At 51.6% G+C, this 57,671-nt stretch carries 40 protein-coding genes and 1 tRNA gene (2 of these 41 running past the window's edge); 24 read left to right on the top strand and 17 right to left on the bottom strand.

Annotated elements, in window-relative coordinates; genetic code table 11:
- Positions 1-750: the 5' portion of an AraC family transcriptional regulator gene (locus NSU18_RS18515; protein WP_341015263.1), read on the bottom strand. 159 nt of this gene lie to the left of the window's left edge; 750 of the gene's 909 nt are visible here — the first part of the coding sequence; its start codon is at positions 748-750; its stop codon lies off the left edge, out of view.
- A 148-nt stretch (positions 751-898) separates the two neighbouring features.
- On the opposite strand from NSU18_RS18515, the gene NSU18_RS18510 reads away from it, so the two are divergent.
- The 7 genes from NSU18_RS18510 (at position 899) to NSU18_RS18480 (ending at position 10,814) form a co-directional block, all read left to right on the top strand.
- Positions 899-1,288, top strand: coding sequence for a DUF948 domain-containing protein (locus NSU18_RS18510; RefSeq protein ID WP_341149752.1), 390 nt, complete (start codon positions 899-901; stop codon positions 1,286-1,288).
- Between the two features lie 309 nt (positions 1,289-1,597).
- Positions 1,598-3,763, top strand: a complete 2,166-nt coding sequence (locus NSU18_RS18505; protein ID WP_341149751.1) for a pectate lyase family protein — start codon at positions 1,598-1,600, stop codon at positions 3,761-3,763.
- Positions 3,764-3,932: 169 nt separating this feature from the next.
- Positions 3,933-5,174 (top strand): AAA family ATPase, encoded by a 1,242-nt coding sequence (locus NSU18_RS18500; protein ID WP_341149750.1) that lies wholly within the window; start codon positions 3,933-3,935, stop codon positions 5,172-5,174.
- A 211-nt stretch (positions 5,175-5,385) separates the two neighbouring features.
- The gene (locus NSU18_RS18495; RefSeq protein ID WP_341015258.1) at positions 5,386-6,492 is read left to right on the top strand and encodes an AAA family ATPase; all 1,107 of its coding nucleotides are present in this window, start codon (positions 5,386-5,388) and stop codon (positions 6,490-6,492) included.
- Complete coding sequence (locus NSU18_RS18490) at positions 6,489-7,259, top strand: hypothetical protein (protein ID WP_341149749.1); 771 nt, start codon at positions 6,489-6,491, stop codon at positions 7,257-7,259. The genes NSU18_RS18495 and NSU18_RS18490 overlap by 4 nt, the downstream gene beginning before the upstream one ends.
- Before the next feature lie 362 nt (positions 7,260-7,621).
- On the top strand, positions 7,622-7,891 hold the full coding sequence (locus tag NSU18_RS18485; protein ID WP_341015256.1) for a DUF6809 family protein: 270 nt from the start codon (positions 7,622-7,624) through the stop codon (positions 7,889-7,891).
- A 133-nt stretch (positions 7,892-8,024) separates the two neighbouring features.
- Entirely contained in the window at positions 8,025-10,814 is a 2,790-nt protein-coding gene (locus NSU18_RS18480; RefSeq protein ID WP_341149748.1) for an AAA domain-containing protein, read from the top strand.
- 38 nt (positions 10,815-10,852) lie between these two features.
- Here the strand turns inward: NSU18_RS18480 and NSU18_RS18475 are convergent, their stop codons facing one another.
- Both NSU18_RS18475 and NSU18_RS18470 read right to left on the bottom strand, forming a co-directional pair.
- Positions 10,853-11,653, bottom strand: coding sequence for a WYL domain-containing protein (locus NSU18_RS18475; RefSeq protein WP_341149747.1), 801 nt, complete (start codon positions 11,651-11,653; stop codon positions 10,853-10,855).
- Positions 11,640-12,953, bottom strand: a complete 1,314-nt coding sequence (locus NSU18_RS18470; protein WP_341149746.1) for a helix-turn-helix transcriptional regulator — start codon at positions 12,951-12,953, stop codon at positions 11,640-11,642. The genes NSU18_RS18475 and NSU18_RS18470 overlap by 14 nt, the downstream gene beginning before the upstream one ends.
- 176 nt (positions 12,954-13,129) lie before the next feature.
- On the opposite strand from NSU18_RS18470, the gene NSU18_RS18465 reads away from it, so the two are divergent.
- From NSU18_RS18465 to NSU18_RS18455, 3 genes are all read left to right on the top strand, one after another.
- Positions 13,130-13,936, top strand: coding sequence for a nucleotidyltransferase domain-containing protein (locus tag NSU18_RS18465; RefSeq protein ID WP_341149745.1), 807 nt, complete (start codon positions 13,130-13,132; stop codon positions 13,934-13,936).
- Positions 13,937-14,057: 121 nt separating this feature from the next.
- Positions 14,058-15,323, top strand: a complete 1,266-nt coding sequence (locus NSU18_RS18460) for a class I SAM-dependent methyltransferase (RefSeq protein ID WP_341015248.1) — start codon at positions 14,058-14,060, stop codon at positions 15,321-15,323.
- A gap of 3 nt (positions 15,324-15,326) precedes the next feature.
- Positions 15,327-17,939 carry a metallophosphoesterase gene (locus NSU18_RS18455; RefSeq protein WP_341149744.1) on the top strand — a complete coding sequence of 871 codons (2,613 nt, stop codon included), beginning with the start codon at positions 15,327-15,329 and terminating at the stop codon, positions 17,937-17,939.
- Positions 17,940-18,060: 121 nt separating this feature from the next.
- Here the strand turns inward: NSU18_RS18455 and NSU18_RS18450 are convergent, their stop codons facing one another.
- Entirely contained in the window at positions 18,061-20,442 is a 2,382-nt protein-coding gene (locus NSU18_RS18450; RefSeq protein WP_341149743.1) for a GH36-type glycosyl hydrolase domain-containing protein, read from the bottom strand.
- Positions 20,443-20,658: 216 nt separating this feature from the next.
- Here NSU18_RS18450 and NSU18_RS18445 point away from each other — a divergent pair, with 216 nt between their 5' ends.
- From NSU18_RS18445 to NSU18_RS18425, 5 genes are all read left to right on the top strand, one after another.
- Entirely contained in the window at positions 20,659-21,594 is a 936-nt protein-coding gene (locus NSU18_RS18445) for a GNAT family N-acetyltransferase (RefSeq protein WP_341149742.1), read from the top strand.
- Between the two features lie 338 nt (positions 21,595-21,932).
- A complete protein-coding gene (locus tag NSU18_RS18440; protein ID WP_341149741.1) occupies positions 21,933-26,486 on the top strand; it encodes an S-layer homology domain-containing protein in 4,554 nt (1,517 codons plus the stop codon).
- Positions 26,487-26,595: 109 nt separating this feature from the next.
- Positions 26,596-27,738 carry a response regulator gene (locus NSU18_RS18435; RefSeq protein WP_341015238.1) on the top strand — a complete coding sequence of 381 codons (1,143 nt, stop codon included), beginning with the start codon at positions 26,596-26,598 and terminating at the stop codon, positions 27,736-27,738.
- 93 nt (positions 27,739-27,831) lie between these two features.
- On the top strand, positions 27,832-28,554 hold the full coding sequence (locus NSU18_RS18430) for a GntR family transcriptional regulator (protein WP_036691306.1): 723 nt from the start codon (positions 27,832-27,834) through the stop codon (positions 28,552-28,554).
- A 276-nt stretch (positions 28,555-28,830) separates the two neighbouring features.
- Positions 28,831-31,215 (top strand): phosphoketolase family protein, encoded by a 2,385-nt coding sequence (locus NSU18_RS18425; protein ID WP_341149740.1) that lies wholly within the window; start codon positions 28,831-28,833, stop codon positions 31,213-31,215.
- A gap of 42 nt (positions 31,216-31,257) precedes the next feature.
- On the opposite strand, the gene NSU18_RS18420 is transcribed toward NSU18_RS18425, so the two are convergent.
- Both NSU18_RS18420 and NSU18_RS18415 read right to left on the bottom strand, forming a co-directional pair.
- A complete protein-coding gene (locus NSU18_RS18420) occupies positions 31,258-32,166 on the bottom strand; it encodes a TIGR03915 family putative DNA repair protein (protein ID WP_341149739.1) in 909 nt (302 codons plus the stop codon).
- Positions 32,166-33,476, bottom strand: a complete 1,311-nt coding sequence (locus NSU18_RS18415) for a putative DNA modification/repair radical SAM protein (protein WP_341149738.1) — start codon at positions 33,474-33,476, stop codon at positions 32,166-32,168. The genes NSU18_RS18420 and NSU18_RS18415 overlap by 1 nt, the downstream gene beginning before the upstream one ends.
- 194 nt (positions 33,477-33,670) lie before the next feature.
- On the opposite strand from NSU18_RS18415, the gene NSU18_RS18410 reads away from it, so the two are divergent.
- From NSU18_RS18410 to NSU18_RS18400, 3 genes are all read left to right on the top strand, one after another.
- On the top strand, positions 33,671-33,862 hold the full coding sequence (locus NSU18_RS18410; RefSeq protein WP_036691301.1) for a hypothetical protein: 192 nt from the start codon (positions 33,671-33,673) through the stop codon (positions 33,860-33,862).
- Between the two features lie 251 nt (positions 33,863-34,113).
- Entirely contained in the window at positions 34,114-36,900 is a 2,787-nt protein-coding gene (locus NSU18_RS18405; protein ID WP_341149737.1) for a glycoside hydrolase family 3 C-terminal domain-containing protein, read from the top strand.
- A 155-nt stretch (positions 36,901-37,055) separates the two neighbouring features.
- The gene (locus NSU18_RS18400) at positions 37,056-38,342 is read left to right on the top strand and encodes a glycoside hydrolase family 18 protein (protein ID WP_341015232.1); all 1,287 of its coding nucleotides are present in this window, start codon (positions 37,056-37,058) and stop codon (positions 38,340-38,342) included.
- A gap of 99 nt (positions 38,343-38,441) precedes the next feature.
- Here the strand turns inward: NSU18_RS18400 and NSU18_RS18395 are convergent, their stop codons facing one another.
- Positions 38,442-38,831: a hypothetical protein gene (locus NSU18_RS18395; protein WP_341015230.1), complete on the bottom strand. Its 390-nt coding sequence runs from the start codon at positions 38,829-38,831 to the stop codon at positions 38,442-38,444.
- A gap of 189 nt (positions 38,832-39,020) precedes the next feature.
- On the opposite strand from NSU18_RS18395, the gene NSU18_RS18390 reads away from it, so the two are divergent.
- On the top strand, positions 39,021-39,908 hold the full coding sequence (locus NSU18_RS18390; protein ID WP_341149736.1) for a GNAT family N-acetyltransferase: 888 nt from the start codon (positions 39,021-39,023) through the stop codon (positions 39,906-39,908).
- A 257-nt stretch (positions 39,909-40,165) separates the two neighbouring features.
- The gene (locus NSU18_RS18385) at positions 40,166-43,144 is read left to right on the top strand and encodes an S-layer homology domain-containing protein (RefSeq protein ID WP_341149735.1); all 2,979 of its coding nucleotides are present in this window, start codon (positions 40,166-40,168) and stop codon (positions 43,142-43,144) included.
- Positions 43,145-43,276: 132 nt separating this feature from the next.
- On the opposite strand, the gene NSU18_RS18380 is transcribed toward NSU18_RS18385, so the two are convergent.
- On the bottom strand, positions 43,277-45,073 hold the full coding sequence (locus NSU18_RS18380; RefSeq protein ID WP_341149734.1) for a helix-turn-helix domain-containing protein: 1,797 nt from the start codon (positions 45,071-45,073) through the stop codon (positions 43,277-43,279).
- A gap of 353 nt (positions 45,074-45,426) precedes the next feature.
- Here NSU18_RS18380 and NSU18_RS18375 point away from each other — a divergent pair.
- Positions 45,427-45,510, top strand: a tRNA-Leu gene (locus NSU18_RS18375).
- A 202-nt stretch (positions 45,511-45,712) separates the two neighbouring features.
- On the opposite strand, the gene NSU18_RS18370 is transcribed toward NSU18_RS18375, so the two are convergent.
- Positions 45,713-46,999, bottom strand: coding sequence for a Gfo/Idh/MocA family protein (locus tag NSU18_RS18370; protein WP_341149733.1), 1,287 nt, complete (start codon positions 46,997-46,999; stop codon positions 45,713-45,715).
- Positions 47,000-47,126: 127 nt separating this feature from the next.
- On the opposite strand from NSU18_RS18370, the gene NSU18_RS18365 reads away from it, so the two are divergent.
- A complete protein-coding gene (locus NSU18_RS18365; protein ID WP_341015220.1) occupies positions 47,127-47,942 on the top strand; it encodes an AraC family transcriptional regulator in 816 nt (271 codons plus the stop codon).
- A gap of 132 nt (positions 47,943-48,074) precedes the next feature.
- A complete protein-coding gene (locus tag NSU18_RS18360; RefSeq protein ID WP_341015218.1) occupies positions 48,075-48,794 on the top strand; it encodes a bZIP transcription factor in 720 nt (239 codons plus the stop codon).
- Between the two features lie 67 nt (positions 48,795-48,861).
- On the opposite strand, the gene NSU18_RS18355 is transcribed toward NSU18_RS18360, so the two are convergent.
- The 8 genes from NSU18_RS18355 to udk all read right to left on the bottom strand — a co-directional run bounded on the left by NSU18_RS18355 (position 48,862) and on the right by udk (position 56,935).
- Entirely contained in the window at positions 48,862-50,175 is a 1,314-nt protein-coding gene (locus NSU18_RS18355; RefSeq protein ID WP_341015216.1) for a 6-phospho-beta-glucosidase, read from the bottom strand.
- 6 nt (positions 50,176-50,181) lie between these two features.
- Positions 50,182-51,177 carry an N-acetylglucosamine kinase gene (locus NSU18_RS18350; protein ID WP_341015215.1) on the bottom strand — a complete coding sequence of 332 codons (996 nt, stop codon included), beginning with the start codon at positions 51,175-51,177 and terminating at the stop codon, positions 50,182-50,184.
- Between the two features lie 42 nt (positions 51,178-51,219).
- Positions 51,220-52,224, bottom strand: a complete 1,005-nt coding sequence (locus tag NSU18_RS18345) for a LacI family DNA-binding transcriptional regulator (RefSeq protein WP_341149732.1) — start codon at positions 52,222-52,224, stop codon at positions 51,220-51,222.
- Between the two features lie 199 nt (positions 52,225-52,423).
- Entirely contained in the window at positions 52,424-53,812 is a 1,389-nt protein-coding gene (locus NSU18_RS18340; protein ID WP_341149731.1) for an ABC transporter substrate-binding protein, read from the bottom strand.
- A gap of 51 nt (positions 53,813-53,863) precedes the next feature.
- Complete coding sequence (locus NSU18_RS18335; RefSeq protein ID WP_341149730.1) at positions 53,864-54,742, bottom strand: carbohydrate ABC transporter permease; 879 nt, start codon at positions 54,740-54,742, stop codon at positions 53,864-53,866.
- On the bottom strand, positions 54,739-55,638 hold the full coding sequence (locus tag NSU18_RS18330) for a carbohydrate ABC transporter permease (RefSeq protein ID WP_341149729.1): 900 nt from the start codon (positions 55,636-55,638) through the stop codon (positions 54,739-54,741). The genes NSU18_RS18335 and NSU18_RS18330 overlap by 4 nt, the downstream gene beginning before the upstream one ends.
- 242 nt (positions 55,639-55,880) lie before the next feature.
- Positions 55,881-56,315 (bottom strand): hypothetical protein, encoded by a 435-nt coding sequence (locus tag NSU18_RS18325; RefSeq protein WP_341149728.1) that lies wholly within the window; start codon positions 56,313-56,315, stop codon positions 55,881-55,883.
- Entirely contained in the window at positions 56,306-56,935 is a 630-nt protein-coding gene (gene udk / locus NSU18_RS18320; RefSeq protein ID WP_341015204.1) for a uridine kinase, read from the bottom strand. Before udk ends, NSU18_RS18325 begins: the two co-directional genes overlap by 10 nt.
- A gap of 195 nt (positions 56,936-57,130) precedes the next feature.
- On the opposite strand from udk, the gene NSU18_RS18315 reads away from it, so the two are divergent.
- On the top strand, positions 57,131-57,671 hold the beginning of the coding sequence (locus NSU18_RS18315) for a threonine aldolase family protein (protein WP_341149727.1). It continues 551 nt past the right edge of the window; the window shows 541 of its 1,092 coding nt (coding positions 1-541); its start codon is at positions 57,131-57,133; the stop codon falls past the right edge of the window.

Here is a 57,671-nt window from a genome sequence, read left to right as displayed (position 1 = left end):
GCCGATCTCTTCCGATGAGCCGAAGTGAACCGTCACCGCATACAGCCCTTCGGGAATGATGTACTCCTGCAGGCCGTATGTGCCCGTGAAGTCATCCGCTACATGTACGGCGGCGTAGGATCTTTTATCCTTCACCGGAATCTGCGGGTCATGGTCGGGAAAGACCGACATCCACTCCTTGGCATGAGGGTATAGCTGATGTTCTCCCAGGATGCTGTGGAAGCTCTCCCAGGCATGCGGCAGGCCCCAGTAATCCCCTTTATTAAGAACGCCAACGATTCGTTTTGCAGCAAAAGCAATAATCTTCGTCTCCATTGAATGCACTCCTTCAGGATTAAGGTAGAACCAATTCGGCTGAAGCCGCTCGCTGTAATGCAGGCCTACGGATGAGAAGAGGCAGCCCTCCCAGCTGGGGAGCTTCCGGGCCAGGGTCGGTGTCAGGCCATAAGTGTGCTTAAATGCTTTGGTGAAAGCCTCTGCTGTCTCGTAACCGGCATCGAAGGCGACCTCTGTTACGGCTGTCTTCGAGTTCCGCAGGGCATGCATGGCCTTCTCCATACGCAGTCTTCTCAAGCATTCATGCACATTCTCGCCGGTCAGCTCCCGGAACTTACGGTGGAAATGATACGGCGAAGAATAGACCTCCCTAGACATTTGCCTGAAATGCAAGGGCTCATCCAGTGTGTTCATCATCCTAAGAATTGCAGTCTCTACTTTACGGTGCCAGTCGGTTACTGTATTGGCTCTCATAACACCTCTCATTTTAATCCCGGCGGGAGAATCGTACCTGTCTCGCATTGCTTTTTTGGTCGGTCTGCTCTGTAGCTCCATTATAAGCAACGAGTAGGAATGATGTCTGTAATTTGGACATAGAGTGGAACTACAGGAGGCGTTGCATATGTTAATTCAGCTTAGTGTTGCTTTTGCGGCGGTCGCGTTTATCTGTCTGGCCGTGTTCTTGATTCTTACGCTGCGCAAGGGAATGACCACGCTTGGGGAGACCAACAAGACGCTGGGCGAGGTGAGGAATGCCATCCATGGATTGACGGGAGAGGCGACTCAGCTCATTCACACAGCGAATCAGGTCACCCGGGATGTGAAGGGGAAGATCAAGACCATCGATCCGATCTTTGAATCGGCGCACAATGTAGGGGAAGTCATTCAGACTGTGACCGAGACCTTCAAGAAGAACGCTACCGATATCGGCCAGAACCTGAGCCAAGAGCCTGAGAAGCCAGCGGTCAAAAGCAAAAGCGGCCAGATCCGCGTCAATACGAAGTTTCAGTAGCCGTTGTATCACCAATAGTAGCGACAATTCAAGGCACCCTGGGCGGGTGTCTTTTTGCATGCAGGTATCATTTCGCTGCAAAATAATCATTTTCTCATAATAGCGCATAATCGCAGGCGATATGAGCAAATGATTGTTTCAGCACTAATTCGGCTTCTGCTATGCTCGGGGTATCCGTGAGGCTCAGATTCTTATGTCCTTCAAGGATACAGATCAGCAGGTAAAGAGGGGGTGAAAAGAGAAGCAACATCAAAAATTGCAAGCGGTTACATGTAATTCTGCAACAAATAAATCCGGGGAGGCAAATGAATGAAAAGGTTAGTTGCGAAGGTAACCAGTATGGCTTTGTTGTTTTCTCTTATACTCACTCTGATATACGGCGGATGGGGAACCGGGGCAGTGTACGCTGCGGGGGTTACGCTGACAGGCAGCGGTGGCGGGAATGAAGCGGCGTATGCGGAGTGGTCGCCTGTCAGCAATGCGTCTGGTTATAATGTGTATGTCAAGGCTTCAGGTGCAGCAGACTCGCAGTATCAGCAGCTTCACAATGAATTAATCCGCAAATATGCTTCCTACTGGAGAGCGGACGCCGTAGGCCTTGCAGCGGGAAGCTATGTCATGAAGATTGAAGCGGTATTGTCAGGCGGAGGAACGGTTAATACAGTTACGGGTACACTGAATGTAACGCCGTATGACCGGTCCGGATTTGCTTTCTCCTCCAACTCTCCGTTTGGTACAGGCTCAGGTGCTTATAACAACAACGGAACGCTCAAGAGCGGCGCACAGGTGCTGTATATCACCTCGCAGAATGCCAAAACCGTAACGCTTCCCGTAGTGGTCAGCAGCTCGGGTACCGTGCAGACGGGAGTAGGTCTTGGCGGCATTCTTACTCTTCGGCAAAAAGGCTATGACACAACGCCGCTGGCCATCCGCTTTATCGGGAAAGTGAACGCAGCGGATCTCAGCGGACAGCTTAACAGCAGTGGTTACTTGGAGGTAAAGGGGAAAAGTAACTATACCCAAATGAACCTGACAATCGAAGGGATCGGCAAGGACGCCTATGCCTATGGCTGGGGGCTGCTGCTTAGATATACAGGGAATGTGGAGGTTCGGAATCTGGGCGTAATGCTGTTCCCGGATGACGGCATTTCCATGGATACAGGCAACGCGAATGTGTGGGTGCATAATAATGATATTTTCTACGGATCAGCGGGCAGTGATGCGGACCAGGTCAAAGGCGACGGTTCCACAGACCTCAAGAAAGGCTCCACGTATATCACCATTTCGTACAACCACTACTTCGATTCCGGCAAAGCAGCTCTGGTCGGACTTAGCGAATCGGCAGAGTTCTTCGTCACCTTCCACCACAACTGGTTCGATCATTCCGACTCGCGTCACCCGCGGATCAGAGTGGCCTCGGTCCATGTGTATAATAACTTCTATGACGGTGTATCAAAATACGGTGTGGGCGTGACGACCGGCGCTTCGGCCTTCGTGGAAAGTAATGTGTTCCGCAATGCCAAATACCCGATGCTTAGCTCCCTCCAGGGGACGGATGCACTGGGCGAAGGCACATTCTCCGGGGAGACTGGCGGGATGATTAAGGCCTTCAATAACAGTATTACGGGGGCGTCCAGTCTCATTTATGCCAACTCCAATACCGGAACAGCTCCGGCAAATGCAGCCTCTAACGATGCTTACCTGGCCTCATCGAGAAGTGAAGCCGTTCCCGGCTCATACAAAGCACTTGTTGGCGGAACAGCTTATAACAACTTTGATACGCTGGTCGATACAGGTGTCAGCGCAGCAGCTGTTGATAACGTAAGCGTAGTAGGGCAGAAAGTTACAGCGGGAGCAGGACGCCAAGGGGGCGGCGACTTCAGCTGGACCTTCAATAATGCCGTGGACGACACCTCCTATGCCCTCAACGCGCCGTTAATGTCTGCCATCCGCAGTTACACCTCAGGGCTGGTGTTTGTGGGAGGCAATGCTAACCCGGGAGGCCCAACGCCGACTCCAGCGGCGACGCCTGTGCCAACGGTAACACCGGTGCCAACGGCAACACCAGTGCCAACAGCGACGCCGGTACCGACGGCAACACCGGTGCCGACTGTAACTCCAGTGCCAACAACTACTCCTGCCCCGGGAGCTGCGGTTCACAATTTTACAGCGTCAGGAACTTCGAGCAGCTTCTTCACCATTCAAGGCAACCTCTCCACCAGCAAAGGAACGGTAGTCTATAACGGCCTGACCTTAACACAATGCCTGAAGATCGAGAGCGCCACCAGCATCCAATTCACCTCAGCCAAGGCGTCCACACTGACGCTGGTGTTTGGCTCCGAGGGAACCAAGATTAAGGTGGATGGGACAAGCTATCCCATAACGAACGGTGTGGCCACCGTCTCCCTTGCGGCGGGTGCGCATACGATTACAAAGGATAGTACGGCTAATTTGTATTATTTGGTGGTGGAGTAGGGGAGAAATCCTTCTCCGCTGGCAGTAACCTGGGCGGCCTGAATGGGCCGTCTCTTTCTTTCGGTTGAAGAGGCACTATTGTGCCTCTCACGAGTGAGTATTACTATGATCATAATTTGCTATAATGAAGGGTATAAGGGTAATACTCCATGTGAGGGGAGCGCTTGAGATGCTGAAGAATTTTTCGTTCCAGAGCTTTAAAAGCTTTGATTCATCTATTCTAGAAATTGAGAAATTAACATCGGTTATTGGCACTAATGCAGGCGGTAAAACCAATGCGATTGAAGGGATGAAGATACTCTCTGAAATCGCTTCAGGAAGAGACCTATCTATTATTCTGGATGGCTCTAAGAATGTGGACAGTGAGATCAGAGGTGGTAGTGTAGGCTGTCCCAGAATTGGTACAGATACATTTACTCTAGGATGTCTGGTGGATATTGATGCGGATTATGACTTGGAGTATTCCATAACCATCAAAGTGAGCAATCGTGTTTTTGTGCTTACTGAGCATTTGTTGAAGCTATCCTCTAGCGGCGCAAAGCCGATGACCATTTTTCAGACCAAAGACACACCTGACGATTATAGCGATATGAACGTTGAATATAATAATGGGCGCAAGGGGAGAAATCCCGAAGTGACCTGTATTCGTTCTGTCTCTGTTCTATCACAACTATCTTCGAAGATGCCTACGACTACAGAGAATAATAAGAAGAACGTGTCTTATATAAATCTGGTTCTGGAACGCCTGGGGAAGATACTCTTCTTAGATCCTTTGCCGGTTCGAATGAGAGATTATTCAAGGATGAGCGACCATGAGCTAAGACCTACGGCCGATAATATTTCTTCTGTTATATATGAATTGTGCAAGAATGAAGAGGTTAAGCAAGAGCTGCTGAACGCCCTAAAGGATCTGCCGGAGAATGAAATTTTGGATATTGGGTTCATAGAGACTTCCATTGGTGATGTGATGTTCTGCCTGAAGGAGAAGTATGGTGAACGCTCGGAATTCGTGGAGGCCAAGCGTCTCTCGGACGGTACTCTCAGATATGTGGCCATTCTATCCTCGCTGATTACTGAAGACCCTGATACTATGATTGTGATAGAAGAGGTGGATAATGGAATCCATCCCAGCCGAATTAAGAGCCTGATCCAAACGATATCCAGACTAACCAAAGAGAGACAGATAGATGTTATTATTACAACACATAATCCAACCTTGCTGAACGCTCTATCCAAAGAAGAATTGTTTGGGGTTGTTTTGTGTTACAGGGATCCTGAGGACGGCTCAAGTAAATTCTATTCCTTGCCGGACATGGAATCCTTACCGGTTCTATTGTCGAAAGGCAATCTGGGCGATCTGACAGTCAGGGACGAATTAGTGAAGGCGGTAAAGAATCCGGCTTTAGATTAAGACTTTGTTAATATCGCAAGTATTTCTGTTATACTTTTAACAAGGAATTAAGTTAACCAAACACCTTCTAAGTGCTATGCGTTAAAAGAAATTTTATATAGTTTATACATAATATGAGTGTACGGATATCTAGATTCTAGTTATAAAATTCCTATGTTCCAGTGTTATATTTAAAATGTTGGACCATACTAATAAAGAAAGGGGTGTACCTATGGCGAAGCATGTTGAGAGCATTAATATTCAATCTTTTCGTGGTATACGTAACTTATCTATTCAAAAATTCGGAGATATCAATGTGCTTATTGGTGATAACAATAGTGGGAAAACTAGCCTTCTCGAAGCTATTATGCTTTTAGTCGGGCCATCTGATTTTTCAAACTTCGCTTCAGTATCTCGTTTGCGAGAGCGATATAACTTTATGAGTAAAGGAAGCCTAGGTTTATATGATTCATTTCTCTATATGTTCGATAGAAGAAACGAAAACTTAAATATTAAGTTGGATGGGGAAGTAAATGAGCATCAAATTGCTATAGAAGTGATTGGTAATAAAGTTAAACAACTAGTAGATCCAAAAGAACTGAGACAATTCTTATCTCCATTAGCCCAAAAAAGACTAACGTTCGAACCTATAGATATTGAAGAAGTTGAAGGTTTTGAGGGGGAACTTAAATATTCGCATGGAGGAGAAACGAAAACTGAACCAATTTTAATGCATAAATACATTAAAAATATCCGTGTTAATAGAACAGAGTATTCCCTTCCTTCAAGATTTATTTCTACAATTGAACACATTGTTAATAACACATCTCGCTCTCTTTTCAAAAGCTCCTCAATTAAGCGTGATGTTGTTCGGGCTTTAAATATTTTTGACAATAATATAATAGATATCGGTATCATTCAGGAAGAGGATCAACGATTTATTCAAGCGCTAGAACACCGTAGCTTAGGGATGTTGCCTCTTTCTACTTTTGGTGATGGAATGAAAAGAATGGTCTCTCTAGCACAAGGAGTTGTCTCTGCAAAGAACGGTGTTCTATTAATTGATGAGATTGAGACATCTATTCACAAAAAAGCAATGAGAGAAGTGTTTAATTGGTTAGTAGAAGCTTGTATTAAATTTGATGTGCAATTGTTTATTACAACACACAGCCTTGAAGCAGTTGATGAAATTCTCAATAGCGATGAGAACTTTCAAGAACAAATACAAACCCATATAATAACATTGGTTAAAAAGGACGAACAGTCTGTTGCACGTGTCCTTGATTCAAATAAAGCTCGGCAAGTTCGTGATGATTACGATATGGAGTTGAGATTATGAAGAGCGTAATCATTTGTGAAGGCAATACAGACTTGGTACTTCTTCAATACTTCCTTGAGAAAACTTATAATTGGGAGTATGTCAACATCAAACATTATACAGATAAAATGAACAGGATAACTGAACCCAATAACCAGAAATGGTTTAGTCATTCATCGGGAAACTCTCTTTGCCTAATTTCTGCTGGGGGCTGTAGTAAAATTCCAGCAATATTAAACAAATGCCTAGACTATAACTCTTTAGGCCCTCTCTTTCCTTACGACAGCATTGCAGTTGTTTGTGATCGTGATGAAGTAGAAACTGAAGCCGTATTTCTTACAAGCCTATTATCTGAATTCAATCGTTATCATGTTCAGTTTGATGGTGAATTTGTTCACAATAATTGGAATAGATCTTCATACACTAATGCTCTTCAAAGCCAGCAAAGCTTGAACTGTCTCCCGCTTATAATACCTTTTGAGGATACTGGAGCAATTGAATCTTTCCTTCTAAATGCGCTTAGTCAGGCTTCAGAGCAATCGGATCCTGAAATGGTGGACAAACGTGTCATCGAGCAATGTATTGATTTTATTGATAATATTGACTGTTGTGGAAAATATCTAACACGTCGTCGAGATAAAACTAAGGCTAAATTTGACTCAGTTTTTGTTGTGATGACCCCGGCGGAGGCATTTTCGAATAGACGGAATTTATTAAGATCAGTTCCGTGGGAAGAATTCGAAACAATTCAAATCGGATTTAAACATTTCAGCCATTTTTCACACTAAAACTCCAGATATATCATTATGATGATTAAAGAGGCGGCTAAGAAATTAACCTTTTCTAACTGTCTTCATTTTTTTATGATAGCAGACTCGTTTGTGATATTTTTCACCATAACAATCAAACGAGAAATCAGTCAAATCGATAATCTCCTCAATGTTTAAAGGTGTCAACGATTCTAACGATATGACTGAAGCTAATGCGTCACTCTTAGATCGCTTAATGCTGCATTACGGACCCAAGAGATTCTGCATAACTTACTTCAAGAAATTTTATGCTTTACGTTTATACGTACCATATACACTCTGTAAATATGCTACGCTGACTTAAATCCTAAAGTTAAATGTAGCTTATGAAGGAGGCCCCAATGCCCAACATTCTAGAATCGCTATATCATGGCAGTTTATTCCCGAATGAGGATATTGTCTCCAAAGACCCTGATTACCGCCCGCTCAACAGGCAGATTACCGAATCTCTTGAAGCTTGGAGACTGAGGCTGTCACCGGATGAGTTCACGGAGCTGGAGGCATTATTGGATCTGTATTCACAGGTGCAGGGGATGGATATGGCGGCTGCATTTGTATCTGGATTCAAGACCGGGACGACGATGATGATCGAGGTTTTAGTCGAGGGGTAGTTTTTCTTTGGACACCGTGGAAGGTGTCTTTTTTTGTTTTGTCCAATTTTTTTAATTCCAGTGAAGGAATATCGTTACAATCTAAAGAATTTCATACATATCAAACTCAAATACTCCATTATGAGGAAGTGCCATGGACGAAAATAAGTTTTTAATACTAGTCAGAAAAAAGGACCGCACTGCAGATATCGCTTCATTTACACAATGCGGTACCAATATTCAAGTTACGTTCCGCAATTATCCAACTTCCTATAACTTTCTTGCAAGTGATGTAATAATCCTCAGCAATCCTGCTGCTATCGCAATTACTAAAGAGCAGGTGATATTTAATCAGGAGCATCCTCTGAATAATGTGATGAAAGTGCTGGATTTTGGGCCTAGAATCTGTGTCTTTTTTAATAATGGAACCAAACGGGTGTATGAATCTCAGAACGTCACGATTGAGAACAGCGGCATTAGGACCTCTGATGCACTACAAGTCATGGAGTATTGGACTTCCATCTCACTTCATCTCAGAAGCTCAGAAGAGCAGTCGGAAACGAAGGACTTTCTGAAAAAGCAGTTTGCCAAACTCAGCTTTGTGCGCCCAGAGAGTGTTTTGAGTCATTATGTTAATGGCTCTCCGGTGAGTATAGATGCTTCTTCTGAAATACAGCCGATCTTTCCTTTTCGTTACAACCTAAGTCAAAAAACAGCATTAGACCAAGCCCTGCGCAGTAAAATTAGTATCATTGAAGGGCCTCCGGGTACAGGTAAAACTCAGACGATTCTCAATATATTAGCTAATTTGGCGGTCATGCAGCAGAAGAAAGTGGCTGTGGTCTCGGGGAATAATGCAGCAGTTCAGAATGTACGCGATAAGCTGGAGGCGGAGGGATATTCATTTTTGACAGCATCGCTGGGGAATACAAAGAACAAAAAACGTTTCTTTGCTAACCTGCCTATTGCGGAGGTTGCGGGCTGGGACAGTGAGATGCCGGAAATAGAGCTTCTCTCTAAAGTACAAGAGCTGGATGGCCGTATCACTAATTTAATGAAGCTGGATGTAGAGAAGGCAAGGTTGAAGCAACAGTTATCTGCGTATGTACTGGAGCAAAAGCATTTTGAGAATTATTATGCTGATCAGGAGATTGAATCTCTCAAGAGGCTGTCATTCTACCGAGAGACCCCGGAGCGGATGCTTGAATTCATGAAGGATAGCCATCTTGCGGTGAGAAAAGATAAAGATACTGGCTTACTGTACAAGTTCAAGCTGTTTTTTAAGCATGGGTTCACTGACTTTAAATACTTGAGAGAACAGGGTGCAGATGTAATTCTGAATGTTCAACGGAAGTTCTATGCCCTGCGTATTGAAGAACTGTCTAGCCGTATTGAACAGATTGAACAAGAGCTTGAGTCCGCGTTCTATTTACCCTTGTTGGATGAACATCAGCAGTGCTCTGAAGAGCTTTTTCGTCATAAACTGCATAAGAGATATTTTAATCTTCCAAGTGTTAAATGTAGTGTGAAAGATTATCGGCAGAGTAAGAATTTTAAAACATTTATCAACTATTATCCAATTGTATTGAGCACAACCCATTCTTTACGTAACTGTATTCCAGAGAATGATTTATTTGACTATGTCATCATTGACGAAGCATCCCAAGTGGACTTGATCACAGGTGCACTTGCTCTATCCTGTTGTAAGCGAGCAATCATAGTTGGTGATACGAAACAATTGCCACAAATTGTGACTATGGAGATCCAGCAACTGGTTGGAAATGCAGATTCCGCTGGCATTGACGAAGCTTTTAATTATTTTGAACATAATCTATTGTCATCTATGCTTGCTTTATACGGTGACAATATTCCTAAAGTGATGCTTAAAGAGCACTACCGCTGTCATCCCCAGATCATTCAGTTCTGCAATCAGAAGTATTATAACGGTGATCTCATCACTTATACGGCTCAAGAAGAGGCGGATCTGCCACTGCTAATTTACAAGACTTCCCCAGGCAATCACTTGCGGGAAGTTACTAGGGGGGAAGGTAAGGGGAAGTTCAACCAGCGGGAACTGGACGTCATTGAAAAAGAGATTCTTGTGGGTTTGGAGGAAGTGGCAGTCGGGCACACAGATATTGGTTTCGTCACACCATACCGGAAACAGGTAGAGAAGGCAGCCGGGCAGTTCACTGATGATATAGAGAGCGACACCATACATAAATATCAAGGCCGTGAAAAACCTATTATGATTATGTCAACCGTGCTGGATCAGACGCGTTCCGGCAAAACTGGTATGAAATTTGTGAATAATCCTTGCATGATTAATGTAGCTGTCTCCCGTGCGCAAAATAAGTTCATTCTGGTAACCGATCATGCCCTGTTTCGGAAATATGGTAACGAAATTGGCGACCTCACACGTTATATGGAATATAGCACATTAGATGAGAATGTGGTGGAGAGCGAACTTGTTTCTATATTTGATCTAATGTATAAGGAATACTCCATTAAGCTTCATGCATTCAGAGAACGAGCGAAGTATTTCAATAAATCCCGGTTCCAATCAGAAAATTTAATGGAGGCATTGCTTACGGAATTGTTGCAAGAACCGGCTTATAGCGGATTTACACTTGGAAATCAGATTCCTCTTAAGAATTTGCTTAGAAGTGTAGATAAATTGACAGATCAGGAGCGGCAATATATCAAAAACTGCGCTTCTGTTGATTTTGTCATTTATCATAAACTGGACATGACAGCGGCACTAGCCATTGAAGTAGACGGATTTGAATTTCATGAAAATAAGCCTGAACAATTAGAAAAGGACAAAATGAAAAATAATATTTTCAAAACCTATGGATTGAAGCTGAAAAGATTTGCAACCAATGAAAGCTTGGAGGAGCAGAAGATCCGGAAGCTGTTGGATGATATTATTCAAGCAAGCTGAAAGTATGGCTCACCGGGTTCTTCAATTTCCCACTGCCTTTATCCCTCCCCATACCGCCCCACCGCCATCTCCGCCGACTTCAGCATGCGCTGCTTCAGTTGCTCGCCCTGGGTGATCTTCACGCGCAGGCCCAGGAAGCGGATGCGGGAGAGCAGGAACTCGCTATCGTCCCTCATGTAGTGGACGGTGATGTGGTAGATCCCCGTAGCTTCATCAAAGGCTACTGACTTATCGAAGCAGGAGAAGGTGGACAAGATCCGCGACAGCTCGGCATTGTAGACAGGAATGACCTGAATGCAGGCCGATTCTCTCAGACCGTCCAGGAGACGGGCGATCCGGGCCTTGAGGCCATCTATCCGGTGGGCGGGGATGGGAGCAGGTTCGGCAGACAAGATGTTCCGCAGCTTGGTGGACATGAGTGAGCGCTGCCGGGTGCTGTACCACTGCAGATACCATTCCCGCTTATACATATTGTACTCCAGCTTGTGGGGGAAGCCGGACAGATCGGTCCGTTCGCCGCCATGCTTGATCGCATACGTGATCTGAATTCCCTGATTCTCCATGATGATGCGGCGCAGGGGGCGGAGCAGCGGATGATAGACCTGGCGCTCCTTGCTGCGGGCCTTCTCGATGATAATCTCTCCTACTTCAATAGATGCTTCAGGCTCCAGCAGGGAATTCAGTTTACGTAAGGTTTCCATTGAAAAAGCTTCAGCCGCCGCCGGATGCCCCAGCATCGTCTTCAGCCAGGATCGCTCCTGCGAGGTCAGTGCCAGGGAGCCTGCTTCCTCCAGGCGGGAGATGATCTGGAAGTTGAATATTTTCTCAAAGGGATTCATAGTAGCTCTTAATCTCCTTCCATTCCTCCATGAACTGCTTGCGCAGCCAGCGGGGCTCCAGAATCTCGCAGCTGGAGCCGAAGCTCCGCAGCCAAGGCTTAATCTCAAAAATCTCATTCACCGTAATCTCGTACAGGAAGGTCGTATCGGATTCCTCTGTAATCACGCCCCACTGCCCCTGCGCCTCGACCCGCTCGCGGATGAAGTTGGCGCCGGACCGGCTAGGGTTATAGAACCGGACGGCCACCTTAACTGTACGGTTGGTATCCGTCACCCAGCTATACTCCAGCTGAGCCTTCAATTGCTGAAGTCTCTGCGTGAATTCCTCTTCTTCTACAGGCTCGCCCTCTTCAACCTGGGTCAGGCCGTCCATCCGCAGCTTCTTGATCCCCGTCCGGCTGTGATAGCCGATCAGATACCAGCGTCCATACTGATGATCGTAGACGACACGCAGCGGAAGCAGGCTGTCGCTGACACCCGCCGATTCCCGCGCGAAGAGGGGGTTGGTGTTCTGGGAGGTGTAGTTCATCCCTTTTTTGGGTGACAGATAGAGGAATTTGATCCTGCGGCGCTGCTGAACTGCCCCGAAGATCGTATAGAGATGCGCCTCATCCAGAATCCGTGAATGGTAATGGTATTTGTACCGATGGGTCTCTGTCGTCTCGGGATTCATACCCCGTATCCGTAGAGCCTTCTTCAGGTTGTCACGCAGCAGGTAACCCTGAACAGACGGAATCTGCGTATTGGCTATGACATCTACATAATCGAACAGATCGAGCAGTTCGTCATCCGTCAGCTGGTCCAGCAGATCATTGGCGGCCTTATACCGGTAGGGACGCTTGTCATTTACCCTTACAATCACGCCGACCTCCTCCAGGTATTTCAGGTCCCCCCGGATCGTCTTCTCGTCCGGCAGCGGCGAGTCGGCAGGCATCTGGTCACAGCAGCCGTCATGCAGCTCCTTGGCCGTCAGCTCTTCGCTCTGAAGTGCAGTTAACAGCAGGGTTAGCCGGATGCTCTCTGTCTCCTTCAGCGATTTCGCCCGGAACAGGAACAGGAGCAGCGGATCGGCAGATTCATAGTAATTATAGCGGAGCCAATCGGATAGCTCGGTGCCTTGTTCTGCGGTCAGATCCTGCTGCAGGACGGTCACCATCTCTTTGAGATTGCGCAGCGTCTTGTCATAGGTATGAACGGAAATGCCAAGCCGCTCGGCGAATTGCTGCCTGCTGTAGGCTCCCCCGGCCAGTGACAGCATACGGAGAAACTGTATTTCTTTATCGAAGCTTTCCTTGGCCATATGTATACCTCCAGCCTGTAACGCATTCATGAGTTGTAATAGTTAATACCTCTATTAAGCACCAGAGTTGCTTGAAATGGAAGATTTTTGTCCGCCGCCATACTTACACCCTGTTCACCCTTGGCAAAATGAGGGAAAATAGAGCCGGCAAAGCCGACTTGGAACGGAGGGACACCATGAACTCTATAAATACGCTCATCCATGAGCAATTGAAGCAGATTGAACAAGAGGAGCAAGTGACGATCCTCTATGCCTGTGAGTCCGGCAGCCGGGCGTGGGGCTTTCCCTCGCAGGACAGCGATTACGATGTGCGGTTCATCTACCTGCATAAGCCGGAGTGGTACTTATCAGTCTGGGATGCACGGGATGTCATAGAGCGTCCGATTAACAATATGTTAGATTTAAGCGGCTGGGATCTGCGCAAAGCGCTGAAGCTGTTCCATAAATCCAACCCGCCACTGCTGGAGTGGCTGCAATCCCCCATTCAGTATGCTGAGAAGTTCAGTGTGGCGGAGCAGCTTAGGGGGATCTCACCGTACACTTTTTCGCCGAAATCCTGTATGTACCATTACTTGAACATGGCCAAAGGCAACTACCGGGATTATCTGCAAGGGGAGCAGGTCAAGATCAAAAAGTATTTCTACGTGCTGCGCCCGGTGCTGGCCTGTGAATGGATTCACCGCAACGGGGAGATGCCGCCGATGGCATTCGAGGTGCTGGTGGACCGGCTGATTCCAAGGGATAGTGAGCTGTGGCAGGTTGTGCAGCATTTGCTGGCCCGGAAGAAGTCGGGAGAAGAGCTGGACCTGGAGCCGCAGCTGAGTGCGATTAACGAGTATCTTGAGGAGCAGCTGCAAGCGCTGGAGAAGACAGCAGCGGCATACATGAGTGCTAGGACTGACAATCGGGACCGGCAGCTTGATGCCCTGTTCCGGGATGCGTTGCAGGAAGTGTGGGGGCTAAAATTGAACTTGGAAATCTAAGTTAAGGGAAAAGTGGCGGAGGGTAATTTTGGAACTGGGGGAGCGTTAGCGGCCGGAAGTCCAAAACTTCTCTGGAGTCACGGTTAATCCCAGAACATAAAAAGCTAGGAGGAATGCAATCATGGCTATTGTACAACTGAGATCAACGAACCCGCAGCTGAGCTTCATCATCCGCAAGAATCCGCAGAGCGGCATGCAGCTGCGCCCGGTCCGCCAGGGTATCGCCTACGGCTGGTACTCGGATGAGACTACTTATAATGTGTATTTCAAGGACGCTGACAATGAGGTCTCCTATAAAAAGAATGACGGCGAGAGCTTCGAGTACCTGAATGTCTCCCGCTATAACACCCCGCTGTTCCCGCTGAATGCGGTGAATGAGTTCTTCTCAACCCCTTTCAAGGCACAGGCTGAGCGGGATGCGGAAGGGTTTGAGCACTCTTTTACCATCCAGATGATTCATGTCGAGCGCCTGCATTACATCCGGTTCTTCGAGCAGCACCTGAAGGACTACACGTTCAAGCTGGAGCATCAGGCGCATAAGAGCTATTCTCTAACCATTACTACGCATAAAAGCCTATACCACCTCCTGCATGTGGTCAGTGTGCTGTCGTTGTTCTTATCGATCTTCGGGGATGAGTATATCGATATCTCGGACCGGATTCTGGAGAAATATATCCCCAGCCTGAACGTAATGGATGCCCCATTCTATATCCGCAGCCTGTTCGCCCGGAATCTTCTGAAGACCCGGGAGCAGTTCAAGCGGTACAAGGCGGCGGTCGAGCAGACGGATCTGTACCCGATCGGTCTGGAATATGGCAGTACGGCGATGCAGCGGCGGACGTTCATCTCGGGTGTGCTTCCGTTTGATAAGCCTATTCTGGATATCGGCTGCGGCGAAGGCTTCTACGCCATTCCGTATGCCGGGAAGATCGAGGGCGCTTATTATGCGGTGGATATCAACGAGGAGCTGCTGGAGGTCGTGAACCGCAAGGCAAAGGCCAAGGAGCTGGATAACATCGTCACCTTCCGCTCGCTGGAGCATTTCCTGGAGCTCTACAACGGAGAGCAGGTGGATGTCATTCTGACCGAGGTGGTGGAGCATATGAGCGAGACAGAAGCGGCTGCGCTGATCCGGCAGATCATCCGCCATGTGGATTTCGGACAGCTGATTGTGACTACGCCGAATGCGGATTTCAATCCTTATTATGAGCTGGAAGGCTTCCGGCATGAGGATCACAAGTGGGAAAAAGGCCAGGCGGCATTCCAGGAGTGGCTGACGGCCACCCTGCAAGGGCTGGGCGTGGAAGCCGAGTTCTCGCTCGTGGGTGACCGGGTAGGCGACATTCGTACTTCGCAGAGCGCGATTGTGCGCAGACAGGAGGGTTAGACCATGGACATTCAGACGAAGGTACACACGATATTCATGCTGGTGGGAGCGACGGAGTGCGGGAAGTCTACTTTTGCCAAGGAAGTGCTGATCCCCCAGCTTAAGCTTGCGGACAGCGCTACAGGTCTGCGTACCAATGTGCAGTACCTCTCCTCAGACCTCATCCGTCAGGAGATCTTAGGCTATGATTACGATAAATACGACCAGGTCATGCTGGAGGCCAGCTCGCATACGTTCGCGCTGTTGTTCGAGCGGCTGAAGCGGGTGACCTCCTGGCCGATTAATGCGGAGTTTGTCATTCTGGATACGATAGGTCTCGCTGAGGATTACCGCAGCAAGGTGCGGGCGATTGCCCAGGAGAACCAGTATAATCTGGAGGTCATTCTGTTCGATTACCGTAAGCGGGAGGATTATTATGCCTCGGAGCGCTCGAAGAAGCTGATCTCAAATCACCTGAACCGGCTGCGCCGGGAGGTGCTGCCTGTGTTGTCCCGCGAGGGCTATCATAGTATTCATAAGGTGCGCGCGAAGGATTTTCTCTTGGAAGGTGTTGAAGGTACTGAAGATTTAGGGGAAAAGCGGCCGAACCCGGATTATCGGGTGCACATTCAGGATTGGGAGGCGTATGCTGCTGCGGTGCTTCCGCAGGATCAGGAGTACATTGTGATTGGGGACGTACACGAATGTGTTCAGGAGCTGCAAGGCCTGCTGCGCAGCTACGGCTACAAGATCGAGGAAGGGAAGCTAAGCGCTGCGGATAAGCTGAAGAATACACGAATCATCCTGGCGGGCGACTGGATCGATAAGGGCAAGCAGACCCGGGAGATCATAGAGTTCCTGTATAACAATCAGGAGCATTTCCTGTTCGTCATGGGCAACCATGAGAATTTCGTCTACAAGTACCTGCGCGGGGAGATCAAGGGGACTGAGCCGGAGCTGCTTAGGACCTATTTTGACTCTACTCAGGTGTTACGGGAAAATGAAGAGTTGTTCCGTCAGTTCTCCGTGCTGGTGGAGCGAGCGAAGCCCTTTTACCGCTATATCGGGAGTCGGGGGCCTTCCTTCTATGTGACGCATGCCCCTTGCCGCAATAAGTATATCGGGAAGCTGGATACGAATTCGCTGCGCCATCAGCGCAACTTCCGGCTGGACCGTGAGTCTGCGTACGAGCAGCAGCTTGACTTCCTGAAGGAGGAGGCGGAGGGGAATCATCCGTTCCATCTGTTCGGACATATTGCCGCCAAGCAGACGTTCCGCATCAAGAACAAATTACATCTGGATACGGGGGCGGTGCATGGGAACGGGCTGACTTCTGTCCTTATAACCTTCAAGCCGTTCTACAAAAGCCATAAATCCCGCCAGCAGCAGCAATTGCCGGAAGAATTGCCGGTTCTCTTCCGCGAAGTGAGCTCGGTCTCAGTGGAGGAGCTGGATGTGGAGTCCATGCGCAGACTGCATTATTCCTCGAAGAATAAGGTTAACTTCATCTCCGGGACGATGTCGCCTGCGGATAAGGATGAACTAGCAGGCGAGCTGGAGTCACTGCGCAAGGGTGTGGATTATTTTGCCGGACGCGGTGTATCTGAGGTGGTCCTTCAGCCCAAGTATATGGGATCGCGCTGCACGGTGTATCTGTCTCGTGAAATAGAGCATTGTTATGCGGTTAGCCGCAATGGCTATAAGGTCAAGGCTGTAGATCTGACGCTGGTCTATGAAGGGCTGCTGGAGCGGTTCGGAACGTATATGGCGGAGCAGGGTATCCGTGTGCTGGTACTGGACGGGGAGCTTCTGCCCTGGAAGGCGCTGGGAGAAGGGCTGATAGAACGCCAGTTCCAGCCGATAGGGCGGGCGCTGGAGAACGAGCTTGCGTTCCTGAGAGAGCATGGGTTCGAGGAATCGCTCGGTGAACTGATCCAGGCGTATGAAGCCAGCGGGTTCGAGCAAGACCAGCATCATCTGACCAAAGAAGCGCTCAACAAGAGCTACGGCGCGCACGTATACCAGACCTATAAGCATGTGCGCAGCATACGGGATGCCTATGTGGAGCTTGACCAGCGGGACGAGGCGTACCAGGTGTATAAGCAGCAGCTGGAGCTGTATGCGGGGGATGCGGAGCTGGATTATAAGCCTTTTGCCATTCTGAAGGAAGTGCTGGAGAGCGGGGAGGAACGGGTGCCTGAGGGGGTAACCTCGGAGCAGTACCGCTTCCTGAATGACGACGAAATCCTGGTGCTGGACCTGCAGGAGCCGGAGGCTTACAGCCGGGCCGAGGAATATTTCGCTACCATAACAGTTGAACGGCAGATGGAGGGGATCGTGATCAAGCCGGAGCAGGAGCAGCCGGGAGTAGTCCCTTATCTGAAGGTCCGCAATCCCGGGTACCTGTCGATCATCTACGGCTACGATTACCGGTTCCCGCACAAATATGCCAAGCTGATGAAGCAGAAGAATATCGCACCTAAGCTGCGCACTTCCCTGGCTGAGCACCGGCTGGGTAAGCAGATGCTGGAGATTAAGCTGGAGGATATTTCGGCGGACAACAGCACCTACAAGCAGATTGCCGCGAACCTGTTGTTCGAGGTGACGAAGGAGAAGGAGATCGATCCGAGGCTCTAGCAGATACTAGAGGAGTCGGTCAAGGCTTTTGAAGCAGCATATGCAAAAGAAGGAGAGCGTCCCGCGGGGCTGCTCTCCTTCTTCGTATATATGCTATGCCGTTCCTTGGACCGGCTTGAAGTTAACCCATCACAACCAGCACTTCGTTCTCTGCCGCCATCCGGGACACCGGAATCAGGTTGCCCCCGATCTCTTCGCCGTTGATGACGATGCGGGAGACGCCTTTCTGGACGCCGTTCTTGTTCTCGACCTGGATGTTCAGCTTCTTCCCGCGGAATTCGCGCACCATGGAGAAGTCGGTCCAGTCCGAAGGGACGCACGGGTCCAGACGGAGGCCGTCCTTCTGCGGCTGAACGCCCATAATGCCCTCGGCCAGCGAGACCATGACAGTGGAGGCCGTGCCGGTCAGCCAATGCACATGGGCCCGGCCCTGATAAGGGCTATCCTTGGACTCCACGAATTGGCCATGGACATAAGGCTCCAGCTTACGGACCTCCGCATGGTCGTTCATCGTGGCCGGACTGCAGTTCAGGAAGTACTCGAACGCGCGCTCACCGTTGCCGATCACCGTCTCCGCCAGGATGAGCCAGCCCTGCGGCTGGCTGAAGATGCCGCCGTTCTCCTTCGTAGAGGCATTGAACAGTGCCATCAGTGCAACCGGCAAGCCATATTTGCGGAATGGCGGGTAGAACAGCATCGTGCCGTAATCGGTCCGCAGATTGTCATAGACCTTGTCCATGGCAAGCTTGGCCTGTTCCGGGCGGGCTGCGCCGCTGAGCACCGACCAGCTCTGCGGATTGAGCCAGATTCGGCCCTCATCGTTCTCCCAGGAGCCGATGGTATAGTTGTCCTCGGTGAAGCCGCGGACGAATTGATCGTTCTCCCAGGCATACTTCTGGATATTGCCGTCCAGCTCCTCCAGCAGGCCTTGCGCCCACGCAGCATCCTCCGGCTTGTTCTTGTTCTCCGCAATGCCCATGAATACCTTGAAGCCCATGTATAACTGGAAGGCCACAAACAGCGATTCACCCTTGGCGCCAAGCCGCAGACAGTCATTCCAGTCGGCATGGAGGCCGACCGGCATCCCATGCGCACCCATCCGGTCCAGGCTGAATTGCAGCGCTTGCCGCAGATGCTCGTACACCGTTGCTTCGCCCTTATCGGAGTAAGGAATGACCTCATCGGTGAAGTCCCAGTTCCCGCTTTCATTTAAGTATTTGATCACTGTCGGGAACAGCCACAAGGCATCGTCGGCCCGGTAGTGGGGATGTCCGGTCTCCCGCACATATTCAGGATCGTCCGGTGTTCCCTCATGGCCCGGATTATGGTCGAATTTCACCAGCGGCAGCCCGCCGCCGTTAGATACCTGGGCAGAGATCATCAGCCGCAGGCGTTCGAGAGCCATCTCATGATCGAGATGGATAATGCCCTGAATATCCTGCACCGTATCCCGGTAGCCGAGCCCGTTGCGCAGGCCGGAGTACTGGAAGGAGGCGGCGCGCGACCAGATGAAGGTGATGAAGCATTGATATGCGTTCCAGGTGTTGATCATATGGTTCAGGTTGCTGCTTGGAGTCTGCACCTGGAAGCGGTTAAGCTTGCTATGCCAGAAGGTCTTCAGTTCTTCAAGCTCCCGGTCTACAACCGATAAGTCCTGGTAATGGCTAAGAATGCCGGAGGCCCCCTCTTCATCATATTGTCCCAGCAGGAAGGCAATTTCCTTCTCTTCTCCCGGCTGCAGCTCCACATTCATCTGCAGGGCGCCGCAGGCATTGGCATTGTAGTTCAGTGAGTTCGAGCATTGCCCGTTCTCCACGGAGAGCGGATTCCCGTAGCTGCGGTAATCTCCAAGGAATGTATCGCGGTCTCCGTCATAACCGGCCACCTCTGCTCCGGCCGCGCCGAAGAATCTCCAGGTCTGCTCTCCCGCGATATTTTCATTGATGACTTGAAGAATTTTATCGTGCTTGAAGTAGGTCCGGGAAATAAACAGCGTGTATTGCAGGTTTACGGTATCTTGCTCATAGTTGTTGTCATTGGTGAACTCGGCGAAGCCGAAGAGAGCCAGCTTACGCGGAGTGATGCCGTCATTGCGGATTTTCATGCGCCATACTTCATAGGTTTTGTTCAGCGGTACGTAGTATAAGGACTCGGTATGGATGTTGTCATAATCTGAGACGATGTTCGTGTATCCGGTTCCATGATGGCAGACGGACTTGTATTGCTCCAGATCCTTGCCTACCGGCTGCCAGGAGCCGGACCAATAATCGCCGTTCTCCAGATCTTTGACATAAATGTAGCGCCCAGGCTCGTCCTTGGAGTTGAAATGATAGCGGATATGCCGTCCGTTGGCCCCGGATTTCACGAAGCTGTAGCCTCCGGCATTGCCTGAGATAATCGCACCGTATTCCGGCGAGCCGAGATAGTTGGCCCAGGGAGCAGGCGTATTCGGCTTTGTAATCAGGTACTCTTTGTTCTTGTCGTCAAAATGACCGTATTGCATAACCATTCCTCCTCATGATAGATGACAGGCAGGGTTATGAACGCGCGTTCATAAATGACCGAAGAATCCCGCCCAATTCCATTATAAGACAGTTGGGGGCTGACAATATACCCTATATTTGAGAAAAAAACAAACAGTAGAGTCTTTTTATAGCAGTTTCCTATATTTGAATGGGAGTATGGTGTTGATAAGATTAAGAGGAAGGAGGGGTGCACGATGAGTATGAAGCAATGGTCTGAAGATACGATATTCTACGATTTAAACGGTGATTGGTCTATTCGAAGAGCAGAGCCCAAGGAGTGGGGCGTATATTGCTCCGTCTACTATAACATGGAGTATAACGGTTTTTTTAGAGAGGAAAGCTATGCGAATCCGCGCAGAAATGCCTTTTGGATATACAAGGGGGAGAGCAAAATCGGCGGAGTCCGGATGTCACCCAATGTGATCTACCATCTCTTTGTAATCCCGCCATTTAACGATACATTCAGAGTGCTCAAGCAGCTTAAAAAGCTGTTGATCGAGTGGTCTGACCGGAAGGAGCCCATACGAGCCTATGAAATTCTGCCGGATCAGGTTCAGCTGTATGCCCGGGCAGGCTTTTGGCCGGATGAGTTCAGATGCCGCTGGATGCAGCGGCCTACAGAATATTTCCAAGTGAATTGGGAGGATAATCTGAGGATTGAGAGTCCTGAAGTGGAGGTAACCGAGGCAGGGGGCAAACGGTTCATCCTTGCAGAAGAGATTGCCCGCTGTGATTTTGAGAGCTTTCGAGGCGGACTGGATGCAACCCGGAGGAAGCAATTTGCTTTAGAAGATTTTGTACCCGGTGAAGATCCTAATTACTCCAATGAAATATTGACGCAGGCTTCCACGTTGGTATTCGATAACGCGACTGATCAGCTCATTGCCAATTGCAGGTTGTGTCTACAGGACGGCGTGGCCGCAGTCTATAGCATTGGCGTTAATCCTGCTTATCGTGGGAGAAGACTGGCTACACGCATGCTGCAAAGAGCCCTCACCACTCTGAAGGGTTCTTATCCGCTGCTGAGATTGTATGTAATGGAAGGAAATGATGCGGAATCTATGTACTACAATCTCGGGTTCATGCCCGGGGTGCAGGAGATTCAGAAGATTTATATTTCGTTGGATTAACCGAAATAAGCGATCCGCAGGATCAGCCAAGGCACCCTTAGGGGTGTCTTTTTTAATTATAAATAGGAATGATAGCAAAAAGTGAAAGGGAATTCGCAATTATGCAATGGTATTTGTCACAAAAAAGGAGGATTGTAGAGTTAATGTAGAGGACTGTCGGATACTATTAGGAACTAAGAGATTATTATACACAACCTGCCGGTATCCGTATCTTACGATTTGGTGAACGCCTGCATAGGAAGGGAGGAATTTACAGGTAACAGGCAAGCGGTCTATGAACAATAGGAAGTGTCGGCTGATCCCATACAAGTCCCATTAGATGAGGAGTACACAAAAAGATGACAACATCGAAGAAATGGAATAAAGGATGGTCACGCACTCTGGCCGCCTCTTTATCAATTGCGCTGGTCACCGCCAACTTTGCGGTGCTTGGGCCAGTGGCCCATGCGGCTGTAGCGGAGAATGATGGTTCGGAACAAATTTTCACTTCGGATAAGTACCGGAGCTTCACCAAGGATGGCGGAGCAGTAAAATTAACCTTCCCGGAGCTCTTTATCACCGCAGATGCGGGTGAAATGATGACAGGGGCTACGGTTGTCATTAACGGATATAAAGCGGGCGATCAGATGACATTCGCCACATCCGGTACAGGAATTACAGTAGCGACTAGCGGGGGCAACGGAGCCTATATCTTAACAGGCAACGCGGCGGTTGAAGTCTATCAGCAGGTATTGGAGAATGCCCAATTTACGATGACCACTTCCGGTGAACGTAGTCTGACCTTTGGTCTTGGCCCTGTTCTTGCCTTTAATAAGAATGGTCACTTCTATGAGTATGTTACAGATCCAAGCGTGAAGTGGACGGATGCCCGGGTGAAGGCCGAACAGCGGACCTATTATGGCCGCCAAGGGTATCTGGCGACGATTACCGGCCCGGATGAGAACGCTTTTATTGCGGAGAAGGCTAGAGGGATTGGTTGGGTTGGCGGGAAAGATGTAGCTCGTTCCGAGGATATGAACGGAAGGGCCAATACACGTGTGTTCGCCTTGCAGAACAACAAATACAATGGTTATGGCGATTGGCGCTGGGTAACCGGACCTGAAGGAAAGCTGCAGTACGAAGGCAAATCCGGGCTTCCTTTCTATAAGGGGTACAACGCTAATGGTGGAAGAAATGATTCTGCCACAGTGACGGATCTTACTTATGGGATTGGTACTAACCATATCATGCATAACAACTGGGATGCAGGAGAGCCGAATGACTCTACCTACGAACATGTGGTGCACATCTTTGCAAGCGGAAAGTGGAATGACTATCCAATAGATAACAGGGTTGATGCTTATCTTGTGGAATATGGTGGTATGCCAGGCGATGCGAACTCCAGTATTAGTACTACTATAACATTAGTAGACAAAACCCCGCTGAAGCAGGACAACGATACAGCAGAGGGTTATCTCGGTCTGGAGCCGCAGGTCTATACGAAGGCTTCTCTGGCAGTGCTCAAGGATGCATCGGATGCAGCCAAGGCGGTCCTTGATGATGACCATGCTTCCCCTGAAGAGGTTGAGGCCGCCCGCAAGGGTCTGGCGGATGCCATTGCCGGATTGGTGAAGCAGCCGCCAGTGGCTGATAGCGCAAGCTATACAGAGGGCAGCAACAACCAGGTATCCATTAAGTTCGACAAGCCGGTTAAGTTCAATGATGGCGATGCTGACCCTACGGATGACTTCAGAGTGACACTGGACGGAAAAGTGGTGGATGTTACGAACGCTGTAGTATCCGACCAAGATCCTAGTGTCATCATTCTGACCCTGGCCAGCCCGTTGTCCAATGACCCTGTGGTTCGAATCGAATATGATGCCGCAGAGTCGGCAATTCAGGCTCAGACTTCCGGGAAGGAGCCAGTGTCCGACTTTACGCTTATTGCGAACGGACCGTTCGGGGATTCCTTGGAAATTGAAACGCCTGCTAAGGGAACCGAGGTATATGGAGCAGATCTGCCGCTTCCTGTAACTGGACAAGCTGCACTTGATTCGGTGGTTACGGCTGCTGTATATAAAGTGGACGTCCACCCGAATGCACATCTGTTCGATCTTGAGGTAGGCATTACCGTAACCGATGATGTCTATAAGTGGGACACCAAGCTGCCGGGACCGCTGGCACCGGGCTCCTACCATGTGGCGGTGACTTCGACCAAAACATTCGGCGATGAAGTAAGAACAGAAACGAAGCTGGTGCCGTTCACTGTACCACAGCTGGAATTGACCCATGTGGCGGTAAACGAAGGCCAGCCGGATCACGCTGTATTGACATTCAATCAGCCGGTTGGCTCTGCGTTGACCGATGGGGATTTCACCGGGCTGACCATCGATGGCCGGAAGGTTATTGCTGTGAAGTCGGTGCAGGGCGATAAAGTGGAAGTCGTTCTGGAGGAAGCGCTTGGTCCGGATGATGCATTGATCGTAGGGTACGATCCTGCTGCCGGTAATGTTACGGCTGAAGGCAACGTCCTGAATGAATTGAAGCCGATTCAGGCCGGTGAGCAGTCCGGCATTACGAAAGATAACAATGTGATTCCGCTTCAGCTCGTTGCTGCTTATCCCGAAGCAGGGCAGCTCAAGCTGGTGTTCAATAAGCCGATCAACGATCTGACCGATCTGGCCGGGTTCACTTACGGCGGCGTGCCGCTTAAGGAGCCTTTTGAAATCAACGGCAATGAACTGATTGTGTCCATTCCTTCTGATTCTAAGGGTGGCCTGCTCAGTTACGACCCAGAACACGGAAGTGTGACCGAGAATGGAAATAAGCATAACCCGCTTACGGGATTGCAGCCGGGGATTGATCTCGGCGGAGACGGCAAATATATCGCAGACGGCGGCAAGCTGCCGGAGAACGGGCTGGGATTGAGTGCCGGGGATAAGCCGGTATCCTTAAGTCCGGGCTTCCAGCCCGACGTACCAAGCGGCTATCTGGCAACCGTACCTAATGAGACGGATTCCATCGCCCTGAATCTTGCTCCGGCAGGAGATAAGGATAGACTACGCAAGGTAACCCTGAATGGGGTAGAGGTTCCTGACGGCGACTGGAGTAAGCTGCCGCTTCAGGAAGGGCTGAATACCATCCAGGTGGATATTGTGGATGCGAAGAACCCGGGCATTAAGCTTGGACAATATCAAATTCAGGTCATCCGCGCCAGCGGGAAGCTGGTTTCGCTTGAGCCTTCCAGCGGCACCCTACAGCCGGAGTTCAAGCCTGAAACTGACAAGTATGAAGCAACTGTTAGCAACAGTGTGTATGAGATTTCCCTTAAGCCGTTTACCCTGGACCCAGGGGCTGTAGTAACGCTCAGCATTGCGGGCGAAGCTCCTGTACAGGTGAAGAGCGGCGACTGGAGCGCAGCTCTCCCGCTGAAGGTAGGGAAGAATGAGGTTGTTGTCACCGTCAAGGATTCCGCAGGCGGAACGAACACCTACACCGTAACTATCACCAGACAAGAGCCTGCTCCATCAGGCGGAGGTTCCGCTCCGGCGCCAGCAGCGCCTGAAACATCCAAGACCGAAGTGATTCAGGTGGATGTGGCCATCGGCGGAGCCAATGCGGCGGGTATCACGAAAGTGCCGGTTCAGCGCACCACTCAGAGCAATGGCACAATCACCGATCTGGTCCGCTTCACCAAGGATAAGGCTGAAGAAGCGGTGAAGAAGGCGAAAGAGACGGGACAAAGCATTGCCCGTGTAGTCATCCCGGATGCGGCGGACAATGTCAGCGAAGTGAATGTCCAGATTCCGGCGGAGACCGCCAAATTGCTGAAAGAGAACGGAATTATACTGGAAATCTATACGGAGAACGCGATTGTGCGTGTTCCGAACGAATCGCTGGAAGGCATCGGACAAGACTTCTATTTCCGGCTGGTGCCGGTGAGAAATGCAACAGAGCGGAATGAAATCGAGAAGAGAGCCACACTCGAAGCTGTGGTCCGTGAAGTGGCCAAGGATAACAAAATTGAAGTGGTCGCCAGACCGATGACCATCGAGACGAACCTGTCCAGCCGGGCGGTAACCCTGATTCTGCCGCTAAGAGATGTGAAGCTGCCTGCGAATGAAGCGGCGCGTAATGCATTCCTGGCACAGCTCGGTATCTTCATTGAACATACCGACGGCACGAAAGAGGTTGTCAAAGGCAAAGCGGTTACCTATAAAGAGGGACTGCTTGGACTGGAATTCTCGGTAAGCAAATTTAGTACCTTTACGATTATCAACTTCAATAATCAGTCGCCTGCTACGCATGTATCCTATATCGTTGGCTTCCCGGATGGTGAATTCAAGCCGGATGAGCGGGTAACGCGCTCGCAGATGGCACTCATGATTGCCCGGAATCTGGGCTACAATGCAAGTGCGGCTGTAGGCAATCCTCCCTTCCCGGATGTGGCTGTCCGTCATTATGCAGCGGGAGCTATCGCCTTCGTGAGCGCACAAGGCGTGATGAAGGGCGATCCAACCGGAAAGTTCCGGGGGGCTGCTCCGATTACGAGAGCGGAAATGGCCGCAGCTGCTGCCAACTACCTGAAGCTTGCCGTACCGGCAGACGGTGCATCCAGCTTCAATGATATAACCGGGCATTGGGCACAAGGTGTAATTGCAGCCAACGTGTCGGCAGGCTTGCTCAAGGGCTACCCGGACGGCAGCTTCAAGCCGAATGCTTATCTGACCCGTGCGGAAGCTGTAGTCATTGTTAATCAGATGTTCGGCCGCGGCCCGCTCCATGGAGCAGATGCGGTGAAATTCCCGGATGTCTCCAAGAATCATTGGGCCTACCTGGATATCCAGGAGGCTGTCATCGACCATCAGTACCGGATCGACAGTGAACAGAAGGAACAACGGGTTACAGAATAAATGGATAGGGGTTGGAGGAGAGATCATTCTCCTCCAACCCCTAAATCATTAAATTTGAAGTATAATGGTTATAACACTGTACCGATTTCCAGTTGCGAAGGAGATCCGAATGAGAGCAATCCTGATTGACGATGAAGAATTGGCACTTAAGGCTTTGGAACGCCAATTGCATGCGCTTGGGTGTTTTGAGATTATCGGCAAATATACCGATCCGCTGCAAGGACAGCAAAAGGTGGAGGAGACCGGGACCGATATTGTGTTTCTCGATATCCATTTACCGGAGCTGAGCGGGATTGAGCTGGCGGAACGGCTGTTGGAACGCAGGCCCGATCTGCAGGTTGTATTCGTAACGGCATATGATAAGTATGCGATCAAGGCTTTTGAGCTGAATGCCCTGGACTATTTGCTTAAGCCGATTCATATGGACCGCCTGAAGCTTACAGTTCGAAGATTGAATGCTCAGCAGCAGCCTGGCCTGGCAGCCCGGGCGGCTTCAGCGCAGACAAGCTGGAGGATGCTAATGCTCGATGCCTTCCGGATCTATGAAGGCGCGCAGGAGCTTGCACCGCTGCAATGGAGAACGGCGAAGGCGCAGGAAATCTTCTTTTATCTGCTGCATCATCGCGGCAAAGTGGTCAGTAAAGCTACCCTGATTGAGCTGCTGTGGGCTGATTTTGATCCGAACAGGGCCTATCCGCAGTTATATACCGCTGTGTACCATATCCGCAAAATGCTGGAGCCCTTCAGCAGAGAACGGATTCTCCTGCAAAATACGGCGGACGGCTATCTGCTCAAGCTGGATGGCATCTGCCTGGACGTTGATGAGTTTGACCGCTTTATCCAAGCGGGGGTAGAGCTAGCGAATGATACACTGCCTGAATATGAACGAATCCTGAAGCTGTTCAAAAGCGAATATCTGGAGGGGTACGATTATGTGTGGGCGGAGCTTGAACGGCAGAGATTTCAGCTGCAGTGGATTCGGCTCAAGCTGAATCTGGTCCGCTGGTATATGGGCGAAGCAGAATATGAACAGGCCTTCAAGCATATTGAACAGGTATGCACCCGCTATCCGTTAGAGGAGCAGGCGCAATTATTGTACATGCAAATATCGGACAGAATGGGCTTTCATTTTCTCGTGCAAAGACAATATGTCATGCTGGAAACGGCCATGGAAGCAGAGGTTGCTGAGAAGCCGAGCCGGGAGATTGTCAAATGGTATAGGGATTGGGACAACAAGCGTCAAAAAGGGTGAGTCCGTGGATTCATCCTTTTTGCCCTATCTAAATTATGATATATTTAATCTTGAATGAACTTGTTCTGCAAAGACCCGACGAAGGAGCACCCCATGACCCAATTTGTCTACAAGCAGATTATTGCTGATCTCAAAACGAAGATCTTTGCCGGGCAGTACGCCGATATGAAGCTGCCGGATGAGCGCAGTCTCAGCGAGGCGTATCAGGTTAGCCGCAGTACCATCAAGCGTGCGCTGATGAAGATGGAGAGCTCGGGAATTATTTTCAAGAAACGCGGCTCCGGCACCTTCATCAATCCGTTATACATAAAGAACGATTCGATCTTCAACTACGAGGGCTCTAACCTGGGGGTGTCGGATAATTTCCAGATGCACGGCAAGAAGCCGGAGATCAAGGTGCTGAGCTTCGAGGTCATCCGCCCCACGGAGGAGCTTCAGCGGGATTTGTTCCTGATGCCCCATGATTTCGTGTATAAGATCGTGCGTCTGCGCCTGTTCGAAGGTGCGCCCTTCATGATTGAGACGGGATATATTCCGATCAAAATTGTGCAAAATCTCGACCAGACGATTATCGAGGGCTCGATTTTTCATTATCTGGAGGAGTCGCGCAATCTGGCGGTGACCAAATCCTTTTTGTCTATTTTTGCCGAGCCTTCTCTGCCGAATGACCAGGAGCTGCTCCATCTGAAGGAGAATGAACCCGTTGGGATCATGGAGGGGATCTTCTTCCTGGATAACGGCACGCCGTTTGAATTCTCGCACATGCGCTTCCATTATGAGTATCTGAAGTTCAATACGTTCGTGTCTGTGCATTGACGGATGGACGGCGTAAACAGCATAACTGAGGTATAGCAGGCCGGGAGGAGTCCCGGTCTTTTTGTGTTTTTTATAGATAACAAATTAATCCATAATTATAAAAATGATCATCTTTTTGTGCTTGATTTGCAGCGAATTTCATACTATGTTCAAAATTTCACAATATTGGACCGTATTAATTTCTAAAAAGATTGAATTTCTGAAATGCCGATGTATGATGTAACTGTAGAAGTGATACATTCAATTTACAAAGAAAAAGATTAGGGAGTGGAAGACATGGGATTAACAATCGAACAGGTGGATTATTCCTCCAAAACGTATCTGGCAAAGCTTGACGCTTACTGGCGCGCAACGAACTACATCTCCGTAGGCCAGCTTTATTTGAAGGATAATCCGTTGTTAAGAGAACCGTTGAAGGATGCAGACGTTAAAGTGAAGCCGATCGGACACTGGGGCACCATCCCTGGGCAGAACTTTATCTATGCGCATCTGAACCGTGTAATCACTAAATATGATCTCAACATGTTCTATATTGAAGGCCCGGGCCATGGCGGTCAGGTGATGGTGTCGAACTCTTATCTGGACGGAAGCTACACCGAAATCTACCCGCAGATCACTCAGGATATCCCTGGTCTGAAAAAGCTGTTCAAGCAGTTCTCTTTCCCTGGCGGTGTTGCCTCCCATGCTGCTCCTGAAACACCTGGATCGATTCACGAAGGCGGCGAGCTGGGTTATTCCCTGTCGCACAGCGTGGGTTCGATTCTGGATAATCCTGACCTGATCTCCGCAGTAGTTGTAGGTGACGGAGAAGCAGAGACCGGCCCGCTGGCCGCTTCCTGGCTGTCCAACCGGTTCATCAACCCGATTACAGACGGTGCTGTATTGCCGATTCTGCATTTGAACGGCTTCAAGATCAGCAACCCGACCATCCTGTCCCGGATGAGCAGAGAAGAATTGACCGCCTATTTCGCCGGAAACGGATGGGAAGCCTTCTTCGTAGAAGGCGAGAACCCGGATCTGATGCACCCGGAAATGGCTAAAGTGCTGGATACGATCGTAGAGCGCATTGCCGCCATTCAGAAGAATGCCCGCGAGAATAACGATACTGCACGCCCTGTATGGCCAATGCTGGTCTTCCGTACGCCTAAGGGCTGGACGGGTCCAAAAGCATGGGACGGCGTGCCGAATGAAGGCTCCTTCCGTGCCCACCAGGTGCCGATTCCGGTTGACCAAAAGAACATGAAGCATGCTCCGGCCTTGCTTGAATGGCTGAACAGCTACAGACCTGAAGAACTGTTCGACGAGAACGGCCGCCTGAACGCAGATCTGGCTGAAATTCTGCCAACCGGCGACAGACGTATGGGCATGAACCCGGTAACCAATGCCGGCAAGCTGATTAAAGACCTGCACAAGCCGAACTTCCGCAACTACACTCTCGATAATTCTGCTCCAGGCCAAGTGATTGCGCAGGATATGGCCGTGCTGGGGAAATACCTGAAAGAGGTTGTTACCCTCAACGAAGAGAACCGCAACTTCCGTATTTTCGGACCGGATGAGACTATGTCTAACCGACTGGGACCTGTATTCGAAGTGACCAAGCGCCAATGGATGGATGCCATTCAGGAACCGCAGGATGAATTCCTTGCTCCATACGGCCGTGTCATTGACTCCCAGCTGTCTGAGCATCAAGCTGAAGGGATTCTGGAAGGTTATGTCCTGACTGGACGCCACGGTTTCTTCGCCAGCTATGAAGCCTTCCTGCGCGTGGTCGATTCGATGATTACTCAGCACTTCAAGTGGCTGCGCAAGGCAACAGATCAGACCTGGAGAGAAGATATTCCTTCACTGAATGTGATTGCCACATCGACAGTGTTCCAACAGGACCATAATGGCTATACCCACCAAGATCCGGGTCTGCTTGGCCATCTGGCTGACAAGAAGCCTGAGTTCATCCGTGAGTATCTGCCGTCTGATGCGAACAGCCTGCTGGCTGTGTTCGACAAGATCCTGAATGACCGCCAGAAGATCAACCTGATCGTATCCTCCAAGCATCCGCGTCCGCAGTGGTTCTCGGCAGACGAAGCGCAGGAGCTGGTGGACAAAGGCCTCAAGATCATTGACTGGGCCAGCACCGACAAGGGCGGAGAGCCGGATCTCGTCATCGCTTCTTCCGGTACTGAGCCTACAATGGAAGCACTGGCTGCCATCTCGATCCTGCATGAGAAGCTGCCTGAGCTGAAGATCCGTTACATCAACGTGGTCGATCTGCTGAAGCTGAGAAGCCAGAAGCTTGATCCGCGAGGCTTGTCTGACGAGGAGTTTGATCAATTTTTCACAAAAGATAAACCGGTCATCTTCGCCTTCCACGGCTATGAAGGCCTGATCAAAGACCTGTTCTTCGACCGCCACAACCATAACCTGCATGTGCATGGCTACCGCGAGAATGGCGACATCACTACACCGTTCGATATGCGTGTACTCAACCAGATGGACCGCTTCGACCTCACGAAGGAAGCTGTGCTGAGCCTGCCGGATGCAAGCAAATACCAGGCTATCGCTGACGAGATGGATGCCATTGTGCAGAAGCATCACGCGTACATCCGCGAAGAAGGCATCGACCTTCCAGAGGTGGAGAACTGGGTATGGAAGGCTTTGAACTAAGGGCAGGATGATAGTGTTATTTCATTAATAATATAGTAAGCTTCAATCAGGGAGCGCTCCGGGGTCAGATAATGGCTGCGGGGCGCTTTTTGTGTCCGGTGAATGGAGTTGGATTATGGTCTCCAGGACCTCCGGGATCGATGAGTTCTCCCGCGGCAATGCCTTCTTCCGCTGCCCCGCGGTAAGTACAGGCACACCGCCCCTGTCATTCATCTCCACCATATGCTTCCAGTAGCGCTTCGGCATTAGTGAGGAACGCAGCCGGTCGCTCTTGCGCTCCTTGATGCCGATGGCATGGTAGAAGCCAGTCCATAAGCGGCGGTACGCTTCCTCCGTCTCATCGGGCTCAGGCGGGGCCCACCCGCTTAAGGGCACGATGGCCTCCCGTCCGGGCTCATGAATCAGCGCCGCCCCGTGGGTCTGGTCGTAGATCATGAAGCTCTCCCCCTGGAACCGGTCGCAAAAATGCTCCTGAATTACAGGCAGCACATAACCTTGCGGCTCAATGACTGCGGCCATGACCGGGCCGTATACAGAGAAGCGGACGAATCCCGTGTACAGATGTGCTTCATGGCGGAGCTGCTGAACGGCCTTCATCAGACTATTAACAGTATCATCGGCCAGCATATTCATTACCTTGCGGCCATGCTTGAAGCCGAGATACAGGAAATTCAGCAGCAGCATTTCCTTGTCGGGGGCGCAGCTCCAGAAGCCCAGGCGCACCAGCTCCTCGGCTTCGCGGCTGATCCGCAGCGGCAGGGACTTCAGTACCCGTGCGGCCTTGTCCTTGTCGGTCTCAATCCACTTGGCTTCCAGCAGCAGGCCAATTTCTCCGCCCTCAGCATGAATCGCCAGCGGAATCTCCTTCCAGGCATAGCTCTCAAATACACAGCACAGCAGCCCCTCGAAGCTGCCGTCATAGGTATACGCGAGGGCGGACGGCTTGAACATCAGGCCTTCGCCCCCTTATTGATGCTGTTCCAGTCACCGGCGGCGGGCAAGGTGGAGAGGTTAAAGTCATCGAACAGCGTGAGCTGTTCCACCTGCGGTTGCTGGAGCGCGAACTGCTCCCCGGACATGAGTGAGCGAAGCAGCGTATGTTCGCTTACCTTCAGTCCCTCCAGCGGCTTATCCTTGCAGGTGATGAAGAACTGGGCGCGCTTCAGAACCACTCCCAGCTTCTTCAGCGCATGGAAATCAAGCGATCCGGCCCGTCTGGCCTTTACGATCCGCTGTGCACTTCTTACGCCAATGCCGGGTACACGCAGCAGCATTTCGTACGGAGCGCGGTTGATCTCAACGGGGAACTGCTCCCGGTGGTTAACAGCCCAGCTGCATTTGGGGTCCAGCAGCGGGTTGAAGTTCGGTACGGCCTCATCCAATAATTCATTCGCCTTGAAGCCGTAGAAGCGCAGGAGCCAATCGGCTTGATAGAGCCGATGTTCCCGCAGCAGCGGCGGCTTGGTGTCCAGAGCGGGCAGGAGGGAATCCTCCACAACCGGGGTATAGGCAGAGAAGAAGACGCGCTTGAGCGAGTATTTGCGGTATAGGCCTTCCGTCAGATTAAGGATCTGGTAATCCGTATCGGGTGTTGCCCCCACGATCATCTGGGTGCTCTGTCCGGCCGGAGCGAAGCGGGGTGCGTGATTATACCGGACGATATCGGAGCGGTTCTCCTTGATCCGGCTGCTAATCAGCCCCATCGGCTTCAGGATGGATACCTTGCTCTTATCGGGAGCAAGCCGTCCTAGGCTTTCCTGCGAGGGCAGCTCAATATTGACGCTCATGCGGTCGGCGAGCAGCCCCAGTCTGGACAGCAGGGCTTCGTCTGCTCCAGGGATGGCTTTTACATGAATATAACCGTTGAAATGATAGACATTGCGCAGCAGCTCAAGTACAGCAATTAACTGCTCGGTGGTGTAGTCCGGACTGCGCATAATGCCTGAGCTAAGGAATAGTCCTTCTATATAATTACGGCGGTAGAATTGCATGGTGATATCTGCGATCTCTTCGGGGGTGAAGGCCGCCCGGCGGATGGGGTTGGACTTGCGATTGATGCAGTACGCACAATCATACACACAGCCGTTGGTCATAAGTACCTTGAGGAGCGAAATACAGCGGCCGTCCGCCGCGAAGCTGTGACAGATGCCCATCGCGGAGGTGTTGCCCAGTGCCCCGGCCTGACCCTTGCGGTCCGAACCGCTTGAAGTGCACGCCACATCGTATTTGGCTGAAGCGGTCAGAATCTCTAGTTTCTCCATTACATCCACGGTCTCAATCCCCCTCATATGTGAGCATTATATACCGAACGTACGTTCTTGTCAAAAGCACAAACTACCTCACTGGCCGCCTGCAAAATGTATGCGCATTCCTTCTTGTGCTATAATAGAAATTGATGGTTCATGGAATGAGGAATCATACGGTTATTGAAAATCGGGTTAGGAGTGTTGCTGAAGTGAGAGGATATAACATATGGCGGCCCATCATGCTGATTGCGGTTGCGCTGCTGACAAGACAGTTAGTGACAAGTGTGTGCCTGATGTTCGGTATGTCGCAGGAATCGGCAGGCAGTGTAGCCATGCTGGGCATGATCGTTGCCGCTCTTATTATGTACAACCGCATGATGAAGGGCCGCCGCCGCAGATAAAATAAATAGAAGATCCGGACGTATCTATTCAGGCGGAACGGATTGCATAGGAACAGGCTTGAGAGACGCCCGCACAGGTGTCTTTTTATTTTAGAGCGGTGCTTGAATAATATGGCTGGAGCTTATATTCTTAGAAGGATATGCTATATGAAGGACCATACAGATTCAAGGTAACGTACATCCTTGCGGGGAAGGCGATGTCTATAGAATCAACCCACAGCATGGGAAACGAACATACAGGAGGAAACCAATTGAGTACACAGAACATTGGAGTGCCGTTAGAGGGTTTTGCAGAATTTAGCCGGACGGTAGCCGCAGAAGGTGCGGTACTGCTGAAGAATGAGGGACAGGTGCTTCCGCTGGGTAACGGTGAGAGCGTGGCTGTTTTTGGCAGAATACAGGTGAATTACTACCGCAGCGGTACAGGATCGGGCGGTAGCGTTCACGTTGCATATACGACGAACCTGCTGGATGGACTGCGCAGCAAGAAGAACATTAGCGTGAATGAAGAGCTGGCTGCAGCCTACGAGGCCTGGATCGGGCTGAACCCGTTCGATGACGGCGGCAAGGTATGGGCTGCGGAGCCGTGGAACCAGAAGGAAATGCCGCTTACGGACGAGCTGGTGAAGCAGGCAAGAAGCCAGTCAGCCAAAGCGGTTGTGGTTATTGGACGTACGGCGGGCGAGGATCAGGATAATGCCGATACCGCAGGCAGCTACCGGCTGACGGAAGATGAGAAGACGATGCTTGTCGCGGTTACGGCTCATTTTGAACAGACGATTGTGGTGCTCAATGTGTCCAATATCATGGATATGAGCTGGGTAAATGACGCTGCTTATGTGAATTCTATCTCTGCTGTGATCTATTCCTGGCATGGGGGCATGGAGGGCGGTCACGCGATTGCCGATGTTCTGGCGGGAGAGGTTACGCCAAGCGGCAAGCTGACGGATACCATTGCCTATTCCATTGATGATTACCCGTCGACCCGCAACTACGGTAACGAGTTCAAGAACCTGTACGAGGAAGATATCTATGTAGGCTACCGTTATTTCGAGACCTTCTACCCGGATAAGGTTCAGTATGAATTCGGCTACGGGATCTCGTATACGACCTTCAAGCTGGAGCCGGAGGAAGCGAAGCTGGTGGACCAGGCGGGCGAGCCGCAGATTGAAATCGGCGTCACTGTAACGAATACGGGAGCCGTATACGCCGGTAAAGAAGTCGTGCAGGTGTATTATGAAGCGCCGCAGGGACAGCTGGGTCAGCCGGCCAAAGCTCTGGCAGCCTTCGCTAAGACCAAGCTGCTGGAGCCGGGTGAGTCCCAGCGCCTTACTGTGAGCTTCCCGCTCCATTCCATGGCTTCCTATGATGACGCCGGAGTGACCGGGCATGCTTCTGCTTATGTACTGGAAGCCGGTACCTACCGCTTCTATGCAGGCACCAGTGTCAAAGCAGTGTCAGCAGTGCTTCTGGATGGACAAGAAGGCTATGTGCTGGAAGAGCTTAAGATCGTGGAACAGCTGGAAGAAGCGATGGCACCTACCGAGAGCTTCATGCGGATGAAGCCGGGTGCCCGCAAGGCAGACGGTTCGTATGAGCTTGTCTCCTCCGAGGTGCCTACACGCAAGGTTGATCTGGCGGAGCGGATTGAACGCAATCTCCCGCAGACTCTCGAGCAGACCGGCAATCAGGGATATACCCTGAGAGATGTCCATGACGCAAAAGTCAGCATGAGCACGTTCATTGCCCAGCTAAGCGACCAAGACCTGGCGGCGATTGTCCGGGGCGAAGGGATGAGCAGCCCGCTGGTCACTCCGGGTACGGCTTCGGCGTTCGGGGGCGTCAGCGACAGTCTGTTCAGCTATGGCATTCCGGTTGCAGCTACAGCGGACGGCCCATCCGGTATCCGTATGGACAGTGGAGCGAAGGCTACACAGGTATCGATTGGCACCCTGCTTGCCGCTACATGGAATGCAGAGCTGGTGGAAGCCCTGTATGTCATGGAAGGCCAGGAATTATTGCGCAACCAGGTGGATGCGCTGCTGGGACCGGGACTGAATATCCGGCGCAGCCCGCTGAACGGGCGCAACTTCGAATATTTCTCCGAAGACCCGCTGATTTCGGGAATCTTCGCTGCCGCATGCACACGCGGAATTATGAAGGGCGGCTCTAATGCGACGCTGAAGCATTTTGCCTGCAACAATCAGGAGAAGCACCGCAGTAAGGTCGATGCTGTCGTATCGGAACGCGCGCTTCGTGAGATCTATCTGAAGGGCTTCGAAATCGCAGTCAAGCAGGGCGGAGCCAACTCGATCATGACCTCCTATAACCCGGTGAACGGGCATTGGGCGGCTTCCAACTATGACCTCAACACCACGCTGCTCCGCGGCGAATGGGGCTTCCGGGGGATTGTCATGACCGACTGGTGGGCCATCATGAATGATGTGGTGAACGGAGGACCGGCAGACCGTAAGAATACGAACTGGATGGTCCGCGCCCAGAACGATCTGTACATGGTTGTTAGTAACTATGGGGCAGAGGTTAACGCTTACGATGACAATACAATCGCATCTCTGGAGAATGGCACGCTTACCCGCGGGGAGCTTCAACGCTGCGCGATTAACATCTGTGAATTCATTATGAAGGCTCCGGTATTCTCCAGAGAGCACGAGATTATTGAAGCGGTTGATACGTTCAAGGCTAATCCGGCAATCGGAGCCGAGCAGGTGCACGTGCTGAGCCAGAACGCACAGGTAACCCCTGCGGTGTCCGGGCCGACCTACATTCAGGCAGACGAGGCGGGCCAGTACCGCATTATTGTCAGCATCATGTCTCCTGAGCCTGAGCTTGCACAGAGCGCCTGCAACCTGACGCTGAATGGACAAGCGGTAACCACCATTCAGACGAACGGAACGGAAGGCCGGTGGATCAGACAGAAGCTGGTCAAGGTTGAGCTGGAAGCCGGACGGTATGAGCTGAAGCTGGACTTCGTCAAGCCCGGCCTGCAGATTGAATGGATTGAATTCAAGCAGGTATAGCATCAGCAGTATTAATAGCAATAGTATCAAGGCACCCTTCGGGGTGTCTTTTTTGCAATATAAGAATTTACATGTTCCGCCTGATTCCGCATACCCGCAGGGCCGCCGAATAAAATAGAGATAAAACGGCTACTATGAAGGGATGGCAGGAACGTATGCAAATACATGTAGTGCAGCCGGGCCAGACGCTGTATGGCATTGCGCAGGCCTACGGAATCAGCACAGATACGATAACTGAGGCGAATGAGCTCTCTGCGCCGGGAAGGCTGGTGGCAGGGCAGGCGCTGGTAATCCCGATTGCCGGGCAATACTATTGGGTGCAGCCGGGCGACAGCTACTATAGCATTGCCAAGCGGTTCGGCCTGAAGGCAAGCGGGCTGGCGGAGGTGAACGGGCTGACGCTGAATCAGCCGCTGCAGGCCGGTCTCCGGCTGTACCTTCCTCCCGGACCGAAGCGGCAGGCGGAAGTGAACGCTTATGTGGAGCCCCGGGGGGAGAGTGTCTCCCAGCCGCTGCAGAATGCTGCCCGTGAGGCTGCTCCTGAGCTGACGTATCTCGCACCGTTCAGCTTCCGGATCAAGCGGGACGGAACACTGGTGCCACCGCCGCTGGACGGCCTCGCTTCCATTGCCGCAGAGCATCAGGTGACGCTGATGATGGTCGTGACGAATCTGGAGGATGCCCAGTTCAGCTCGGAGCTCGGGCGCATCATTCTGAATGATCAGGAGGTCCAGGACCGTCTGCTTGAGAACATCATCGCTGAAGCGAAGCGGCTGAACTTCCGGGATATTCACTTTGATCTGGAGTTTCTCCGGCCGGAGGACCGTGAAGCATACAATACTTTTCTGCGGAAAGCGGCAGATGTCATTCATAAGGAGGGCTTCCTGCTATCCACCGCCCTTGCCCCCAAGACGAGCGCGTCACAGGTTGGGGCCTGGTATACGGCGCATGACTATAAGGTTCACGGTGAGGTGGCTGACTTCGTCATTATTATGACGTATGAATGGGGCTACAGCGGGGGACCGGCGATGCCTGTCTCGCCCATCGGGCCTGTCCGTCAGGTGCTGAACTATGCAGCAAGTGAGATGCCCGCCGGTAAAATCATGATGGGCCAGAACCTGTACGGTTATGATTGGACGCTGCCTTTTGTAGCAGGGGGGCAATATGCGAAAGCGCTCAGTCCGCAGGCAGCCATTGATTTGGCCAGGAACAGGAATGCAGCCATTCAATATGACTATAAAGCCCAGGCGCCGCATTTCAATTACACCGATGATGAGGGGCGGCAGCATAAGGTATGGTTTGAGGATGCCCGCTCGATTCAGGCCAAGTTCGATCTGATCAAGGAGCTCGGGCTGCGGGGCATCAGCTACTGGAAGCTGGGCCTGCCTTTTCCGCAGAATTGGCTGCTGCTTACGGATAACTTCAAGGTGGTCAAAAAATAAACCGGAGACCTTGCGGCCAGCGGCGGCGTAAGAAGCTCCACACCAAAACGGATGTGCCCATCGAAGTGGCGGCACATCCGTTTTTTAAGAATATACGTATTAGCCCATTAAGCCCTTGAGCCCGCCCAGAAAAGGCCGGATCGACTTGATCATATTGTAGCCCATCTTCATCACCGGCATCGCCTTCTGCACCATTCCGAACATGCCCATGAACCGTCCCAGTCCTCCGATACCGGCAGCCCCGCCGCCTCCGCCCATCAGCGAGCCGAGTAGAGGCATGAAGCCGGATACCTCTGCTCTGCGCGCAGCTGAAGAGGATTTGCGTTTCGAAGGTGGCCCCTTACGCGTGCCGGGTCTGGACAGAATCACCGCCTCCTGGTTCAGGTCTGTAATCCACCCTACGTAGGATCGCCCATTATGCAAAGTGATGCAGACCGGCTGGCCTTTCAGCTGCTGTGCCCGCTTGCGGAGCTTTGTTGAATTTGCCATTCGTCATTCACCTCACTGTTCTATTTACTCTATTTTACTCAGAACCTGAGGGGCGGCTTGTGCGGGTATGGAGTTCTGCGGATTATTTTTGAACAACCCGGGGCTGTCTTTGGGAGCAGGATAGCGTACTATTAGTAGGTAGGTGGGATTATATTACAATAGTCATTCTATGATTAGGGGGAGAACCGTTTGACCGATATCGGGAAGTTAGCGGCGTTCATCTGCGCCCGTAATACAGGAGACCAGCAGTGCGGGTATGTAGGCAGTACGCTGGAGGATGTTATGCATGACCTTAGTGACGGTACGGAGGAAGCCAGTCTGGTGCTGTATGAAGGAGAACGTATTACTGGCGCGATTATCCTGGACATCTATGACGTTGGAGGCGGGCGCAAGGATATTGAGGTATGGGGACCTTATTATTCAGCTCATCCAGAAGAAGAGCTCCGGCGCTTATTCAACTACCTGAGTAAGACTGCTCAAGCTGGAGCTATAAGGTATGTCCATCTTTTTATTAGCGGTGATAATACTGCGCTCATTGAATATGTTGCCCGCTATCGGGCTGAGAAGGTGAGCACACATTACCATTACTCGGTCGCTATGGCATCTGCGCCTGACAGCAGCCGTCACATGCACCCAGGCCTGTCCGTGCTGCCCGTCACAGAGCCTGCCTCCAGGTGGACCGGGCAGATTCTCGATCTGCATAATCAGCAATTTCAAGGCGCAATTCTCACCCCGGAGGAGATTACTGCAGAGATAGAAGACAGCAGCAACAGTGAATATGACGTTCACGCTGTCCTTAACGAGGGCCGGTTCACCGGATACATAATTGTTAGAAGAAATGCACGGACCGGCACCCTTCATCTGGAGTACCTGTGTATCCGGCCCGAAGAGAGAAGCCGGGGCATAGGCAGGCATCTGATTGCCTGTCTGGCAGAGAAGTATAAATTGCTGGGCTATTCGGGTATCAGCTTGGTTGTCAGCGAGGAGAATACAGCCGCCATCCGCTTCTACGACAAGAACGGGTTCACCAGGGACCGGATCATGAAGCATATCCTTATTGGGGGCGGGATGTTCTGAAAATATACAAATTGTGAATTTAAATGAATGGTAGTGAAATATTTTACAGTGAAAAAAAGGGAAACGGATATGCATGTAGAATTACCCTGAAGTACTGGGTTTAAAGTGAAAAAAAACATGACTTTAGTCCCGGTTCTAATTCTATTGGGGAGTGACCTAATCTCTTGGCTATCCATCGTTTATTAAGAAATACTTGCTTCATCGTCTTATTATTTATTCTTCTACCCTTTACACGGAGTTACGCCGAGGCCGGACAAATGGCAGACATCAAAGGACACTGGGCGGAATCGGATATTCAAGAATGGCTGGATCAAGGGCTCATTACCGGCTATCCCGATCATACCTTCCGGCCGGGGGCTGAAGTATCCAGAGGTGAGTTCGTAGCGCTAGTGAACAGAGCGTATAAGTATTCGGATACGAAAGCTATCAGCTTCAAGGATCTGAAGCCGGCGAATTTTGCGTACATAGAAGTACAGAAGGCTACCGCTCAAGGATATATCAGCGGATTCAGCGACAATACCTTCCGTCCTGACAAGCCAATCACAAGGCAGGAAACTGCAGTGATCCTATCCAGAATATTAGGCTTTGACAGTACAGGGGCAACGGCTTCGGTCTCTGCACAGGACGCGAATCTTATCCCTGCCTGGAGCAAACCCGCTGTCCAGTATCTTCTGGATCAGGGGATCATGAGCAAGAATGCGGATGGAGCCTTCCAGCCTCAGCGCAATATGACCCGTGCAGAGACTGTAGTGGTCATTAAGAAGGCGCTGGCTCTGAGTACAGTGGTCTATGATCAGGCGGGTGCTTTTGGAAAGGATGCAGTTAGTACTGTACACCATAATGTAAGAATTACAGCTTCCAATGTCACGCTCCGCAATATGCATATCCGGGGTGACCTCGTCATTGCTAAAGAGGTGGCCGATGGGAACGCCTACCTTGAACAAGTTCAAGTAGACGGTGTAACCCGTATCGAAGGCGGAGGCAGCAACAGTATTCATATCCGGAACAGCAAACTAAACACAGTATCTGTGAATAGACTGAATAATGCGGTGAGAGTTGTAGCTGAGGGTTCAAGCTCGGTGCAGGAAGTACAGATTCTATCCAGCGCGGTTATTGAGGAGAAGGATCTTGCCGGCGACGGTTTTGTGAATGTAACCGTGCTTCCTAATACCCAAGAATCGTCATCAGAGCGCACAGTGGTGCTTGCCGGAGACTTTAAGAAGGTTGCTGTAGGCGGCAGCCTCAAAGAATTCAATGTTCGCTCAGGCAGCGTAGCTAATCTGCTTATCCAAGAAAACCTGGTCATCCCTACTCTGAATTTCAGCAAGAATGTTGTTATTGAGCAGCTGGAAATGAAGAGTAAGCTGACAATCTCCGGCGAGGGACAAGTCAAAGGCGTTGTGTTGTCGGAGGGCGTACCGGACCCTAAGCTGTCAAAAGAACAAACGCCTGCTGTACCTGCAACTGGCGGCGGTGGAGGCTCCTCTAATCCTGGTCCGGGCGGAGGCAGTGGCGGTGGTTCTCCTGATCCGGGTACCGGCGGCGGCAACGGTTCTACTCCTGTACCGGCGCTGGCTGTAACGGGAATTACCGCAGCAAACGGCATGATAGAAGCCCAATTTAACCGGAACCTGGACAGCCTGCCGGATGCTGCTGATTTCTCCGTTCTCGAACAGGTTAATCATGGCGAAGTCCATAAGGTTGAGGTAACTTTGGTTACGCTCCTTGACAATAAAGCAGCAACAGTAAGGCTCACAATTCCTTCAATAGCGAATAGTGAGACTGAGCAACTGGCGGTATACTCCGTATCTTATAAGGGTGGAAGCCCTGTATTATCTGGAGCGATTACTGTGCCTAAAGCTAATGTAAACGTAACTGGGCGTTTGTTTGTTCAGCCTTATACGAAGGATAAGCCGGTTCCTGCCTACAACCTTCGTATCTATTTAAGAGGAGTGCAGGATACTCGGGGGACTTATACGGCTATCGTTGAAAAAGGCGGAGAGTTTACTTTTGAAAATGTGGTGCCGGGTACTTATGCAGTATTTATGCCGCTTTCTACGTACAACTATTATTCAGATGAATTTACTGTGAAAGCAGGTGAAAATCTGGTTCTGCCAGATTTCACGATCATAGAGAATCCGCCTGAAATACAGGTTGAACAAATTACTTATACGGATATCCCTTATATCAACGGAAGGATTATGAACGTTTATGATTCCTTCAGTGTGAAAATTGAGCTTGAGAACGGGGAACAGTTGAACAGTCCTGCCGAAAAATACAGAGTGTACTTTAATATTAATCTATTTGAATTTAACCCGGACCTGCACCTGAAGGCTAATGATAAATTATTTGTGACCGTGTACACGGATCGCGGCTGGTCCAGCCAGCGGTTTGAGGTGAAGGTCGTCGAACGGCCGCAGACTAAGGCGCCTGTAGTAACCAGCGTAGTGTATGACGATACCAATAGGATCAAAGGCACCATAGAAGAACCTTATGCTGATATTACATTAACCAGGGAAGATGGAACAATAATTGGGATAGCTAATAGCTATGGTAGCATGTTTGATATCTACCTTAGTAATTCTAATTCCCCGCTTTTCCATGTTGGTGAGAAGCTGAAGGTTTATGCTCAGGCGAGAGATAAAAGAAAGAGTGAGCCTGTCTACATCACTGTCGCAGTACCTACGGCTGTAACAGCACAACCGGTTGTTACGAAAGTTGTGTATGAATATGATTGGGAAATCTATGGCACAGCCGAAGGATACTCAGACATCGTTGTCACACGTGCGGACGGAACCATTTTGGGGCAGGCAAAAAACTTTGGCCCATCCGCCGGATATTTTTGGATGTCACTTGATTCACAACTTGTTGCCGGAGAGACTCTATATGTAACCGCCAAGGGATACGAGAAGCTCCCTAGCAAGCCTGTTGAGGTTGTAGTAGCCAGCAAACCAGTTACTCCGACACCTAAAGTGGTTGGTGTGGTTTATGGTGATAGTACGAAGATAGAAGTATATGTCCCTGGTCTATCCGGCGAAGCGCATTTCTTTCTTAAGACTAAGGATGGAAATGTAATTGGAGAATTTTATATGGCCGGTGAGCGGGCTTCCTACGAAGTTATAGAATTTAAACTTACTCCTAATGTGCAATATCAAGCGACGGTTGTTGGCCCACTAATGAGAGAGAGCGAACCTTTCTTCTTCACAGTGATAGACCGGACCAAAGCGACCGAATAATGAAGCAATTATAGTGAAAAATCTAAAGGACACCTGCGGGTGTCCTTTTTTCGTGTACGCGGTGCTGCTGCCTGTTCCACAATAATTCTACGTCAGGTCAAACCATCACTGGAGCCGTTATACATCCATACTCTATGAAGTTAGGCTCAGCACCGTTTGCGCAAGAGCATCTCCCTGATGCTCCAGCGTAGCAACCTTCGCCAGCAGCTCTGCCTGCTCTTCACGCTGCCGGGTCGTCCAGTTGGCTCTGGGGGCAGTGCCCGTTGTTCGGAGTATAGCCGGGTCTAACATCTCCTTATAGTATTTATCCAGCAGACCAGCCATTTCCCCATAGATTGCCGACATCTCTTCCAAGGCTGCCTGTTGTTTCGGGTCATGCACTAGCGGCAGAGAGCCCCGTAAGTAGGCGGCGGCGCAGCGGCGGGCATCTGCCAGGGCCATCATGCAGAAGTGATTGACAGATAACCTGCGGCTGAAGGCTTCTTCGTCGGCTGCGGCATACCAAGGGTGGTCCAGGAGTCCCTCTCTCCATAGCTCCAGCGCTTTGTATCCTACAGCATAAGTGCTGTTGCTGGCTATGGCCTCAGCCTGCATAGATTCGAGCTTAAGGCGGAGCGATGCATACAGATTCTCAAGCGCAGACGGGGCTGCTGACTGATCGCCAAGGCGAATCAACCGGTAAGGCCATTGATCCACATGGAGATACCCCTGGCTTATCCTCATATGAGCCTGGAATTCAGGATCAGCTTCAAGCTCACTGAAGGTCTCATCGTCAAAATAACTGCGGCACAGCAGCACATCCCCCTCCGCCAGATATCCTGTAATGACCCCCCACTCCGGCGCTACTCTGAGGTTAATGGCAAGGGGCAGTCTGCCTTGGCGGATATCCTCCAGAATCGCCAGCTTCTCGGCTGTGCGCTGCTGCGGCTCTAACCGGTTGGCCCGGTAGGCGCTTAGTCCATAAGCTTTGCAGGCGGGAATAGAGTAGTCATAGACGACAAGGGCATCCGCAGCGCTGTAATCCCATACCGGTTCAAAAGCCGCTCTCCAGCAGGCTCCTGAATGGCCCATCACCTGCTCATAGGTGGTCTCTATGCCTCTGGCGGTAAGAGCGAGCGTCATGGCCCCTGCCCAGGAGCAATCCTGTCCCCGTCCGAAGCCCAGCCGCGGAATCCCTTCAATGATGCATTGATCCCGGGAGGAGCGGGTCTGATAGAGATGGCAGCGGTCCTGGCTGTAATGAATCTGTTCGCCTTCCGCGCAGCTTACGGCATGAATACCTTCTGCATTCAGGTAGACCAGCAGCAGGTAGTCCTGCCCCCCACAGCCGATCAGACTGGGAAACAGCTCATGTGTGGCGGTGAACTGAGTCCAGCGGAAATGCTCGTAATGCTTCATTTTGGCCGCAACGCTGCCGTGTGCCTGTTCATTTCCATAATGCGCAGCAATAATCTGCAGCTCATTATGGCTTGGGACATACCCGTTCGAATGAATATCTATCGTAAGCAGCTGGTCCTTCAGTACAAAGGTCGAGTACATACCGTCAGGGGTCTCATAGGTGACAAGCAGCAGCTTCAGGCGGCCGTCATTCCAGGAGTGGGGAAAGAGGTGCTCCCCAGGAATTAAGCTTAAGCGGTCTGAGGCAACGAACTGGTTCACAAGCTGGGTAACCTCCAGCTCCTGCTGACCATCCGTATAGATCGCAGAGAGCACCACAAGCTCCTGGGGCAGCAGAATGCTGTCAATCGAGTGATTGAGTGCGGCGGATAGCAAGGGAAGGGTGGCCGTCTCCGGCAGAGATTTGCCGGTCTCCCACTTGGATACCGCCTGGGCGCTGACATGGAGCAGTTCCGCTAATTGTTCCTGGGACAAGCCTTTTGTTTTGCGGAGGGTAGCAATCCGTTTACCAACTTTTTCGCTAACGATCATGCGCAGTACAACTCCTATAATGGATTCCGACGTCGTAAGTCTATTATAATATCAGCTCTCAAAATAACCCATATACTGGAGTAGGGCATGCGGTTTAACAAAATCAACTGTAAGTTGAGGCAAGCAGTTATACGCCAACCAGCCCCTTCCCAATATGGCTATGTTCCTCCTTAACCATGATAAACAAGTGGAAACGGCATTGCCGTCCTTTTGAGGGACGGTACCGTTTCAGCGAGAAATAGAAGGATAAGTTATCGTGTGCAACATATAAATTCTTATATTTTTAAAAAAGACTTGTTCTTCTGAAGAATTCATGATATATTACTTCTTGCGTTGCATTGAATGTTTTCTTTGCGGTCATGGCGGAATTGGCAGACGCGCTGGCTTCAGGTGCCAGTGGTAGCAATATCGTGGAGGTTCGAGTCCTCTTGACCGCATCATAGTTTTAACCGTAATGCAAGCGAAGGCCCTTCTTAAATGAAGGGTCTTTTTTTTGCTGAGAAAAGAATGTATGCGAACAAAATGTGCTGATGACAACGCGAACGTTACAAAGCCCCCTTCCCCCACATCCAAGTGGTAGAAAGGGGGCTGCCGCATGATCATGCACGCATCATCGCCGCTGCGAGGCCACGCGCTAGACTACTCCTGCCAGATGTCAGCAATCCGCACCGGCTGGCCGGTCTTCATGGAGCGGTTAGCGGCAATGCCAGTCATAATCGACATCGCGCCGTCCTCGTGTGAAGCCGCGCGATTGAAGCGGTCCTCCTGCTTTTTGTCGAAAATATCGCTCAGCAGTACCGGATCACCGCCGCCGTGTCCACCGCTGCTGCTCTCGAACTCTACGCGGTAAGGCTCCTTGAAGTGCGGATAGATCATAATGCTGACGCCTTCCAGCGCGCCTTCGTTTTCTTTTGAACCGCCGGAATTGACGTAGGACTGCTCTGTAATCCGCACCTCCATCCGGCCCTGTGTACCGTTGAACACGATGATGAAGCCCTCCCACGGCATATATGCGTTAAGTGAATAGTTCATGACGGTCTTGTTCTTGTACTTGACCATGACATTCATAGTGTCCTCGATGCTGATATTGTCCCCGAACACACTCTGGTCACGCTGGTATCCGTCCTCGTGCTCGGCATCCAGGTACATGCTCTTCAGATGTTCGTTACGGTCCAAATGTAGCGCGAACGGGTCGTTCTCGGCAGCCTTGCTGCCGTAGGCACGCTGGTAGAACTCGGTGATGCCCCGTTTCTCGGCATTCTCTCTGCCGTAGAAGCGCAGGTCGCCCATGGCGAAAACGGTGTCCGGCTGTGACCCCAGCCAGAAGTTCATCAGGTCAAAGTGATGTGTCGATTTGTGCACCAAGAGGCCGCCGCTGTTCCGCTTGTCGCGGTGCCATCTGCGGAAATAGTCCGCTCCATGCTGGGTATTCAGCAGCCATTCGAAGTTCACGGACAGAATTTCGCCCAGCACGCCGTCCATAATGACCTCACGGATCTTCGTGTTATGCGGCGCGTAGCGGTAGTTGAAGGTTACCCGCAGATTCTTGCCGGTGCGCTCGATCGCATCGAAGATCTCCCGGCACTTCTCCTCATCAATTGTCATCGGCTTCTCGGAAATGACATCACAGCCCAGCTCCATCGCGCGGATGATATACTTGTGATGCGTCCGGTCAATCGTAGTCACCAGCACGAAGTCGGGCCGGGTCTCGGTGATCATCCGGTCGAAGTCTTCTGCCTTGTACGTAGGGACCTCATGGTAATCGTATTTGCTTGTAAGCATATGATTGGCGAAATTCATCCGCGTCTGATTGACATCACAGAAGGCCACCAGCTCGGAGGTTTCGTTGTAAGCGGTAACAAGAGCGCCATAGAAAAATTCAGCCCGGCCGCCGGTGCCGACAAGTGCATATTTCTTTTTGGACAAGGGGATCACTCCATTTACTTGGATTTGATTCTATTTTATAGTATAGAAAATGCAGAAAGTGAACGGTATTTAGTCTTTTTAACTCAAAAGTGTGCATATCTTATCCTGGCAGGGGGCATAGTGCAGGGTGGAACCTATCTTTCAGATTGAGCAGCTGAAGCGCATCGGATATTTCAATATGGACACCGACCATTTCCATGATTTCTACGAAATCTATTATCTGCTGTCCGGGCAGCGTCACTATTATATCCGCAACGGAAGGTATGCGTTGGAGGCTGGAGACCTCGTATTTATTAACAAAAATCACCTGCACCGTACAACCGGCGGAAGCCATCTGCCGCATGAGCGGGTGCTGATCAGCTTCAATGATACCTACCTGGAGCCGGTGGCACCCCGGGCAGACTGGATGAATGTGTTCGAAGGTGAGAGCTTCCTGCTGCGGCCCACGGCCCATGAACAGGGAGTCATCACAGATCTGCTCCAAGCGATGCAGGAGGAACAAAAGGAGAGCCTGCGATGGAGCACTGAGTATACAAGAACGCTGCTGCTGCAACTGCTGATTACGCTGGAGCGGATACAGAGGGCGAAGCCCGACCTGGTCTCACCGGAGCAGAGCGAGGGGCAGCGCCGGGTGTACAGCATCATCGAGTATCTGGACAACCATTACAGCGAGCGGCTGAGCCTTGGGGGAATTGCCGAGCGGTTCTTCATCAGCGCAACGTATCTGTGCCGGATTTTCAAGCAGACGACAGGCTTCACTATCATTGAATACCTGAATGTTGTCCGCATCCGTGAGGCGAAGGCGCTGCTTACACAGACGAAGTGGCCGATCACCCGGGTGGCGGCGGAGACAGGATTTGAGAGCATTGCCCATTTCGGGCGCGTATTCAAGGCCACCACAGGGCGTTCTCCCCTCCAGTACCGTAAGCAGCACAGGGGTTGAAGATAACGGCTCGCATCAGCCATCCGTTATTTCATTCGACACTCGCTGCGAATATGTTACATATTTTTCAATCTCTTACGCCGGAGATGTCTTATAATAGTGAAGGATTAAATACAAATATTGGGGTGTGTTATGAAAATGAAATCAGGGGGCCTCTGGCTTGCTGCCGCCATGCTTGCCGTAACTGTAACCGGGTGTTCTTCAGACAATGCAGGTCCCTCATCAGAAGATATGGAGAAGCTGAAGACAGAGGTTAGTGAGCTGCAGAAGGAGAACAAGTTCCTAAAAGAACAGAATGAAATGTTAAAGGAGAGCCTGGTAAAGCCTGTGACAGCGGAAGAGGAGGGCGGTACGGCTGAACTTCTTACTACCGGAGACAACCCCGCAGCGGCTGATTCCGGCGATGAACACAAGCAGATCGTAAAAGGCACGCCGCTGGTTATTGAGGGGACGGGTGAGTATACCGTTACCAAGACCTCTTTTGGCAAGAAGATTATTCCATCAAATCCGGGATCTTTCTACACCTACTATGAAGCCAAGGAACCGGGCACAACCTATCTGGCGATCACACTGAAAGTGAAGAACCTGGCAGGTGAAGCTATGAATGCAGACGAAGTAGCGGATGTGAAGGTCAAATACGACAATAAATACGAGTATAGTACCTTCGATACCATTGAAGAGAAAGGCGGGGAAGACTTCACCTATACCAGTCTTTCGAGGATTGAACCGCTGAAGAACGGCACGCTGGTGTTCCTGGCTGAGGTTCCCGATGAAGTGAAGTCCAGCGGCAAGCCGCTATATGCGGACTTCGGGATAAAGGGCGAAACCTACCGCTATATGATTACGAAATAAGAGAAGAGCCTGTGCGGCCGCAGAAGGATCTGTGGTTTAGCATAGGCTCTTTATTGATGTTAAGGAATTAGTCCTGAGCGAAAAAAGCCGGCAGATACTCCCTGTTCGCCTCCAGCATCTCATCCAGCATGGCGATGGCAACCTCCACGGAAGGGACAAGCGGGTGGTGTGCCAGGGCTTGAATGGCCAGGCTGCGGTCTCCGGTGACAGCGGCGTCGATGGCGAGCTGCTCGTAGACTTTAACGGCGTGAATCAGTCCCTTGGCCATCGGCGGAATCTTCGTCAGCGGCAGCGGAAGGGGGCCAGTCTTCGTGACGACGCAGTTCACCTCGATGCTGGCATCGTCCGGCAGGAAGTTTAAGATGCCCCGGTTTGCCACATTCAGCGTCTGAATATCATTGGTCCCGTTATAGAGCGAGCGCATCAGGTTCACAGCCGCTTCCGAATAAAAGGCTCCGCCGCGCTGCTCCAGCTGCTTCGGCTTCTCGTCCAGCGCAAGGTCGCCGTAGATGGCGAACAGCTCCTCTTCCACCCGCTTGACGACTTCAGCGCGGTTCCCGCCTTGCGCAGCGGCTTCCTGCTGCTCCGCGAGCATCGCATCGGTCATGTAGAAGTACTTCAGATAATACGAAGGCAAGGCGTGCAGCGATTGCAGGAACTCCGGGTTCCATTCGCGTGCCGGAACATTCTTTGCACTGTAGCCGGCGGTATCCTCCAGCATCTCCTGCAGCTTGTCTTCACCCTCCACATCAATCCGGGTAATCCAGTGCAGGTGGTTCAGGCCAACGAACTCGGCGTAGATCCGTTCCGGGGCAGCGTCATATTTAGCCGATACCTGCTTGATCAAGCCGATGGGGGCATTGCACAGGCCGATGCTCTTCACCTTGGAGTACCGCAGCACGGCTTCGGTAACCATGCCTGCGGGGTTAGTGAAGTTGAGCAGCCAGGCGTCCGGTGCCAGCTCCTCGATATCCCGGCAGATACCGAGAATGACCGGGATGGTGCGCAGCGCCTTCAGCATGCCGCCGGGGCCGGTTGTCTCTTGGCCGATCACGCCGTATTTCAGCGGAATCGCCTCGTCGCGGGCACGGGCATCCAGCATCCCGACACGGATCTGCGTGCTGACGAAGTCCGCACCGGCAATGGCCTCGCGGCGATCCGTGGTAAGATGGACCTCGATCGGCAGGCCGGACTTCTCCACCATACGCTTCGCCAGAGCGCCCACGATGTTCAGCTTATGCAGGCCTGCCTCAATATCTACAAGCCATAGCTCCCGGACCGGCAGCTCCTTATGATGCAGAATGAAGCCTTCTACCAGTTCTGGAGTATAAGAAGACCCTCCGCCGATGACGGCAATCTTAAGACCTTGGTTCGCTGTCACAATGAATCACTCCTGTCTGGTGGTAGTGGGAATAAGCTCGAACTCCCTGTAAGCACGCATCGTCTCATACATAGCCTGGTTGACGGTGATCCCGTCCCCCTCAAGCGCTGACCATAGAGCGCCGACCACAGGCTCGGTGGAGAGGGTGACTACTGACGCGCCTGGCGCCGCTTCATGCACGGCCTGCTCAATCGGACCGCGAATCCAGCCCCGGTCGCCCCGGGTCAGCAGGCTGCCGGCCAGCACAACATCGAATTCATCGTTCTCCATGCTGAGACGATGAATGACGGCCGCTGCGGCCTTGCCCAGCTCTACGCCTTGGCGGTTCAGGATCGCAAGCGCTGGGGCATCGCCCTCCGACGCTGCCGGGAAAAGCAGGCGGGCCGCATCCAGCGGCACCTGCTTCCCGTGATCGAGGAAGTCATCGTACATGTCATCCACCCGCTTATAGCCGAGCAGCTTCAGGAGCGGCTCCGTCAGCAGTGTGGAGCCCTCACGGCCGTCCCAGGCCCGGATGACTGTTCGGAACACCTCGATATTCAGCGCGCCGCCGCCGCCGAAATCGCCGTACATATAATCGAAGCCGCCGCACTGGAAGTGGCGGCCCTGCGGACTCAGGCCTGCCGCATTAGTGCCGGTGCCGCAGATCAGGGCTACGCCGTAGGGGCGGTCCGTCCCCGCCCGCAGGCCGATCATCGTATCGCCGCTGATCGTGTAATTCGTGAAGCCGATCCGGCGGATCATCGGATGCAGAATATTATAATCGGTCTGGCGGTCCGCCCCGGCCAGCCCAAGGCAGGCATGGCGGAGCTGATCCAGCCGGAGCCCGGCTTCGGCCAGCGCGCCGGATGCTGCTTCGCGGATGCTTGCTTCAGCCTGCTGCACGCTGGTCTGGTGATTGCCGTTGCCGCTCCTGCCCTTGCCAAGAATATGTCCATGCTCATCGCATAGCAGGGCGTAGGTTTTGCTGCCTCCCCCATCGATCCCCAAGTAGTAAGCCAATGTTTGTCACTCCTAAACGTGTTCAAAGTGTATAGAATACAACTAGCGCTGAATATTCGCGCCCCCGCGGGTGGATTCCCGCACAATCAGCTCCGGGTCGATCCGGACAGCGGAGCCGCGCTTCATCTCTCCGCTGATCCGGCGCAGCAGCATGTCGGCGGCGGCAACTCCGATCTTGTCCGCCGGCTGGCGCACGGTGGTCAGATGCGGGTGGAGCTGGGAGGCGATATAGTGGTCGTCGTAGCCGACTACAGCAACCTCCTCCGGCACCTGAACGCCCGCCTCCATCAGGGCATTGATCACCCCGAGGGCGATATTGTCATCTCCGGCGAATACGGCCCCCGGCAGCTTAGCCTCAGCAAGCCAGCGCTGCACGGTATCATAGCCCATGGCGATCTCGAATTCGCCGTGCACGATCTCGAACGGGGCGAGGCCCTGCTCCTGCAGCGCCTGCAGGAAGCCCGCGCGACGCTCCCGCGTACTGCGGAACATCTCCTGCCCGCAGAGATGGGCGATGGAGGTATGCCCCAGCTCCAGCAGGTGGCTGGCTGCGGCATACCCGCCCTTGAAGTTGTCGATGGTGATGGAGTAGCTGTCATTCTCCGGCAGCTGGTTGTCGATCAGCACATAGGGAATGCCCCGGCGCTTCAGCTCGACAATATAATGGTCCTCATTAATCGGCGATAGCAGGATGAGTCCGTCCACCCGGTCTTCCTGGATCAGATAGTGGCTCTCGCCGGAGCCGATGCCATCTGACACAGAGATAGCCAGATAATACCCGTGCAGGGCCAACGTCTCATTCAGCTCCTTGACCACGGCATCGAAGAAGGAGTCCTGCAGGGTCGTTACGATCAGGCCGATGATGCCGGTCTTGCCGCTGGCCAGACTGCGGGCTGCCGCATTCGGGCGGTAATCCAGCTCCTTGATCGCGTCGAGCACCTTCTGGCGGTTGCTCTCCCGCACTGACGTTGCTCCGTTTAAGACCCGTGATACGGTGACCACGGACAGCCCTGATTTTTTGGCCACATCAAAAATACTCACTTTCATCTCAAGCGCTCCTTGCGGCGGATTTGCCGGTGCTTATAAAATATAAGAATTTATATGTTTCACACGATAACTTATCCTTCTATTTCTCGCTGAAACGGTACCGCCCTTTAAAAGGACGGCAAAGCCGTTTCCACTTGTTCTATCTCCAGTATACAGGCCGCACCGGGGTTCCGCTAAACATATAACCATCGCCGGTCCGCTACCGCTTGATGATCTCCGTGACCTTCTTCTGAATCACCGGCATCACCTCTTCCAGGGTCTTGTGCCCTGTCTCGACCGGCTGCAGCTCATTGATGAACATGTCGTTGATCTGCGAGTAGTTGGTGATTAGATGGTTGTAGGATTCATAGCCGTATTTGGCCGCGCCCTCGTAGACCTTCTTCACATCCTCCGGATCAATGCCGTCGAAATGCTTGTAATACACCTCAGCCGCTTCCGTATTCACAGGCGGATTGCCGCCGCTCAGCTCGATGGACTTCTCCTGGACTTCAGTGGTCATCAGATATTTGATCCATTCAAAAGCCTCCTTCGGATGCTTCGAGTCCTTCAGTATCAGCAGCGGATCAACGAACAGCGTGCTGCGCACCTTGTCGTTGCCTCCCCAAGGCACGGCGGCTACGCCGATTTTGAACGGGAAGTCGTTAGCCCCCGCGAGGTTCCAGGAGCCGCCGATGGACATGCCGATCTTGCCTGCGACGAACGGGTCGCCGTTCTGTCCGGCAACGCTTTTGCTCCATTCAGAGGTTGGGGATACCTTCTCCTTGAACACAAGGTCGAACAGCTTCTGGTACGCGGCGATCACCTCCGGGGAATCAAAATGCGTCTCGGACGGGACGCCGCCGTTGGTCCAGGTATCCTCGGAGTAAGGCTCAGCCCCGAAGTACAACGGCCGCATATCCCGCTCCGCCCAGGTGAAGTCTACGCCGTACTGTGTTTTGGCAATATCGTCCGAGACGAGCGTCATCTTCCTGGCATCCTCCACCATGCGGTCAAATGTCCAGCTCTTATCTTCATAATCGCTTGGCGGGTAGGAGACGCCTGCGGCATCGAACATATCCTTGTTGTAGAGCATCAAGGTGACGTACATATTAACAGGTATGCCGTAAGTATGACCGTTTACAGTATAGATTTTCATCAGATTCTCAGGGATGCTGTAGTCCTCCGCCTTGAAGCCGTCCTCCTTAATGAGGTCCGTCAGATCCAGCAGCATACCCTTGTTATAATATTCGGCAAAACCGCCGTATCCGTAATGACTCGTCACATCCGGGGAATTACCGCCGGCAATCAGTGTCTGCAGCTTGCTGTCGAATTGCTCATACGGTGCCTTCTCTACCTTGACCTTGATGTTCGGATGCGCCTTCTCGAAATCCGGGATCAGCTTCTCGATAAAAGTCCGGTCCTCGGAATCAATCGTATAGTGGGATATCGTCACTTGCTTCCCCGGATCGCCAGTATTCCCGGCTCCGCTGTCTCCATCCGCCACATTGCCTGCCGACTTGCCGCCGCCGCAGCCCGCCAAGATTGTAGTTACTGTCAGGGCTGTTGCCAGCAGCAGCGCATACCTTTTACTTTTCGTGATATTGTTCATTGTCCAATCCCTCCTGATTTCAAGTGTGGTAACCCGGATTGCTTTGATGTCTTACTTGATACCGGTCAGTACGATGCCTTCGACGAACTGCTTCTGGGCGATGGCGAACAGGGTGACGATTGGAACCATAGCCAGGACGGAGGCGACCATCAGCAGATGCCACGGCGGAATGCGGAAGCGCGATGAGGTGAGGGAGGCCATTCCGACCGGAAGTGTGAATTTGTCCGATGAGCTTAGATAGAGCACAGGGGTCAACAGATCATTCCAGCTATAGATAAAAGCAAAGATCGCAACCGTCGCCAGCGCCGGCGCCGACAACGGCAGTGCGATGGTCCGCCACATCCTCAGCTCGCCGCAGCCGTCTATACGTCCAGCGTCGAACAGCTCCTCAGGCAGCGTGGAGAAGAACTGCCGCAGCAGGAAGATGTTATAGGCTGAGCCGAAGAAGGCAGGGACAATCAGCGGCAGGAAGGTGTCGATCCACTGCATCTGAGAGAACAGCACGAACTGCGGAATCATAATGGCCGGATAAGGCAGCATCATCGTGCTCAGCAGCAGGATGAACCAGAAGCTGTTGCCGCGTCCCCGGTATCTGGCGAACCCGTAAGCGACCAGTGCTGATGAGAGCAGGGTGCCGAATACAGAGAAACCGGCGATGATCAGACTGTTCTTATACAGTGTGCCGAACTGCAGCGTGTCAAAAATATCCGTATAATTGCTCCAGGCCCAGCTCTCCGGCAGAAAGGTCGGCGGGAACCTCAGCATCTCCCGTTTCGACTTCAGCGAGGTGGAGACCATGAAGAACAGCGGCAGCAGCATGAGGAACGTTGTAAGGAGCAGCGCGGTGAAGCTGGCAATCTTAACGGGCTTGATTCTACGGTGCAGCCGGGAGGGCGGACCAAGCGGGCGGGTGGCCTTGACGGTGCTCATCGGCGGTTGCCTCCTTCATAATGGACATAACGGCGCGACAGTCTCATAATGACCGCCGTGAACAGCATGACGACAATCAGCAGCACCCAGGCAAGCGCGGAGGAGTATCCGGCGCGGTATTCCTTGAAGGCACTGGTATACAGATTGTAGACGTAGAACCAGGTAGAGTAATTGGGGCCGCCCTGCGTCATGACGAAGGCTTGCGTGAAGACCTGGAAGGAGTCGATCAGACCCATAATCAGCTGGAACAGCAGGACAGGCGAGATCATCGGCAGCGTAATATTCAGGAAAATGCGGAAGCGTCCTGCGCCGTCCAGATTGGCGGCTTCAATCAGGCTGGCCGGAACGCCCTGCAGACCGGCGAGGAAGAGAATCATGCCTGAGCCAGCTGTCCAGAGGGACATGATAATTAGGGCATAAAGAGCCGTATCGGGATTCATCAGCCAGGCCGGGCCGTGAATGCCGAACCAGGAGAGCATATAATTGAAGAGGCCGATCTGCGGATTGAAAATCCAGTACCAGAGGAGTGACATGGCCACGCCAGAGACCATGCTGGGGAAATACATCGCTGTGCGGAAGAAGCCGCGCCAGGGGATAGTCTGATGCAGCAGCAGGGCGAATCCCAGGCCAAGCAGCAGCTGCACCGGCACACTGATGAAGGTGTACCTGAGTGTGACCTTCACAGAACGCCAGAACAGCTCATTGTGGAACATCTCCGTGTAGTTGGCAAGGCCGATGAATTTGGGCGGATGAATGATATCATAGTCGGTGAAGCTGTAGTACAGCGAAGACAGGATCGGGTACAGGGCGAAGATCAGGAAGCCGATCAGCCACGGGGAGATGAATAGATACATGTAGAACGTTTGCCGCCGGCTCTCACTCTTAATCACGGACACACCAGCCTTTCCTTTTTAAAAAGTATAAGCGCTTAAACTTTAGGGGGAAATGAAAAATCGGATTTGCTAAAATAATTATAACTAACGATTAAAATAATTATAGCAGACCATACCATGAACACATTAAAGTTAAAACGCTTTAATTTTAATGCCTGCCATTGAACTAATCATATTGGATGAAACCCAAATAATCAACCCTTTACTTCTGAAATAAAGCGCTATCAGTCAGAAAATATAACAAATTAGTTGATAGTTTTGCTGAAAATGATGAAAATCCTAATGTGAATAGGAGTTTTGTGTGAGGTAATGTGACTTATGCGGCGTTGTTTCAGGAACAGCACGCCTACGGGCGACCGATTGCTAACCGGTTCTTCGCATACAATCCGCCCGGTGGCCCACGCACCGCCCAATGTAATCGGTTTTCCGATTACAATCCGCCCGGTAGCCCAGGCGCTGCCCGATGTAATCGGTTTTCCGATTACAATCCGCCCGGTGGCCCACGCGCCACCCGATGTAATCGGTTTTCCGATTACAATCCGTCCGGTAGCCCACGCGCCGTCCGATGTAATCGGTTTTCCGATAAAAATATACTCCCCGTAGCAGCAAAAAAACCGTCCGGCATTGCCGGACGGTCCTTGCACCCCTAACAGCCGGTGCGCGGCTTCATTCAGTTCCACTGATGATCGCCGGACAGATACTTCTCGGTCAGTACCGACAGCAGCTCAATCCCGACCTGATTCTGTCCGCCTTCTGGGATGATCAGGTCGGCGTATTTCTTGGAGGGCTCGATGAAGGCCTCGTGCATTGGCTTCACCGTAGTGAGGTATTGCGTATGGATCGAACGGATGGTCCGCCCGCGTTCCTCGATATCCCGCAGCACCCGGCGCAGGATGCGTACATCGGGATCGGTGTCCACGAACACCTTGATGTTGAGCTGCTCGCGCAGCTTCTCATCCGACAGCACATGCAGCCCTTCCAGAATGACGATGTTGTTCGGGGCCAGCCTCACCGTCTTCTCGGTGGAACGGGCATGGACCGTGAAGTCATATACCGGAGCGAAGGCGGCTTGTCCGGCCTTAAGGCAATTCAGATGCTCAATCAGCAGGTCGTTGTCGAAGGCCAGCGGGTGATCATAGTTAATTGCACCGCGTTCTGCCATGCTGAGGTAAGAATGGTCTTTATAGTAGTTATCCTGGGATATGAATGTTACTTTGTCAGAGCCAAGACGGTCAATCACGGAGCGCGCTACCGTTGTCTTGCCGGAGCCGGTCCCGCCGGCGATACCAATAATAAGCATGGTGTATTTATAATCCTCCCTAAGCAATTGCCTTTGCAATTCCAATATTGTAGCACAGCGGTCAACTTATTTCACCTTGCTGGAGAGGAATATCATGTGAATATTCAAAACATTCGGTTATTTTGTAGGAGAATGATATAATTTCAAGGATTCATTCAGTTCGGGTGCTACGGAGAAGGAGGCTAGGATAAGAAAATGAACGAGGAGAATGCTTTAATGGAGGCGTTCGGCCGGACACAGGTGCAGCTTGCAGGCCATGGCGGACGGGACGCAGCCGTACTCAAAAAAGCGCTGGCCAGTGTAGAGGACAGCCTTGCTGCGGACATGTACGGGACAGGTACGGTGATTGAGGAGTTCCAGGCGGAGATGGCAGAGGTGCTGGGTAAAGGATGCAGCGTGTTCTTCCCCAGCGGCACGATGGCCCAGCAGATTGCCCTGCGGATCTGGAGTGACCGTGAGGGGAGCAAAAGGGTCGCTTATCATCCGCTATGCCATCTGGAGATTCATGAGCAGGACGGCCTGAAGGAGCTGCATCATCTGGAGCCGCTGCTGCTGGGCAGTGCAGACCGCCTGATTACCCTGGAGGATGTGCAGGGTATGGGGCCTGGAATCGCCTGTCTGCTGCTGGAGCTGCCGCAGCGGGAGATCGGCGGACAGCTGCCGGAGTATGCGGAGCTGGAAGCGATGTCGGCGTATTGCCGGGAGCAGGGAATCAAGCTCCATCTGGACGGAGCGC

This window comes from Paenibacillus sp. FSL H8-0048 (genome assembly GCF_038002825.1).
Taxonomy (GTDB): Bacteria; Bacillota; Bacilli; order Paenibacillales; family Paenibacillaceae; genus Paenibacillus_AQ.
Note: the sequence above shows the minus strand (reverse complement) of the source record. Positions and strands in the feature narration are given on the sequence as shown.

What these genes read in the sequence shown, in the direction of transcription:
- NSU18_RS18510 (WP_341149752.1), top strand. Translation starts at nt 899, where the DNA reads ATGTTAATTCAGCTTAGTGTTGCTTTTGCGGCGGTCGCGTTTATCTGT.
- NSU18_RS18505 (WP_341149751.1), top strand. Translation starts at nt 1,598, where the DNA reads ATGAAAAGGTTAGTTGCGAAGGTAACCAGTATGGCTTTGTTGTTTTCT.
- NSU18_RS18500 (WP_341149750.1), top strand. Translation starts at nt 3,933, where the DNA reads ATGCTGAAGAATTTTTCGTTCCAGAGCTTTAAAAGCTTTGATTCATCT.
- NSU18_RS18495 (WP_341015258.1), top strand. Translation starts at nt 5,386, where the DNA reads ATGGCGAAGCATGTTGAGAGCATTAATATTCAATCTTTTCGTGGTATA.
- NSU18_RS18490 (WP_341149749.1), top strand. Translation starts at nt 6,489, where the DNA reads ATGAAGAGCGTAATCATTTGTGAAGGCAATACAGACTTGGTACTTCTT.
- NSU18_RS18485 (WP_341015256.1), top strand. Translation starts at nt 7,622, where the DNA reads ATGCCCAACATTCTAGAATCGCTATATCATGGCAGTTTATTCCCGAAT.
- NSU18_RS18480 (WP_341149748.1), top strand. Translation starts at nt 8,025, where the DNA reads ATGGACGAAAATAAGTTTTTAATACTAGTCAGAAAAAAGGACCGCACT.
- NSU18_RS18475 (WP_341149747.1), bottom strand. Translation starts at nt 11,653, where the DNA reads ATGAATCCCTTTGAGAAAATATTCAACTTCCAGATCATCTCCCGCCTG.
- NSU18_RS18470 (WP_341149746.1), bottom strand. Translation starts at nt 12,953, where the DNA reads ATGGCCAAGGAAAGCTTCGATAAAGAAATACAGTTTCTCCGTATGCTG.
- NSU18_RS18465 (WP_341149745.1), top strand. Translation starts at nt 13,130, where the DNA reads ATGAACTCTATAAATACGCTCATCCATGAGCAATTGAAGCAGATTGAA.
- NSU18_RS18460 (WP_341015248.1), top strand. Translation starts at nt 14,058, where the DNA reads ATGGCTATTGTACAACTGAGATCAACGAACCCGCAGCTGAGCTTCATC.
- NSU18_RS18455 (WP_341149744.1), top strand. Translation starts at nt 15,327, where the DNA reads ATGGACATTCAGACGAAGGTACACACGATATTCATGCTGGTGGGAGCG.
- NSU18_RS18450 (WP_341149743.1), bottom strand. Translation starts at nt 20,442, where the DNA reads ATGCAATACGGTCATTTTGACGACAAGAACAAAGAGTACCTGATTACA.
- NSU18_RS18445 (WP_341149742.1), top strand. Translation starts at nt 20,659, where the DNA reads ATGAGTATGAAGCAATGGTCTGAAGATACGATATTCTACGATTTAAAC.
- NSU18_RS18440 (WP_341149741.1), top strand. Translation starts at nt 21,933, where the DNA reads ATGACAACATCGAAGAAATGGAATAAAGGATGGTCACGCACTCTGGCC.
- NSU18_RS18435 (WP_341015238.1), top strand. Translation starts at nt 26,596, where the DNA reads ATGAGAGCAATCCTGATTGACGATGAAGAATTGGCACTTAAGGCTTTG.
- NSU18_RS18430 (WP_036691306.1), top strand. Translation starts at nt 27,832, where the DNA reads ATGACCCAATTTGTCTACAAGCAGATTATTGCTGATCTCAAAACGAAG.
- NSU18_RS18425 (WP_341149740.1), top strand. Translation starts at nt 28,831, where the DNA reads ATGGGATTAACAATCGAACAGGTGGATTATTCCTCCAAAACGTATCTG.
- NSU18_RS18420 (WP_341149739.1), bottom strand. Translation starts at nt 32,166, where the DNA reads ATGTTCAAGCCGTCCGCCCTCGCGTATACCTATGACGGCAGCTTCGAG.
- NSU18_RS18415 (WP_341149738.1), bottom strand. Translation starts at nt 33,476, where the DNA reads ATGGAGAAACTAGAGATTCTGACCGCTTCAGCCAAATACGATGTGGCG.
- NSU18_RS18400 (WP_341015232.1), top strand. Translation starts at nt 37,056, where the DNA reads ATGCAAATACATGTAGTGCAGCCGGGCCAGACGCTGTATGGCATTGCG.
- NSU18_RS18395 (WP_341015230.1), bottom strand. Translation starts at nt 38,831, where the DNA reads ATGGCAAATTCAACAAAGCTCCGCAAGCGGGCACAGCAGCTGAAAGGC.
- NSU18_RS18385 (WP_341149735.1), top strand. Translation starts at nt 40,166, where the DNA reads ATGGCAGACATCAAAGGACACTGGGCGGAATCGGATATTCAAGAATGG.
- NSU18_RS18380 (WP_341149734.1), bottom strand. Translation starts at nt 45,073, where the DNA reads ATGATCGTTAGCGAAAAAGTTGGTAAACGGATTGCTACCCTCCGCAAA.
- NSU18_RS18360 (WP_341015218.1), top strand. Translation starts at nt 48,075, where the DNA reads ATGAAAATGAAATCAGGGGGCCTCTGGCTTGCTGCCGCCATGCTTGCC.
- NSU18_RS18345 (WP_341149732.1), bottom strand. Translation starts at nt 52,224, where the DNA reads ATGAAAGTGAGTATTTTTGATGTGGCCAAAAAATCAGGGCTGTCCGTG.
- NSU18_RS18340 (WP_341149731.1), bottom strand. Translation starts at nt 53,812, where the DNA reads ATGAACAATATCACGAAAAGTAAAAGGTATGCGCTGCTGCTGGCAACA.
- NSU18_RS18335 (WP_341149730.1), bottom strand. Translation starts at nt 54,742, where the DNA reads ATGAGCACCGTCAAGGCCACCCGCCCGCTTGGTCCGCCCTCCCGGCTG.
- udk (WP_341015204.1), bottom strand. Translation starts at nt 56,935, where the DNA reads ATGCTTATTATTGGTATCGCCGGCGGGACCGGCTCCGGCAAGACAACG.